A 57671-nucleotide genomic window follows, 5' to 3' on the forward strand; every position below is an offset into this window, starting at 1 on the left:
TCTAATTACCTTAGATGCCATAAAAATATTCAGTCCGCACACTCATGAATAAACATTAAGACCTGTACTGTCAACATGCCATTTATTAATGATATATTAAACTTTATTAATAACCCGTGACAGTAGTGCCCGATTAATACTTCTGCAGAAGAAATTATTTCCCTACGCGTCAGAAAAAAATAAACAAGAGAATTATCTTTGCTGAGTTAATAGCCAAATAAAATAACGATAAGCAACATGATATTGCATTAGATTGAGAAAGAACTGATGGGGATAACGTTCATACCGCCCTCACCCCGGCCCTCTCCCTGAGGGAGAGGGAGGAAAGAGGTAATGCCCTCTCCCTTAAGCAAAGTGGGGAAAGAGGTAATGCCCTCTCCCTCAAGCAAAGTGGGGAAAGTGTTTAAAACATCAGCCAACCGACCAAAGGTGCGATCAACACCATCACTACGCCAGAAAACATCATCACCAGGCTTGCTACCACGCCTTCCTGCGGACCCAATTCGTAGGAGCGAGCGGTACCTGCGCCATGTGACGCTGCACCAAAACCAGCACCCTTTGCCATTCCTTCACGAATAGCAAGGCGCAAAAACAACACGTCTCCCACAGCCATACCAAATACGCCTGTCACCACCACAAATAACGCCACCAGTTCTGGTTGCCCGCCAAGCGGTTTGGCAGCGGCTAATGCAAAAGGCGTGGTAATCGAGCGCACAGCCAGGCTGCGCTGAATTTCGTCGGAAAGGGTAAATAAGCGTGCCAGCCAGACTGAACTAGTGACAGCCACCACCGTTGCGGTGATAACGCCGGCTGTGAGTGACATCCAGTGGCGTTTAATCACCCTGAGATTGTCATAAACCGGCACCGCAAAAGCGATGGTCGCCGGGCCAAGTAGCCACAATAGCCAGTGCGCTTCACCCATGTAATTTTGATAGGAGATGTGGCCAAAAATGAGCATCGCCACCAGCAGTAATGGCGTTAATACCAGCGGCATTAATGGCAACTTTCGGAAACGGCGATAGAGTTTTTTATTCGCAAAATAGAGCCCGAGCGTGATAACCAGACACAGCATGCTTAGCTGGAAATTATTCACCGCGTGCCTGCCTGCGGGCTTCTCGCGCCAGTTCAAAACGATAGACTTTATCCACCACCAGCGCAGTAGTACCGAGTACCAGCGTGGTGCTGATAGCAATCACCAGGAAAATGCGCCAGCCGTCGACCATTAGTAGTTCGGCGTAATTCACCACCGCGACCACGGCGGGGACGAAGAACAACAACATTTCAGCCAGCAACCAGCGAGAACCTGCCCGTACCCATTTCAGGGGCACCACGCGAAAAACGATTAACGCCAGCAGTAACAGCATTCCTACCAGGTTCGCAGGCAGCGGCAAATGCCACCATTCCACCAACTGTTGGGCAAAAATAAACAATCCCGCGTATAGCGCCACTTGTACTGGCACCTGAATACGGCGAAAAAAAACTGGCGTAAATTCACGTAACGCCACGGCCATGAGAGCCACACTCCAAAAAAAGATCAGGTGGCGATTATAGTTAGCCAACTTCATTGAAAGAAATGAATTAAAATCATCAGAGGTATAGTCAACGGGAATAGTTATGGACATCAGGACACTGCGTTATTTTGTTGAGGTGGTTCGCCAGCAAAGTTTTACCCGCGCTGCCCAGAAGATGTTCGTCACTCAGCCGACCATCAGTAAAATGCTGCGCAATCTCGAAGATGAACTGGGCTGCACGCTGCTGATTCGCGATGGCCGCAAGCTGTTACTCACCGACACCGGTGAGGTAGTTTATCAGCACGGTTTGGCAATTTTGGCGGAGTTTCGCCAGTTGGAAGCCGAACTTGGTGATATTAATCATCTCAATAAAGGTGTACTGCGCCTTGGTATTCCCCCGATGGTCGGCATGTTGATGGCAGGGCCAATTAGCCTGTACCGCCAGCGTTACCCTGGCGTCGAGCTGAAGATTTCCGAATTCGGGGGTTTGACGGTGCAACAGGCGGTGCTTAATGGCGAGCTGGATTTAGCCATGACCGCGTTACCCGTTGATGACGAACATACCTTTTCCACGCTGCCGTTGATCCAGAATCCGCTGTGCGTTCTGGTGCCACGATCTGGCCCGTGGACGACGCGCACCAGCATCGACCCTATTGAACTTGCCGCGCATCCGCTGCTTATCTACAACGAAGATTTCGCCCTGAGCCGCCAGCTCATTCAGCTGTTTCAGGAGCATGGATTTACGCCGCGTATCGCGGTGCGTAGCGGGCAATGGGATTTCCTTGCCGCGATGGTACAAGCGGGTGTTGGAATTGCGATTTTGCCAGAAACGATTTGCCAGAAGCTGGATAAAAACACCTTGATGTGGCTGCCGTTAAACAGCGATTTGACGTGGCAACTGGCGATGATTTGGCGTGAAGGGGTTTATATTTCGCAAAGTGCGCAGGCGTGGATTGCGTGTTGTAAGGAGTTTTGGCCGGTTTAGAACAGAGTAAATAGCATCAATTATTTACGGATATAAAATCCAATGTGGATTATATGTCCGTAGTTATATTGTTACAAGAAAGCTCTGATATAGAGATTTTATTGATCCACCTTAAGAAATCGATATTTCAATTACGTAACATCGGCCAAAACACTGAATGACTACAATTCATCGTATAAAAGGAATTAACATGAGAAGTGCTTCCATACAACTGATCTCCCGGACTGGTGGAAAGTATAACCACTATAGTCAAAATGATTATATCGTGAAAAATAAATGGGGACATGCGGACCCCTCTAAAAGACAGGGAGCATGGATTGGCAATAATCATGACAGTAAAGGCTACGTGACTGAATATGGTGTAGAAGGCGGAGTTTGTCTGGGACTGGCGGGAACATACCTGATGGCGGGTAAAAACTGGGAGACATTCAAGCCGTATATCGCAGCCGAAAGGGGGAAAGGCTTAGTCCGTGGCATCGTGAATTACCAGGAGCAATTAAGCAAAATTGGCAACATGGCGGCGATGAAAACGGTACTTCATACTATTCTCAAGAATAATAATGTGAATTTTATTAATGAGAATAGAGTCTCCCCAACAAATACTGCTGAAGAAATCAGCACTGGAATATTAAATAATATAGAGCAAGGGTTTGGTTATCATTTGTCTATTAAAAGAGCCGGGGGTGGACACTCATTAGCAATACGCCAGGAACAGGGCAAAATAAAATTGTTTGACCCTAATTATGGAGAAGTAACTTACCCTTATGAACAAGGGCGTTGTGAGGGAATGGCTACATTTCTGACGCATCTCTTTTCTCAATATTATAATAAGTACTTTCTTATCTCGATTGAGCGCTATGCCTTAAATTAACGCTCTTCATCCTCTCCCCCTGCTGAGGGAGAGGAACCGGGAAGATTATTGCTGCTCGACCAATAGCGCTTCGAGCAAATCGAGATCGTGCAGCAGCTTCATTAAAGTGTCGTTGCTGATTTTCTGCGTCGCGCGTAAATGATAAAGCTCGGCGCGTTCGGAACGTAACGCGGCCAGACGGAAGCGGCGCTCAAGGTTCTCTTCAAGCTCGCTACTTTCCATATCATTTCGCCCATCAGCACGGCGGCGCAAGTTCCCTATCACGCGTGAGCTCACCTCTTTGAGCAGCTGATCGTCAATGTTCTCGTTGACGTCAGATTGCAGGCGTTCTTCCATTTTCTCAATGGCGGTGATCGCCACTTCAGCCGTGGCGGCACGGGCAATACGCTCTTCCTGGCGCGCCATCGATTTGTCAGGGACTTCGACATTGCGCAGCAGAATCGGCAGCATGATCACCCCGACTAACAGCGAGAATAAAATCACCCCAGCCGACAAGAAAATAAGCTCATAACGTGCCGGGAATGGCGTGCCATTACCGAGTAACAGCGGGATGGAAAGCACACCAGCAAGCGTAATTGCCCCGCGTACACCGGCGAACGAAGCAATACACAGCTCGCGCGTGGAAAAGGAACCGAACTCCAGCGGGCGTTTTTTCATAAAGCGCAAGCTGAGGCGTTTCATGGTCCACAGCCACAAGAAACGTAAGCCGATGAGGGCAAAATAGATAAGCCCGATGTCAACAAATAGCATCCACAATTCGACGTTCGGATCGGCGTTTGCGGCAGCAATCGACGTTTTCATGATGTCTGGTAATTGCAGGCCCAGCAGCAAGAACACCATGCCGTTGAACACAAACTCGAGCATCGCCCAGACGCTATTGGCACGCAGGCGCATCGCCAGTGGAGCACTGCGCAACACACCAGAACGGGTGATCGTCATACCGGCGGCCACGGCGGCCAGGATGCCGGAAACGCCAATGTGTTCAGCAATCAGGTAAGAAGCAAACGGCAGCAGTAACAGCAGCAGGATTTGCGTGGCGGGTTCGTCACCGCTCCAGCGGCTCATCAGGCGCAGTGATTTTCCGTACAGCCAACTGACGGCAATCCCCGCCAGCAGGCCGCCAATCGCCACTTTGAAGAACTCGAAGGTCGCTCCGCCGACGCTAAAGACCATCGACCCAACCGCCACCGCGACGGCCATTTTTAACGATACCAGGCCGGATGCGTCGTTCATCAGCGCTTCGCCCTGCAATATCCCCATAATTTTCTTAGGAATGCGCCCTTCTCCAACGATACCGGAAAGCGCCACGGCATCGGTCGGTGAAAGCACCGCCGCCAGAGCAAATGCCGGAAGTAGCGGAATGCCTGGCACCAGGTAGTAAATCAGGAAGCCAATGCCGACCACAGTGACCAGCACCAGAACCAGCGCCAGGCCAATGATTTCCCTCCCGTGACGAAGAAATTCGTTGGTCGGTGTTTTCCAGCCATCGGCAAACAGCAATGGCGGAATAAACAGCACCAGAAAGAGTTCCGGATTGAAATCAACATGCAAACCGAAGTGAGGCCAGGCAAGCACGGCACCTATCGCAATTTGCATTAACGGAAGCGGGATCTGGAACGGCAGCATACGTGTAGCCACACCAGAGAGCGAAACCACAAGGGTCATGATGAGAATAGTAAAGAAGATTTCCATGCTTTCCTTAGTCGCAGTGTTTTGTGAAACCCTTTTTGCAGGATGTTGTTATACCCAATAGTAAAACAACTTTTTACACAGGAAGGAAACAGGAAAAGATTTGATTGGTTTTGAAAGGAGTATTCAGAGTTTTTGCTCTAAATAATTCGAGTTGCAGGTAGGCGGCAAGAGAGCGAATCCCCAGGAGCTTACTAAAGTAAGTGACTGGGGTTCGCGAGTGCAGCCAACAACCCTGCAGCTTGAAGTATGACGAGTAAAATTAAATTGCCCAACCGCCTGCATAGAATGCGACTAAGGCGATTGCAATAGCCACGGTACCGATGTTCAGCTTGCGCCATTCACCAGAAACAACGCGGCCAATGACCAGCGATGCAAAGCCAATCATGATGCCGGTAACGATGTTACAGGTCAGCACGATGAATACCGCAGTGATCAGGCCAGCCATGGCATCAACGAAATCAGCGAAGTCGATTTTTGCCACGTTGCTCAGCATCAGCAGACCCACATACATCAGCGCCGGAGCGGTGGCGTAAGCAGGAACCAGATAAGAGAGCGGAGAAAGGAACAGAATCAGCAGGAACAGCACGCCGACGGTGATGGCTGTCAGACCGGTTTTACCGCCCGCCGCAGTACCTGCCGCAGACTCGATGTAAACGGCCGCTGGCGCTGCACCCACCAGGCCTGAGAACACGGAGCTCAGGGAGTCGGTAGTCAGTGCTTTACCGCCATCAATGATTTGACCGTCTTTATCCAGCAGATTTGCCTGGCCCGCGACAGCACGGATGGTGCCGGTTGCATCGAATACCGCCGTCATCACCAACGCCAGAACGCTCGGTAACACCACTGGATTCAGCGCGCCCATAATATCCAGGCTACCAATCAGTGAATTGCCCGCTTCATCTTTCAGCGATGGCATCGCGAAGATGCCAGAGAAATGCACGGTTGGATCGAAAATCAGGCCAAAAATAGAAATACCGATGATGGTCAGCAGAATGCCGCCAGGGACTTTCAGCTTTTCCAGACCGATGATGACCGCCAGGCCAATCAAAGACATGATGACCGGGAAGCTGGCGAAATGGCCCAGTGCAACGGGCAAGCCATCCAGCGGGTTTTTGATAACCAGGCCGACTCCGTTTGCTGCAATCAGCAGCAGGAACAAGCCGATACCAATACCCGTGCCATGCGCAACACCCATCGGTAAGTTACGCAAAATCCAGCTACGAATGCCGGTTGCAGAGATGATGGTGAACAGCACACCCATCAGGAAAACGGCACCCAGAGCAACAGGCACACTGATGTGTTGACCTAATACCAGGCTAAATGCGGTAAAGGCAGTCAGTGAAATAGCGCAACCAATGGCCAGCGGCAGGTTTGCCCACAGGCCCATCACCAAAGAGCCAACACCGGCGACCAGGCAAGTTGCCACAAAGACCGCCGCAGGAGGGAAACCTGCTTTACCGAGCATGCCCGGCACGACGATCACGGAGTACACCATCGCGAGGAAAGTGGTTAAACCCGCCACCACTTCCTGACGAACGGTACTGCCACGTGCAGATATTTTGAACCAGGCATCGAGACCGCCGGTTGCACGCGGAGAATGATTAGACATAGTGAAAAATCCCCTGAGATTTTTATGATTACGTTGGTATGCGTGGTTGGCAGACCGCTGCCAATTAAACGTTCAAATTCTTAAAGAATACGAATTGATCCCTGTGCTGCGTTTGCGACAAAAAAGGGGCGTCACAAAAAAAGCAAACGTTTAACTCCGCGCATACAAACTGAGCGTCAAAATTAAGGCAAACGATTATCCGGCCTTCTTACATGGATTTTCAACCGAACTTTGCCGCTTTTTGCGGAAAAAAGCGTTAGCAGGCGAAATTATCGCCACCTCATGCGCAAACGTTATCGTCAATGCGCAATTTAGCAACAATGATGCAAGATACTGGTTATATATTTTCCTGACTCATAGGATTTTTCGATAGAAGGAATTAAGGGATGTCGAACGGCCCACCTTGCTGAATTGCTCTCTGCCAGGCAGGGCGCATTTGCACTTTACTGTGCCAATTCTGGAGATTGGGTAAATCGTTGATGCCGCCGCGAGAGAGCAGCGCGATAACCGGGAAACTCATCTGTATATCTGCCGCACTAAACGCCTGGCCTGCAAACCACGGATTTTTTTGTAGCGAATCTTCGAGATAACGCGCATGGGTCATAATCTGTTTATTCAGATAGGCCTTTTGCACACCTTGCCCCAGTAGATTACCAACCGGACGCAGTAACCACGGAACAGGCTCTTTTCCCAGGCTACCGAAAACCAGTTTCATCATTAGCAATGGCATTAACGATCCTTCGGCGTAATGCAGCCAAAAGCGATAACGCAGTTTTTCCTGGCTGGAAATCGGTTTGAAGCGGCTTTCTAAATCGTAGGTTTCTTGCAGATATTCAATGATTGCCCCTGACTCGGCGAGAATATTGCCGTTATCTTCCACCACTGGCGACTTCCCTAACGGGTGCACAGATTTTAATGACTCAGGTGCCAGCATGGTCGGTTCGCGCTGATAGCGAACAATCTGGTACGGCACTTGCAGTTCTTCAAGCATCCATAAAATACGCTGCGAGCGGGAGTTATTGAGGTGATGGACGATAAGCATGAGTCAACCTTCTGTTTAACAAGATGAGTTAACTATAGGTAAATGAGCAAAAAGTGAAGTATTAGAACTGTACAAAAAAGATGCAAATCACCTTGAAACCTGGCCGAAGGGATCTACAATTAAGTTGTCAGCGCAATCCGGAACCTCCTGAGAATGTGTGATTGAGGGACGCTGATGTCGGGGGAAACCCTCCTTGCGAAAAGCGGGATAGATCGAAAGACAAAGACCGGGAACAAACTAAAGCGCCGAAGTTGGGCGCTTTAGTTTTGCCTGCCATTCCATCGCTTCACGCCAGTGTTAATCCTCAAGAAGACGCGCGCCCGTCCCCTGCTCACCGAGTTTATCGCCAGGATTGCGCAATGGACAATCGGCACCCGATAAACAGCCGCAACCGATGCAGCCATCCAGTTCATCCCGCAATGCGGTTAATGTATGAATGCGCCGCTCCAGCTCTTCACGCCATTGTGACGACATCTTTTTCCAGTCGTTTTTATTAATTTTATGCCCATCAGGCAGCACACCAAATTCTTCACCAATCGTCGCCAGTGGAATACCAATGCGCTGGGCAATCTTAATAATCGCCACGTTTCGCAGCACATCACGCGTGTAGCGCCGTTGGTTGCCGCTATTTCGTACGCTTTTGATTAATCCTTTGCTCTCATAGAAGTGCAACGCAGACACGGCGACGCCGCTACGCTTCGCCACTTCGCCCGGACTCAGTAATGATTTAAAGCGCGGTGATTTCTTTTCCATTTTGCTCTTTACCTCAAGTTAACTTGAGGAATTATACTCGCTGCCAACAAATCCGGCTATGGGGATGGTTTATGGCACACCAGGATATTATTCAAACATTGACTGAATGGATTGACGATCACATTGATCAGCCGCTGAGCATTGACGCTGTGGCAAAAAAATCTGGTTATTCAAAATGGTATCTACAAAGGATGTTCCGTACCGTGAAACGCCAGACGTTGGGTGAATACATTCGTCAGCGCCGACTACTGATGGCGGCGAAAGAGTTACGCAACACTCAGCGCCCGATTTTCGATATCGCGATGGATTACGGTTACGTGTCTCAGCAGACTTTTTCACGCGTTTTCCGCCGTGAGTTTGACCGCACACCAACCGACTATCGCCATCACGCCTGACGCTGTCCGCTAAATATTTGTACCTGAGTTCATCGAAAAAACGGAACAGAAAATGTGCTGCTCAAGTGGCTATTAAAAGAACGATTGTGATATAGTTCACAAATCCTGTGAAACAGGAATTCTCTTACATTTTCGTTCCGAGGCACAGATTCATGGCGGCAATCACAACCAGCGTTTTGCTAATGCGCTGGCCTTTAGTCAGTGCGGTTTTGATGTTTTTAGCCAGCACGTTGAATATTCAATTTCGCAAATCTGATTACGCGTTTTTAGCCGCGATCAGCAGTGGCCTGGGCATCGCGGCTTCATTGTGGTTTGCGACCGGTTTATTGGGCCTGACATTGGCCGACTTCCCGGTTATCTGGGAATCGTTTAAAGACATTATGATTGAGATCTCAAGCCACACCCCACCTGAATGGCCGATGGTGATGACCTGATCAAATTGAGGGGGCAAAGCCCCCTCTAGTTCATATTGACCACTGCAATCAAACTGTTTTACTGCTTCGACAACCCATCAAACCAGCTTTTCCATTCCGGCACCGCTGTCGCAAACGTACCACGATGATCGGTTTCCCCAGTGGAAATGGCCTTCACCATCGAGTCACCCTTCTGCACTGCATAAGTCATTGCCATACGCGCATCGTCTACCGGAACGGCTTCATCCGCGTCGCCATAATAATTGCGCACCGCAGAACGGTAATCCCATTTGTAGGCTTCGGTCTGACTGAGCAATTTCCCGAAAGCTGACGCTTTTAAAGCCTGAGGATCGTACATTTCAGGGCGAAGCAGGATATGCAGATCCGTCGGGATCGCACCGGTGTACGGCGTGCGGTCGTAAGCTGCTTTTGACATCGTATAGTACTTATCGGCAATCACGGATCGCGCTAAGTCAGGCGAATCGTAATAGTTTTCGAAGGAGAAGGCGGCAAGGATGAAAATGCTATTCAGCCAGACCGCAGGATGCGCTTGCGGTGTGTAGAGCGCACCACTCACCAGCGCATATAAATCCAGCGGCGCGCTAGCTGTCGCAGTGGCATCGACCTTCACACCCATAACATCAAGTTTTTGCAGCAATGACATCGAAACAAAGCCGCCTTGCGACCAGCCTGCAAGAAAGAGTTTATTGGTCGAAATATTCTTCTGCTTCAGTACGTTCCGGCTGGCCATTAGCATGTCATAAGTCGCCTGCTGATGGCTGGCTTTCACCATGTACCCTTCAGGCTCTGTCGACGTGCCAAGCCCAAAGTAATCCGCACCAATCAACACATAACCCTGGCCTGCGAACTGAGCAATCATTAGCTGAGTTTCCGGGGATTGGTCAGGGAATGATGGCACTTGTTGACGCCCGTAGACCGTGCCGTGCTGGTAGGAAACCATCGGTAATGTATGTGTTGTTGCCGCGTTATCCGGTATCGCCAGCAAACCTGATGCTACGGTTGGTTTATTTCCCATGTTGGGAATCACTGAAGCGTAAGTGACTCGGTACAGATTGACGGCATTGCGTGCCGGTGTGTAGATGGTATGAACACCGAACTGCTGAGGCGTATCGGTTTTCAGGATACGATTCAAACGATCGACATCCCAGCGTTCCAGAAATTCGATTTTTGTTTGTACCGCTGGCGGTGAAGTCTGAGCAGTGGTTTTTGATGGAGTTTCACTTCCACCACACGCGGTCAGTAATAGCGTAACAATACTGGCGAACAGCCAGGAAACAACAACTGGCATGCGGACGGGTCGAGACATAACGGATTATTTCCCTGTTTAAATTAAGCGGCCCGCGTGAATAGTTGTCATCACGGGAGGGTTTACCGAATTATTGATTTGGTTTGCTGCCCAGGCTTTTGGGTATTCGTACAGGCGAAAATCGGTGCGCAGATTTTACTCTTTTTGCCGCTTCGTCTGAGTGACGGGAATCCAGGTATTAGGATTTATCTGACATCATTAGAAATGTATTAATGGGTTTTTGAAGTTATTAAATCTAATAACTGTTGATAACGTATTCATCTATAAATAAAAAAACCCCGAAAAGATCGGGGTTTGATAACAGGTTTCTTAACGATGATTTCTAAAATTAATTTTAGAAAGGAATGTCGTCGTCGAAGTCCATTGGTGGTTCATTGTTAGATGGTGCTGGTGCGCTCTGCTGCGGACGAGATTGCGCGCCGCCGCTGAACTGGTTGCCACCCTGCTGCGGTTGCTGAGGCTGACCCCAACCACCTTGCTGCTGACCTGGGTTACCGCCACCTGCTGGAGCACCGCCTGCTGCACGGCCACCCAGCATTTGCATGGTGCCGCCAACGTTAACCACGATTTCGGTGGTGTATTTTTCAACGCCTGCCTGGTCAGTCCATTTACGCGTCTGCAATGCACCTTCGATATAAACCTGGGAGCCTTTACGCAGGTATTCACCCGCGACTTCTGCCAGTTTGCCAAACAGCACTACGCGGTGCCATTCAGTCTTTTCTTTGGTTTCGCCGGTTTGCTTATCGCGCCAGGACTCTGACGTGGCCAGAGTAATGTTGGCAACTGCGCCACCATTTGGCATGTAGCGTACTTCCGGGTCTTGACCCAGATTCCCGACGAGAATCACCTTGTTTACGCCTCTGCTGGCCATGGTCGTGTCTCCTGAAACGTTTAATAAGTAGTGTAAACCCTCGATTCTACCACGCCACCCCTAATCTTTATAGCTGCGGGATGCATTCCAGAATGTCTTCGGGGTATACATTGTTGCATTAAAACACTGGATATTCATTCAGGTTTTATTGTGTCATAATTAGCCGTTTGTGATCGTCGGCGGCCTCCAGTGCGGCCTGGCAAAAAGCGTTTAAACCGGGAAAGGTGAATGGATAAGATCGAAGTTCGGGGCGCCCGCACCCACAATCTCAAAAATATTAACCTCGTTATTCCACGCGACAAGCTGATTGTTGTGACTGGGCTTTCGGGTTCTGGCAAATCCTCACTGGCTTTCGACACCTTATACGCCGAGGGGCAGCGTCGTTACGTTGAGTCCCTTTCCGCCTATGCGCGTCAGTTCCTGTCATTGATGGAAAAGCCGGATGTCGACCACATTGAAGGTTTGTCGCCGGCGATTTCTATCGAGCAGAAATCCACTTCGCACAACCCGCGTTCAACCGTCGGCACCATCACTGAAATTCATGACTACTTGCGCCTGTTGTATGCGCGTGTCGGTGAACCGCGTTGCCCGGACCACAATGTCACGCTGGCAGCACAAACGGTCAGCCAGATGGTCGATAACGTTTTAGCGCAGCCGGAAGGTAAGCGCCTGATGTTGCTTGCGCCGATTATTAAAGACAGAAAAGGCGAGCACACCAAGACGCTGGAAAACCTGGCAAGCCAGGGTTATATCCGCGCGAGGATCGACGGCGAAGTGTGTGATCTCTCCGATCCGCCAAAGCTGGAATTACAGAAAAAACATACCATTGAAGTGGTGGTTGACCGTTTCAAGGTGCGTGAGGATTTAGCACAGCGCCTGGCTGAGTCGTTTGAGACTGCGCTGGATTTGTCCGGTGGGTCTGCGGTTGTCGCCGATATGGACGATGAAAAAGCAGAAGAGTTGCTGTTCTCTGCCAACTTTGCCTGCCCGATTTGCGGCTACAGCATGCGCGAGCTGGAACCGCGTCTGTTCTCGTTCAACAATCCGGCCGGTGCCTGCCCAACCTGTGACGGGCTTGGCGTACAGCAATATTTCGACCCGGAACGCGTGGTGCAAAACGGTGAGCTTTCGCTGGCTGGCGGTGCAATTCGCGGCTGGGATCGCCGTAACTTCTATTACTTCACCATGATGCGTTCACTGGCAGAGCATTATAAGTTTGATGTCGAAACGCCATGGAACGAACTGAGTGCCAGTGTGCAAAACGTGGTGCTGAATGGTTCGGGTAAAGAAAGCATTGAATTCAAATATATAAACGACCGTGGTGATACCTCGGTGCGCCGCCATCCGTTTGAAGGCGTTCTGCATAATATGGAACGTCGCTATAAAGAAACCGAATCTTCCGCGGTGCGTGAAGAACTGGCGAAATTTATCAGCAACCGTTCATGCGCAAGCTGTGAAGGTACGCGTCTGCGCCGTGAAGCACGCCATGTGTTTGTTGAAAACACGCCGCTGCCAACTATCTCTGATATGAGCATTGGTCATGCGATGGAGTTCTTCCACAACATGAAGCTCAGTGGGCAACGTGCGCAAATCGCTGAAAAAATCTTGAAAGAGATTGGCGATCGCCTGAAATTCCTGGTGAATGTCGGCCTGAATTATCTGTCACTTTCCCGTTCCGCAGAGACACTTTCGGGCGGTGAAGCGCAGCGTATTCGTCTGGCAAGCCAGATTGGCGCGGGTCTTGTGGGCGTGATGTACGTGCTCGATGAGCCGTCAATCGGCCTGCATCAGCGCGATAACGAACGTTTACTGGAAACGCTGATTCACCTGCGCGATCTCGGTAATACCGTGATTGTCGTCGAGCACGACGAAGATGCGATTCGTGCCGCAGACCATATTATCGATATCGGCCCGGGTGCGGGTGTTCACGGCGGCCATGTCGTTGCCGAAGGCACCATGCAGGATATTATCGATGCGCCGGAATCTCTGACCGGGCAGTTCCTCAGCGGTAAGCGTGAAATTGCGCTGCCGAAACACCGCGTTCCCGCTGACCCAGAGAAGGTGTTGAAGCTGGTTGGTGCGAAGGGCAACAACCTGAAAGATGTGACGTTGACGCTGCCCGTCGGCTTGTTTACCTGCGTGACCGGGGTTTCTGGTTCCGGTAAATCGACGCTGATTAACGATACGCTTTTCCCGATTGCTCAAACCCAATTGAACGGTGCAACGCTTGCAGAACCTGCGCCGTACCGCGAAGTTCATGGTCTGGAGCATTTCGACAAAGTTATTGATATCGACCAAAGCCCGATTGGCCGTACACCACGTTCAAACCCGGCGACTTATACTGGCGTGTTTACACCAGTGCGCGAGCTGTTTGCGGGCGTGCCGGAATCCCGTGCGCGAGGTTATACGCCAGGGCGTTTTAGCTTTAACGTGCGTGGCGGGCGCTGCGAAGCGTGCCAGGGCGATGGCGTGATCAAAGTCGAGATGCACTTCTTGCCGGATATTTACGTGCCATGCGACCAGTGCAAAGGGAAGCGCTATAACCGCGAAACGCTGGAAGTTAAGTACAAAGGTAAAAGCATCCACGAAGTGCTGGATATGACCATTGAAGATGCTCGTGAATTCTTTGATGCCGTACCGGCGCTGGCGCGTAAGCTGCAAACGCTCATCGACGTAGGCTTGTCTTACATTCGGCTTGGGCAGTCAGCAACGACGTTGTCAGGCGGTGAAGCACAGCGTGTGAAACTGGCGCGTGAGCTTTCTAAGCGTGGCACTGGCCAGACGTTGTATATCCTTGATGAGCCAACCACTGGCCTGCATTTTGCCGATATCCAGCAGTTGTTGGAAGTTCTGCATCAGTTGCGCGATCAGGGCAACACCATTGTGGTTATCGAACATAACCTGGACGTGATTAAAACGGCAGACTGGATTGTCGACCTTGGCCCAGAAGGCGGTAGCGGCGGCGGAGAGATTCTGGTTTCCGGTACGCCAGAAACCGTCGCGGAATGCGAAGCTTCACATACCGCTCGTTTCCTCAAACCTTTGCTGAAGTAGTCAGTCAGAGAGCTGCTGCCTGGTTTCCTGTGGCAGCAGCGATAATGCCTGCTGGTAAGAGGCATCCACCAGATAATAAATTTGCGAGTCGGGCAGCGACCCATCCAGATATAACGTGCTCCAGTGTGCTTTGTTCAAATGCGCACTGGGGAACACGTCTTTGTGGCTCTCACGCAGTAAATCAGTCAGCCCCGGACTGGCTTTTAACGAAACAGCCGGGCGTGCTTCGATGTCATGCACCATGGCATACATCACATCCGCTACTTTGATTTGTGTGGCCTTCCAGTCGCTATGAACAGTTTGTTCCGCTCCGGGTTTGTTCATGCAGTACTGCAATAGCTCCGAATTGGTCATTTTTTTCCCCTTTTACCTGCTCCAGTGGATTCAATGTCGCGCCCAGTTTATGAAACTGGCACCTCTAAGTGTGCGAGCAACTCACCAAAAGGTAAAACCCGACAGGGGATTTTTGATGAAAAAAACGGCGACTTGCTTGCGCGCATCGCCGTCTAATATCAGTCAATATGATCAATATTCAGAGTTAACAATCACTTCCTCGCCAAAAGCCCCGGCTTTTGGCAGCGGTTGGTAGCTGGAATTCGAAGCGCGTAATAAACGGATGCCACGGGCACCTACATCTTGAGCGGCGGTAATATCACCGTCAGAATCGCCGTAGAACACTTTGATTTTCTTATCTTTCAGCCATTGGGTTTTGGTATTTTGTCCAGGTTGGTCACCGGCAAAAATAACTGGGTTTACATTGGCTTCCGGGATTAAGAAGTCTTTTTGCAGTGTCTGAGTTACGGTTTCGGTTTTAGTTTGGCTGCGGCCAGTCACAAAATAGATGCTGTCACCTCGTTTGAGGTGCATGGCGATAAGACTTTTCGCGACTTCTTTCGGCATGCTGAAGTCATCCCAGCCGTTGTTCATTTTTTCCCAGAAAGATGGGTTTTTCAGGTAATCCTGTTTGCCCGGTGAGAATTCTTTTTGCCCACGGTAAAAGCCTGGGCTTGAGAACAGCACCGTGTCGTCAATATCGAAACCCACCGCCATCGGCGCACGCCCCATCAGGCTATTTTCAATTTGAGCGACAGAAACCCAGTGAATGGGGACTTGCTGTGCTAACTGCGCAACGGTGACGCCAGGATTCAGAGGAGCGGGTGCAGATTCCTTAGCAACGGCAGACTGGTTCAATCCTAATAACAAACACGCGGCACTTAATGCCAGGGTAATTTTACGCATCGTTTTCCCTTTATTTTCATCAGTTTTTATCGTTAGAAAGTGGAACAACTGGTCAAAAACCTACCCGACCATACTCGCGAGAGGCTGATAGTAAAAGGAATTTATCAGGATTTGTCATAGAAAAAGGTGATGATCACAGAATTGAATTTGTGAAGAATCACCCTCATCCCAGCCTTCGCCCTCAGGGCGAAGGAGTAAACCAGAATTAATGTGAGTAAGTACTCACATTACAGCAGCAAACGCCTGCGCCACGCGCTGTACGTTATTGCTGTTTAGCCCCGCGACACACATGCGTCCGCTGGCAATCAGATAGACACCAAACTCATCACGCAGACGATCGACTTGCTCCGCACTCAGGCCGGTATAACTGAACATCCCACGTTGTTGCAGCAGGTAGTCGAAGTTACGTTCCGGCATTTCAGCCCGCAGTACTGAAACCAGTGCCTGGCGCATATCGAGAATACGGCGACGCATCGTTTCGACTTCTGCCAGCCAGTTGGTTTTCAGCTGTTCGTCGTTCAGAACCGCAGCGATAACCTGCGCACCGAAGTTTGGCGGGCTGGAATAGTTACGGCGCACGGTAGCTTTTAGTTGGCCCAATACACGGCCTGCTGTTTCGGCATCGTCACAGACGACCGATAACCCGCCCACGCGTTCGCCATACATTGAGAAAATCTTGGAAAATGAGTTGCTGATTAAAGCTGGCAGGCCAGCGCTGGCAACTGCGCGAATCGCGTATGCATCCTCTTCCATACCCGCGCCAAAACCCTGATAGGCAATGTCGAGGAACGGAATTAAGTTACGCGCTTTGAGGATTTCAACCACCGCATCCCACTGCGCATCCGTCAGGTCAGAACCTGTCGGGTTATGGCAGCACGGATGGAGCAACACGATACTTTGCGCAGGCAGCGTGTTCAGGGTTTCCAGCAACGCTTCGAAGCGCACACCATTGGTTTCGCTATCAAACCACGGGTAGGTATTCACCTTAAAACCCGCACCACCAAAGATTGCGATGTGGTTTTCCCAGGTCGGATCGCTGACCCATACCTGTGAATCCGGAAAATAGGTTTTCAGGAAGTCCGCACCCACTTTTAACGCACCAGAACCGCCAACGGTTTGAATGGTCGCGATACGTTCTTCAAGCAGCGCAGGATGGTTTGCGCCAAACAGCAGCGGTGCAATCGCGCTGCGATAGCTGCTCAGGCCTTCCATCGGCAGGTAAAGCGATGCGTCATGTGGTTGAGAATTCAGGCGTTTTTCAGCTTCTTCAACAGCCTGCAACTGCGGGATGACCCCATCTTCGTTGTAATAGAGGCCAATGCTGAGGTTTACCTTGTCACTACGCGAGTCAACTTTGAAACGTTCCATTAAGGAAAGGATTGGGTCGCCAGCATAGGCGTCAACTTTTTGAAACACGGTGAGGTTCTCCTGGTTTACAGTGTTGCGGACAACCACTGTAAACCGGAAGCTGGGGAAAGATCGAGAGGTTTATCGCGGGAATTTGTAGGGTGGATAAGCGTTAGCGTCATCCACCAGATTGCGTCGGATGACGCTAACGCTTATCCGACCTACAAAAGTAAAAATAAAGGGGGAATTAATCCAGGTATTCCATCGCAACCCTTGAAGTCAGGCGCGTGATAAGTTCGTAAGCACTCACTTTTGTGATTTCAGCGATGCGCTCAACCGGCAAATTGTCACCCCACATCACCACGCTATCGCCCACTTTGTCTTCTGATTGTGGGCCGAGGTCGACACAAATCATGTCCATGGCGACACGCCCGACAATCGGCACTTCCCGGCCATTCACCAGCACAGGTGTACCAGATGGTGCCGCGCGCGGGTAACCGTCGCCATAACCCATCGCCACCACACCCAGACGTGTATCGCGCTCAGCAATCCAGGTGCCGCCGTAACCCACTGCTTCACCGGCTTTATGTTGACGCACGGCAATCAGGCTGGAAGTCAGTGACATCACCGGCTGGAAGCCAAAATCGACGCCCCACGGTTTTTGCTCAAGAGGTGAAACACCATAAAGAATGATACCTGGGCGAACCCAATCCATATGCGAGTCCGGCCACAGCAAAATGCCACCAGACGCGCTAATAGAACGCTGTCCTGGTTTGCCTGCGGTAAACGAATTGAAGATATCAAGCTGGCGCGGTGTGGCGTCGGATTCCGGTTCATCAGCGCGGGCAAAATGGCTGACGATATTCACCGGCTGGCTGACGTTTTTACAACGTGAAAGACGCTGATAAAACGCTTCGGCTTCTTCAGGCAAGATGCCCAAACGGTGCATGCCGGTGTCCAGCTTCATCCACACGGTAATCGGCTGGCTTAACTCGGCCTGCTCCAGCGCTTCAAGCTGCTCGATACAGTGAACGGCAGTCTGGAAATTCTGCTCAGCAATGGTCGGCAGATCGCTTGCATTAAAGAAGCCTTCGAGCAGCAGAATGGGCTGAGTGATTCCTCCTGCGCGTAAGCGAACACCTTCTTCAAGGCGGGCGACACCAAAGGCGTCGGCATCAGCCAGGGTTTGGGCAGTCTCCAGCAGACCATGCCCGTATGCGTTTGCTTTCACCACCGCCACCATACGGCTGGCAGGAGCCAGTTCGCGCAGGCGTTGCAGGTTGTGTCGCAGAGCGCGGCGGTTAATTTTTACGGTTGCCGCTTGCATGTTCGTTCCTTGCTAAAATTTAATATTTGATTACGCAAATCCTCAAAATCATTCGCGTCACAACAAGGCGGCAAGAGAACTCGTCCCGACGAGCTTACGCAAGTAAGTGATTCGGGCGAGTGAGCGCAGCCAACGCAGTTGTGGCACGAAGGATGACGAGGATTTAGTCTTCGTCGTATTGCGGGCCAGCGTAGTTATCAAAGCGTGAGAACTGCCCGTTGAACGTCAGGCGCACGGTGCCGATTGGGCCGTTACGCTGTTTACCGAGGATGATTTGCGCGATGCCTTTCTCGTCACTGTTATCGTTATAAACTTCGTCCCGGTAGATGAACATGATTAAGTCGGCATCCTGCTCGATGGAGCCGGATTCACGTAAGTCGGAGTTGACCGGGCGTTTATCGGCACGTTGTTCCAGGGAGCGGTTAAGCTGCGAGAGCGCGACGACCGGCACCTGTAGCTCTTTTGCCAGCGCCTTTAGCGAGCGCGAAATCTCAGCGATTTCCAGAGTACGGTTGTCGGAAAGCGACGGCACGCGCATCAATTGCAGGTAGTCGATCATGATCAGGCTCAGGCCGCCATGTTCGCGGTAGATACGGCGCGCACGTGATCGCACTTCCGTTGGCGTCAGGCCTGATGAGTCATCAATGTACATATTGCGTTTTTCAAGCAAGATGCCCATGGTGCTCGAAATACGCGCCCAGTCTTCATCATCCAACTGGCCGGTACGGATTTTGGTTTGGTCGACGCGTGACAGCGACGCCAGCATACGCATCATGATCTGCTCGCCTGGCATCTCGAGGCTGAAAATCAGCACCGGTTTTTCCTGCAACATCGCGGCGTTTTCACACAGGTTCATCGCAAACGTGGTTTTACCCATCGATGGACGCGCGGCCACGATAATGAGGTCGGAACGCTGTAGACCGGCCGTTTTTTTGTTCAGATCATGGTAGCCCGTATCCACGCCCGTCACACCATCGTGTGGGGTCTGGAAGAGCGTTTCGATACGCGAAACGGTCGCTTCGAGGATTTGGTCGATGCTTTTTGGGCCTTCGTCTTTATTCGCGCGGCTCTCAGCAATCTGGAACACGCGTGACTCGGCCAGATCGAGTAAATCTTCGCTGGTACGCCCTTGCGGGTCATAACCGGCATCGGCGATTTCATTCGCCACGGCAATCATTTCACGAACAACGGCGCGTTCACGCACGATGTCGGCATAAGCACTGATGTTCGCAGCACTTGGCGTATTTTTAGATAATTCGGCCAGATAGGCGAAACCACCAACGCTTTCGAGGTTGCCCTGTAATTCCAGAGACTCAGAAAGCGTGATCAGGTCGATGGGCTTGCTCATTTCGAGCAAACGCTGCATTTCGGTGAAGATCATGCGGTGTGGACGGCTGAAAAAATCGTTAGCCACGACGCGCTCGGAAACGTTATCCCAGCGTTCGTTGTCCAGCATTAAACCGCCCAACACCGATTGCTCCGCTTCCAGAGAATGTGGCGGCATTTTCAGCCCTTCCATCTGACGATCGCGGGGTTCTTTCGGTTTGTTGAAGGGTTTATTTCCTGCCATAGTGAGGGAGTTACCAAAATCAGATAAGAGGAACGAGAGTTTACTCTATCTCCCTCCGAGGAAACAGAAGGAGTTCTCATGGCAACGCGCATTGAATTTAGTCAACATGGCGGCCCTGAAGTCTTAAAAGTTGTTGAATTCACCCCAAACGCCCCAGCAGAAAATGAAGTACAAGTTGAGAACAAAGCGATTGGTATCAACTACATTGATACCTATATTCGCAGTGGTTTATACCCGCCACCGATGCTGCCAAGTGGCCTCGGTACTGAAGCTGCAGGTGTCGTCAGTAAAGTTGGCAGTGCGGTCACGCATCTTAAAGTCGGTGATCGAGTTGTCTATGCGCAATCCGGGCTTGGTGCCTACAGCAGCGTGCATAACGTGCCAGCGGATAAAGCCGCAAAACTGCCCGATGCCATCTCTTTCGAACAAGCCGCCGCGTCATTCCTCAAAGGGCTAACTGTCTATTATCTGTTGCGTAAAACCTACGATATTAAAGCCAACGAAGTTTTCCTGTTCCATGCCGCCGCCGGTGGTGTGGGTCTTATCGCCTGCCAATGGGCCAAAGCGCTGGGTGCCAAACTGATTGGTACGGTGGGTTCGGCGCAAAAAGCAGAAAGCGCCAAAAACGCCGGTGCCTGGCAAACCATTAACTATCGCGAAGAGAATCTTGTCGAACGCGTAAAAGAGATGACAGGCGGCAAGAAAGTCGCAGTTGTTTATGATTCGGTGGGGAAAGATACCTGGGAGGCATCGCTGGATTGCTTACAGCGCCAGGGATTGATGGTGAGTTTTGGTAATTCATCTGGCCCGGTTACCGGGGTGAATCTGGGGATTCTTAACCAGAAAGGCTCGCTGTATGTTACTCGCCCGTCACTGAATGGTTACGTGACCACGCGTGAAGAGCTGGAAGAAGCTTGCAATGAGCTGTTCTCATTGATTGCCAGCGGCGTGATAAAAGTCGATGTGGCTGAAAACCAGAAATTCGCCTTAAGCGATGCCGCTTTGGCACATAAAACGCTGGAGAGCCGTAGCACGCAAGGTTCTAGTCTGCTGATTCCATAAAAGAATTTGGGCCTCCCGAGGGAAGCCCATTCTTTTTTTGTTCGCACGGTATGTAGGGTACAGCGCGATGAATTCGTTTTTCGTGACCCAGTAATATTGTCAGATTTGGTAAATAATTGATACGCCACAGCCTGCAAACTTAGCCAGAAAGATGCGAGGTTGTGATCAACTCCGCAATACCTGAGCAACTAGCCAGGTTATTACCGACAAAAGTTAGCGCTTGTCCGCAACCAATGACAACGCATGTTCCACGACATCAATCCCGGCACCGGCTTTGTGGGCGTTTTCACTCAGATAACGACGCCACTGGCGTGCACCCGGAATCCCCTGGAATAAGCCCAGCATGTGGCGGGTGACATGGCCAAGATAAGTGCCGTTTGCCAGTTCACGCTCTATGTACGGATACATGGCACGAACCGCAGCAACGGTGTCGACTTCCGGCGCATCAATACCAAAAATTTCACGGTCAACCGCGGTCAGCAGGCCTGGGTTCTGATAGGCTTCGCGCCCGACCATGACGCCATCCATATGTTCCAGATGGGCTTTTGCCTCTTCCAGCGTTTTGATACCGCCGTTGATGGCCATCGTCAGGTGTGGGAAATCACGCTTGAGTTGATACACGCGCGGGTAATCCAGCGGCGGAATTTCACGGTTTTCTTTCGGGCTTAGACCCGAAAGCCACGCTTTACGGGCATGGATAATGAACTTCTCACATTCGCCCTTCCCGGCAACTGTACCGATGAAATCACACAGGAATTCGTAGCTGTCCTGGTCATCAATGCCAATACGCGTTTTGACGGTGACGGGAATAGAAACCACGTCGCGCATCGCTTTGATGCAATCGGCAACCCGCTGGGCATCAGCCATCAGACACGCGCCAAACATACCATTTTGTACACGGTCAGATGGGCAACCTACGTTGAGGTTAATTTCGTCGTAGCCACGTTCTTCAGCCAGTTTCGCGCATTGCGCTAAAGCCGCCGGATCGCTACCCCCCAACTGCAACGCGATAGGATGCTCGTCTTCGCTGTACGCCAGATAGTCCCCTTTGCCATGAATGATCGCACCGGTGGTCACCATTTCGGTGTACAGCAGTGTCTGGCTTGAAAGCTGACGCAAAAAATAGCGGCAGTGGCGGTCAGTCCAGTCAAGCATCGGCGCAATAGAGAAACGATGTGGCTGGAAGAGGGTCTGGTTTGTTTGTGAGGACATAGGCACTGGGCGTTTACGGGCTACGGTTAAAAAAGGGTCGCCACTATAGCATAAAGCAGCGCCGGGACACTCGCTCGTCCCGACGGCTATTTTCATCAGAAGGTCATGCTAAGCTGTGCCCCTGCCCCCCAGGTTTCGTCTTCGCCGTACAGCCCCATTAAATCGATGTGAACGCGATTAAATGGCGCAAAGCCAACCCCACCGGTAAAGACGTTGCTATCGTTTGATTTGACGTCAGCCCGGTAACCGGCGCGCACCGCAAGCCACGGCAGCGGCGTAACTTCAGCGCCCACGCCAACGTACTGTGAATCGTCTTCGCTTTTGAAACCTTTTGTTTCGGTGAGATCGCCGTCGGCGCTAAGGGTGATGAAATCGTTATGCCAGGCTAAGCCCGCCGTCACTAACGGGCGAATCTGATAAGTGTCTTTATAGTTGACGGTTTCGCCCGTCCTGCCATTAGTGATCAAGATATCTTTGGTATCAATGTCATGTGAAATCAGGTTCTGGCCGCTCAGACCGACAGTCCAGTTTTCGCCAAAATCAGCTGCCACACCCGCATCAACGTTAAAGCCAGTGTCGTCGTTACGATAGCGGCTATTTTTCCAGTCGCTGCTGTCGTAGGAATAGATTGATGTGGTGTAGTTGTACAGCCAGGTTTTTTGCAGTTTCGGCGTGATGCCAACAGAGACAGGCACGCCGTTTAGATCAAACTGTTTCGCCAGCGCCACACCATAGTCGGAGACAATTGCGCCGCGCCCAGATGCAGTGGAGTTGAGATTGCTGGTGATAACATCAGAGCCATTAACGGCAGCATCTAGTGCGACTCCCCCGGCAACAACCCTGGAATTCGCGATGCTGTGCAGATAATCAATATCTTGTTGATCAATAGAGGAACTCACATGTGCTCGCGCATAGGCTTTTGCGACAAATGCCATCGACAGCACATCATTTGGAATACTGACTGCGATACTCGCCCCGGCTTTCGCGTTTGCTGTTTTACCTCGCAGATCTTCCAGTTCGCCAGCCAAACTCCCCGCAGCGCCCTGAAGCTGACCAAGTGAACCATTTGGGTTTAAAAGGATATCCTGCAGGGTAAGATCGTCGATAACGTTCTGGTATTGATCGACCGTATCGCTAATGCCATCAATCTGATCCTGCAGGTTATCTTTATCTGTCATTTGCCCGCTCACGGAGGGCAAAATAACTGTCACTGAGTCGTCCTGTTTTGCCTTTGCCAGCAGCGCAGGGTTTGTTAGCACTCCACTTCCATAACTCGCTGAAGCAACGCCCGTCCCCCCCATTGCATCACTACGAGCTTCTGACCAGGTACCTGCCGCACTGGCTTGATTTGCCACAAATAAAGAGGCGGCGCTGAACGCCACCAGAGTTTTAATTTTTTTCATTCACCGCTCGCCCGTCTGTTAATCAGATTTCATAACTTGCCCCTGCCAGTTATGACTGAACAGAGGCGGACTATTGCTGTGAATAAAAAGCTAAAAAGGGGGATGTTTATCCCATCGAAATCCCGTTTCTCTCCATCAGGATTATGAGTTCAAAAATTCCCTGTAAACATATTTATAGTTTACCGTTCGGTTTTCGTGAAGGATGGCCGTCATGTGGGCCAAAAAACTGCGGCGGGTGGTCAATCCAGCGATCCTGGCGTTGTGCGGCATAGCTCGCGTTTAGCGGGTAATAAATTCGGTTTTCGGCTTTGTTGGCCTCACCCACAATTAGCAACCGGACTTCATGCTCGGTGTTGTTGATGAAGGTATGGCAGACGCCCGTCCCAGCTGGGAAACCAACACTATCACCCGGTTCAAGTGAGTAAAGGTGGCCGTTAATCCACACCTGTGGATGCCCTTCCAGAACATAAGCAAACTCTTCCTCGCTACTTTCCGCATGCGGATAGGACGTCCGGCGACCAGGGAGCAGGCGCTCGTGGTGAATCCCCAGGCGTGTTAGCCCAAGTTTGCGAGCCAATGGCGCGCCAATGGAAAACAATTCAGTACTGTCTGGATAAGTTGAGTCATCTTCACCTTCCAGTTCTTTCCAGTGACGAATGCAATCAGGTTTATTCATAGCAAACTCCGGGATAGTCATCTCAAAAGGCTGTGGCCAGCATGGCGCACCACTCGGCGTTTATTGCGCGTTGTGATAGAGTGTAGGGCTAATCTACAGGGGAATGCTGATGGACATCACGACTTCACAAAACGTGTTAGCGCAGGCTGAAAAACTATGCGAACAGCGTAATGTGCGCCTGACACCACAACGCCTGGAAGTGTTGCGTTTATTGACGCAGCAAGCGGGTGCAATCAGCGCTTATGATTTGCTGGATTTACTTCGCGCCAGTGAACCGCAAGCTAAACCCCCGACGGTGTATCGTGCGCTCGATTTTCTTCTCGAACAAGGCTTTGTCCATCGCGTCGAGTCAACCAACAGCTATGTTTTGTGCCATCTGATTGATCAGCCGACTCACTCATCAGCGATGTTGATTTGCGACAGGTGTGGCGCGGTGAAGGAGCATAGCGCGGAAGGTGTGGAAGATATTATGAATCAACTGGCTGCCCAGTCAGGATTTGCTCTACACCACAATGTCATTGAGGCGCATGGTTTATGCAGCGCGTGTGCGGAAGTTGAAGCCTGTAGCCACCCGGAAGAATGCGGGCATGACCACACCATTCAGAGTAAGAAGAAGTCACGCTAGCCTGAACCCGAAATAATTCGAGTTGCATTGAAGCGGTAAGTGAATGCAGCCAAAAGATGTAGCTTGAAGTATGGAGGGGATCGGTACATCCATGTACCAGGGCAGGTTAGCCTATGAGAGTTAACACATCTGAGGGATGAGATTACCAGCGGTAATCGTTACGTTTTTCCCAATCAACGACTTCGTTCTCTGCCTGATCTTTCGCATATCCATAGCGTTCCTGAATTTTACCGACAAGCTGATCGCGTTTCCCTTCGATGACGGTCATGTCATCGTCTGTCAGTTTGCCCCATTTCTCTTTTACTGTGCCTTTGAACTGTTTCCAGTTACCGCCGATTTCGTCTTTATTCATAATAATATCCTCATCGTTCGGTTAAGAACTGCTAATAGTTAACAACGCCCAGGTGCTGCCGTTTGGCTGACACTCACTATCTGCTGGACGTGGAAATAATTGTAGTCAAGGATATGGCTGTGAGGGGAAAACTAAGAACATTGAACCACAGAAGTAACAGAAATGATGCTGACTTGCCCCAAAATCAGGTGGCAAATCAGCATACTGGAGTGCGATTAAAAACGCGTCAGAAGTTGTAACTAACTATGGGTTGTAACTAACTATGAGCTGTAACTAACCAGGAGTTCCAGCCGGGAACCAGCTGTTATCCCGCCAATGGCGACGCCAAATCCATCCCAAAGACAGTCCGCGCAAAGCCAGGAACACAGCCACGGATAACCACAGACCATGATTTCCCAGATAAGGCACGGTGAGCAACGTCAGCCCAAATCCCAATGCCGCAACCGCCATGCTGTTGCGCATTTCCGTACCTCGCGTTGCGCCAATAAACATGCCGTCCAGCAAATAACACCAGACACCAACAACGGGCAAAACAATCTGCCAGTGCAAGTAGCGGTCTGCCTGTAGCTGCAATTCCGGGATAGAGGTAAGAAGCGAAACAATGTGCTCACCAAACAGCGCATACACAGTGGCAAACATAAGAGCGACTAAGCCCGCCTGGCGACATGCAGCGCCCCATACTTCGAGCAATTGACCACGGTTTTTAGCGCCAAACGCCTGCCCGGAATGGGCTTCAACGGCATAGGCGAACCCATCGAGCGCATAGGCGGTGAAGGTTAATAGCGTCATCAACACGGCGTTAACCGCGACGATTTCGCTACCTAACCGCGCGCCAAAGATAGTGACTGAGGCGAAACAGACCTGTAGCAACAGCGAGCGCAGCATGATGTCGCGATTGAGTGCCAGCAGACGCCGCACATTCCCGCGCCAGGACTCTTTGAGCATCTCAAAGCTGATTCCGCGCAAACCCATAACCTTTTTCACCATCAGCAAACCAATGATAAACGTCGCATATTCTGCGGTGACGGTGGCGAGTGCCGCGCCCTGAACATCCATGTGTAGCCCCATGACCAGCCACACATCCAGCACGATATTCAGTACGTTTCCGACAACCAGCAAGATAACTGGCGCACGCGCATACTGAACGCCTAACAACCAGCCCAACAAGACCAGGTTGGCAAGCGAGGCTGGCGCACTAAGCCAACGTATTTCAAGGAATCGCCGGGCCTGCAACAAAACATCTTCATTGCCGCCGACGATATGCAAGGCCAGGGATATCAGCGGTTCACGCAGTAAGACGATCGCCACCCCTGCTCCTAACGCCAATAGCAAGGGCTGAACCAGTGCACGCGCTAAAGCAGAGGGATTATTGGCACCAAATGCCTGGGCAGTTAAACCGGTGGTGCTCATGCGCAAAAACAGCAACAGCATAAATAAGAAGCTGGTTGCCGTCGCACCAATAGCGACACCGCCAAGATAAACAGGGCTATCCAAATGACCAATTACCGCGGTATCAACAAGGCCCAGTAAAGGCACGGTGATGTTGGAAAAAATCATGGGTAAGGCGAGGCGCCAGAGAGCTCTGTCAGCCGTCGAGAAAAATCGCATGGCCAATCCAGGAAGAGATAAGAGAATTAAGACGATGATGCGCATTAAAGCGCATCATCTGGAGAAGTTTACAGCCAGTCGCCGTTGCGAATTACCCCAACCGCCAACCCTTCAATAGAGAAGTTATGTTCGCGCAGGTCAACCACAATAGGTTCAAATTCGCTATTTTCAGGCAGAAGATGAACGGTATTACCCTGCTGCTTTAAGCGCTTAACAGTCACTTCGTCGTCAATACGCGCCACCACAACCTGGCCGTTACGCACATCCTGAGTTTTATGAACTGCAAGCAGGTCGCCGTCCATAATACCGATGTCTTTCATAGACATCCCGCTAACGCGCAACAGGAAATCGGCATTTGGTTTAAACAGTGATGGGTCAACCTGGTAATGGCCTTCGATGTGCTGTTGTGCAAGGAGTGGTTCCCCCGCAGCAACACGCCCAACCAGCGGAATACCGGTAACTTCTTCCACCAGCAAGCGGATACCGCGCGACGCACCAGAGATAATCTCAATGACGCCTTTACGGGCAAGTGCTTTCAGGTGCTCTTCAGCGGCGTTCGGAGAACGGAACCCCAGACGTTGAGCAATCTCGGCACGAGTCGGTGGCATGCCGGTCTGGCTGATATGATCCCGAATAAGATCAAACACCTCTTGCTGCCTGGTAGTTAACGCTTTCATTCCGCCCCCTGGGTGTTTATACAGTTATGCTGTGAGTATATACAGTCAAAGGCGATTTTGGAACCACAAATTGAGCAAAAAACCAGGGACTTAACTATTCTGGAAAGATCATCGCAAATGCGGCCAAAGCAGTGTGACCCAGGTAATAACTGCGAGGATAATGGCGATTAATACGGCAGCAGACCCCATGTCCTTGGCCCGTCCTGAAAGCTCGTGGTAATCGGTACCAACACGGTCAACAAGCGCCTCGATAGCGCTATTGAGAATTTCGACAATCATGACCAGCACAACAGAACCAATCAGTAAAATACGGGTGATAGGGTCAACATCTAACCAGCAGGCGATGGCGATGGCGATGAGCGCGCTAACCCCTTCCTGGCGGAAAGCCGCTTCGTTAATCCAGGCTGCTTTGAGCCCTTTCCATGAGTAGCCTGCGGCTTTGATGATACGGGTAAGTCCAGTGGTACTGCTCGCCATTTTGGGAAACCTTTTCAAATTATTTGGGTCAATGCTTATCTATATTGCAACGCCACAGAAATCTGAGCCAGATTCTGATATTCTTGCGGCGAATTTGCATCATTAACCTGAGGCTTTACATCGTTTATGTCAGGCTGGCCAAGAATCTACTACAAATTACTTAATTTACCATTAGGCGTTCTGGTAAAGAGCAAGTCCATTCCGGCAGATCCACAAGCCGAACTGGGCTTAGATCCCACACGCCCGATTATGTATGTCCTGCCGTATAACTCCAAGGCGGACTTATTAACGCTGCGCGCACAATGTCTCGCGCATAACTTGCCCGACCCTCTCGAGCCGTTAGAAATCGACGGTGCGGTATTGCCGCGCTATGTCTTTATCCATGGCGGCCCGCGTGTTTTCACTTATTACACGCCAAAAGAAGAGTCGATCAAACTGTTCCACGATTACCTCGACTTACACCGCAGCAATCCAAATCTGGATGTGCAGATGGTGCCAGTATCGGTGATGTTTGGCCGCTCCCCTGGGCGCGAAAAAGGCGAAGTGAATCCGCCATTAAAGATGCTGAACGGCGTCCAGAAATTTTTCGCTGTTTCCTGGCTTGGGCGCGACAGCTTTGTGCGTTTCTCCGCTCCGGTTTCGCTGCGCCAGATGGCAACCGACCACGGTACAGACAAAAAAATCGCCCAAAAACTGGCTCGCGTAGCGCGTATGCACTTTGCTCGCCAGCGTTTAGCGACTGTCGGCCCGCGTCTGCCGGTACGCCAGGATCTGTTCAATAAGCTACTGGCCTCAAAAGCTATTGCTCGTGCAGTAGAAGATGAAGCGCGCAGCAAGAAAATCTCCCATGAAAAAGCCCAGCAGAATGCTGTTGCTTTGATGGAAGAGATTGCCGCTAACTTCTCGTATGAAGCCGTGCGTTTGACTGACCGCGTGTTAGGTCTGACGTGGAACCGTTTGTACCAGGGCATCAACGTTCATAACGCTGAACGCGTGCGCCAACTGGCTCATGACGGCCACGAGATTGTCTATGTGCCCTGCCATCGCAGCCACATGGACTACATGCTGTTGTCCTACGTGCTTTATCACCAGGGGCTGGTTCCTCCGCACATCGCAGCGGGTATCAACCTGAATTTCTGGCCAGCCGGCCCGATTTTCCGCCGCCTCGGTGCGTTCTTTATCCGCCGTACCTTTAAAGGCAGCAAACTCTACTCCACCGTGTTCCGTGAATATCTGGGCGAGCTGTTTAGCCGTGGCTATTCCGTTGAATACTTTGTGGAAGGTGGCCGTTCCCGTACCGGGCGTTTGCTCGACCCGAAAACCGGCACGCTGTCGATGACCATCCAGGCCATGCTGCGCGGCGGTACTCGCCCTATTACCCTGGTGCCAATTTACATTGGCTACGAGCATGTAATGGAAGTGGGGACTTACGCGAAAGAGCTGCGTGGCGCGACCAAAGAGAAAGAGAGTTTCATGCAGATGGTGCGCGGGCTGAGTAAGCTGCGTAACCTCGGCCAGGGCTATGTTAACTTTGGCGAACCGATGCCGCTGATGACGTTCCTGAACCAGCGTGTTCCAGAGTGGCGCGATTCAATCGACCCGATTGAGGCCATCCGCCCGGCATGGTTGACGCCAACGGTCAATGAAATTGCCGCTGAACTGATGGTGCGTATTAACAATGCCGGTGCGGCAAATGCCATGAACCTGTGCTGTACCGCGCTGTTGGCCTCGCGTCAGCGTTCACTTACCCGTGAGCAACTGACCGAGCAGCTCAACTGCTACCTGAGCCTGTTGCGTAATGTGCCGTATTCACCGGACGCGACCGCACCAGACCAGCCAGCAGAAGCGCTGATTGAACACGCATTGCAGATGAACAAGTTTGAAGTTGAGAAAGACACCATCGGTGACATCATCATTCTACCGCGCGAGCAGGCGGTTCTGATGACATATTACCGTAACAACATCCTGCATATGCTGGTGTTGCCTTCTCTGCTGGCAGCAATTATTACTCAACATCGCCGTATTGACCGTAACGAACTGCTGCGTCAGGTCGAGCTACTTTACCCGATGCTGAAGGCTGAACTGTTCTTGCGCTGGAGCACGACCGAACTTGCTGGTGAAATTGACATCATGCTCAATGAACTGGTTCGTCAGGAACTGGTGACACTGGCAGGCGATGAAGTGCAGATTAATCCTGCTCGTTCACGCACCATGCAGCTGCTGGCAGCAGGTGTTCGCGAAACGCTACAGCGTTATGCGATTACCTTCTGGCTGCTGAGCGCAAATCCGTCGATTAACCGTGGGACACTGGAGCGCGAAAGCCGCACCGTTGCCCAGCGTTTGTCTGTTTTGCATGGCATTAATGCACCGGAGTTCTTTGATAAAGCCGTCTTCACCTCGCTGGTTTTAACCTTACGTGATGAAGGCTATATCAGCGATACCGGGGATGCAGAGCCTACTGAAACCATGAAGGTCTACCAGATGCTGGCAGAACTGATCATGCCGGATGTGCGTTTGACGATTGAAAGTGCGACGTCGCAGGCTGCGACTGAGTAAAAAATCTGGCGGATGACGCGATTGCTTATCCGCCCTACGGTTCGACTTGTAGGGCGGATAAACGAAGTGTCATCCGCCATTTAATTTCTGATATTAGAAGTGCACGTAACTCAACACCAGGCCAATAAACAACACCAGGCCAACGTAGTTATTATTCAGGAATGCGCGGAAACAAGCATCGCGATCGCGATTCGCCGTCAAACGCTGCTGATGTATAAACAGTGCCCCCGCCAGCGCAATAGACCAGTAGAATGCCCCGCCTAATCCGTTTAACCAGCCAATCACCGCCAGCAAAACCATCACCGCAATCTGCAAAATCCCGATAATCACATTGTCATAGCGCCCGAACAGTATCGCCGTGGATTTGATGCCAATTTTCAGGTCATCATCGCGATCAACCATCGCATATTGCGTGTCGTAAGCGACCGCCCAGCAAATATTGGTCAAAAACATCAGCCAACAACTTAGCGGTACAGATTCGCTAACCGCAGCAAATGCCATCGGGATGGACCAACCGAACGCCGCACCCAACACCACTTGTGGCAAATGGGTGTAACGTTTCATAAAGGGATAAACCCAGGCTAATGCTAACCCCGCCACCGACAATAAAATTGTCATCGTGTTAAGCGTCAGCACCAGTAAAAACGACAGCAACACCAGTACCACAAACAGGATACGCGCTTCTTTTTCGCTGACTGCTCCGCTCGGTAGCGGACGGTGGGCGGTGCGTTTTACGTGACCATCAAACTTGCGATCGGCGTAGTCGTTTACCACACAACCCGCGGCGCGCATCATCCAGACTCCGGCGATAAACACACATAAAATGGTCAGTGGTGGGACACCCGGTGTCGCGAGCCATAACGCCCATAAAGTGGGCCATAACAGTAAAAGCGAGCCAATCGGCTTATCCAGCCTCATCAGGCGTTGCCAGGCCTGCCATTTGCCCTGTTTAAGACTCCACTCCATTATTTTTCCTCTGCATACAACGGCGAAGCGGGAAGGAATAGTTCGGTCAGCACCAATGGCTTTCCGGCTAATCTCAGACGGGAACGACGCCCCCACAGCTCCGCACTACGACCAATCTCAATAAAATCCCGTGTCAGGGATGATGCACTAAATAGATAACGCCCGAGTGGCGTGGTGCCGAGCTGTTGCAAAGCCAGCTCCGGCCCTTCAAGAGTGGATTCTGGTACAACGGTGCGCCCCAGCAACCAGGGTTCATCGTCACCGCAGAGCACAACTTCACGCAGCCAGTAGCGTTTGGCTTCAGGCATCATATCAGCTTCTGGAAAATCGACAGGTGAATCGAAAAAACCTTCACGCACAATACGAACAGTGACTCGCGAACAATACTGTTCAAAGCGTTTAGTCATTGAGTCTTCAAGCAACAACCAGTCAAGAAGCGATGCGCTCAGCTCCTCTGGAATCGTAGCCTCAAAACGTAAGGCGCGCAGTGGCGAAAGCGCGTCAGACATGTGAATTTCTCCGAAACAAAACCGGCAGTCATTGTAACGCAGAATGGGTATAGCGGGGGATTCAAAACACCTTCTAAATCATTCGAGTTGAATCAAGGCGGCAATTGGGAGTCAGCTTGAAGCGGGAGCAAAGTTGCCCTAAATAGTTCGAGTGGCATCAAGGCGGCAAACGAACGAATCCCTATGAGCTTACTAGAGTAAGTGATTAGGGTGAGTGAGAGCAGCCAACGCCGAGGCAGCTCGAAATATGACGGGCAAAAAAAGGTGCGCTCAGTGAGCGCACCAAACCTCAAACATCAGCACTGCGGGGAAACGCTTACCCCTTGCCTTTTACACTGCTGATAAAAGTTTTACGGGCAGTAGTCGAGCCCAGGCGTTCAGCTTCATCCAGTAGTTTCAGGGCTTTATCAACATCACCTGCGGCTACTGCTTGTTTGATTGCCTGGTTGAAATAGGTTTCCGTATCACTCAGCACGGGCTCTTTTTTCGCAGCTGGAGCCACTACTGGCGCAGGTGCCGGAGCTGGAGCCACTACGGCGGTTGTTGCCACTGCCGCAGGTGCAGTGTAAGTGGTGGCTGGTGCGGCGGTATTACCGACCGTTACCGGGCCTGGGCCTGATGAACCAAACAGCGGCCCAACTAAAATACTGGAACTTGAAGAAGTTTTGACCTTAAGTGAAATTTCACCTTCAGTACCATGGCGTGCAATCGGATCAGGAATATCTGGTACCGCATTACCGTTGCCCCTGGCATAGGCTTTTGCAGGGTCAACCATCGTGGTGGTTTGTTGCAGGTCTTTATTGGTGGTGAACACCAACAAATAAAGTTTTTGTTGCCCCAATGCTGGGGTTAATTTCATGACGCCTTCCAGGCGATTTAAAGACAACACTCCCGGTTCCTGATAGGCAAAGAAAGCCGATGGGAAATAAGCAGCAGGCGTCATGTTTTGGTCAAATACCAACACGTTTGGTGCAAATACCGTATCTTTATTCACGATACTTGAGAGCGTAATCGTCAGCTCCCCGATACTTGCCGGTACGCTGTAGGCCGCAACTGGCCCGGTGATATCACCGGCATTCAAGCTCTGGCCGGTGGTTGCGAGATTAGTCTTTTGGGTTTGGGTTTGATCAACCGGGATCCATTGCAGCTGTTGCAATGCGGAAGACGGGATAGCAGGTGCAGCAGAAAGATCCTGCGGCACGATATTAACATTGGCCAGGCTTAAGCCAGGCATGCTTGCAAACAACCCTGCGGATAAGCAGAGTGCCAGGAGACTTTTTTTCATTTTCATTGTTATCAACCTCAATGGGAAATCGGTGGAAAGTTAGCCAGGCAATAGCGCTTTCCATCGAAACAGGCATTGGCATACAAGGGTAATAACGAGGGGCTCAGTGGCGAACCCCTCATCGTTTCATAACATTAGGTTAAAGCCGTATTACCACCAGATTTCCATCTGGGCACCGAAGGAGAACTCGTCGTTATCGCCGCGGCTGGTAGAGAAGTTACCGTTACCAGTGTTGTCTGCGATGGCAAAGCGAGTGGCGTCGCCGTTAGCGTCTTTCGCGTAACCCCACTGCTCATCCCAACGGGCATAAGTTGCAAACAGACGCAGTGCTGGACGTGACCAGATGCTGTCACCTGCTTGCCATTGTTGTGCCAGAGTAATTTTGTACTGACCGTTGCGATCGCCAGTTTCCTGGGATTTCACGTTGTCGTAGCCAAGTTCCAGCAAGGTACTCATGATTGGCGTCCATTTGTACATTGGACGAATACCGATGGTGTACCATTCAGTCCCCTGGTTATCATCCATATCCAGGTTCTGGTACATACCGACATACATCAGGTCCCATTTGTCTGCCAGCGTGATTGCGCCGTGGTCGAGGACACGGATCATGCTGCCGTCGTTGTTAACGCTACCGCCCTGCGCCTGGCCTTTGCCCTGCGAAGTCATAGAGTCAGTTGCATACTGCACAACGAATTTGTTAAAGCCTTTCAACATACTTTGCGTATGTTCTGCAGTCAGCATCCAACCATCTTTCGACGCACCTGGTTCCAGGTAGTAATCGTCAGGAATGTTGGTGTGACCGTAATCAACGCCCAGCTCCAGTGTGCCGCCGTCGTTAATTTCTAAACCAGCCCAACGCACGTCAAACACGTCGTTTGGTACTTTATTGTTATATGTACGCTCGCCAGTAGCCGGGTCGAATTCCGCATTCGCAGAAGAACCGCCAGACTCTGTAGAACGAGTGGCCGCGAAGGAAAGTTTGCCTGCGCCGACATCAATGTTTTCCAGACCCGCACCAGGACCAGAAATATCCCAGTAGTAGAAGTCAATCATGTGAACGTCATGACGTTGGTAGAAACGCTTACCTGCCCACATGTTTGCGCCTGGCAGAGAATCGATAAGGTTTTTACCCTGCACGTTGAATTCACGGATGGCTGGAGTGTTATCGTTTTCCCAGTCGTTCAACTGTGATGAGTTGTAGGCAATGTTGGAGTCGAAGTAGAAGCTCTTATCGCCTTCTTTCCACACTTCCTGGCCTAATTTAATTTCTGCGTAAGTATCACATTCGTTACCCAGACGATATTTAGATTGAGCACCAGTTGCCTGGAAGCATTCTTGTGGTCCGCCGCTACCGGTCCAGCCGATACCAGAACGGGCGTAACCGTGGAAGTCCACAGCCAGAGCCTGAACAGACATAACGCCTGCTGCTACGGCAACTGCCAGTGGGAGTTTGCGCAGAGTAATCATCGTTCTATCTCCTGAATCATTGCTTTTCTTTTTTATGGGAATGCTTAAACACCTGGCTCTTGATGCAGCCGACGACATGCAGTGCCATCCTCACGGAACAGATGGCAACGCTCTGGCGGCAAGCCAATAGCGAATGTGGCACCCTCTTTTACCAACACCACGTCATTCTGGCGGTACACCAGGTTCTGACGGATGGCGGGGATTTGGATGTGAATCTGAGTTTCATGACCGAGTTGCTCAACCACCTGAACTTCGCCTTCAAGCGTGACGTCAGCGATATCGCTTGGCAGCAGATGTTCCGGGCGAATGCCCAGAGACATATTGGCGCCGACCTGGACTTCTTTGCTCTCTACCGGCAGCCAAACTTGCTGACGGTTTGGTAATTCAACCTGTACCTGATCAATCGCAGTGGCGGTCACTTTCACTGGCAGGAAGTTCATTTTTGGCGAGCCAATAAAGCCCGCAACAAAACGATCCGCCGGGTAGTGATACAGCTCGAGCGGTTTACCAACTTGCGCCACGCGGCCTGCGTCCAGTACCACAATTTTGTCGGCCAGCGTCATCGCTTCGACCTGATCGTGGGTGACATAAACCATGGTGCGTCCAAGACGCTTGTGCAGTCGGGAGATCTCAATACGCATCTGCACACGCAGTGCCGCATCAAGGTTAGAAAGTGGTTCATCGAGCAGGAAGACACGCGGTTCTGCCACCAGCGTACGGCCAATGGCAACACGCTGACGTTGTCCGCCAGACAGTGCTTTTGGGCGGCGATCTAATAAATGGGCCAGCTGCAACGTTTCTGAAACTTGTGTGACTCGCTGATTAATTTCGCTTTTCTTGGCACCGGCCAACTTCAGCCCAAAGGACATGTTTTCTGCAACAGAAAGATGGGGATACAGGGCATAAGACTGGAACACCATGCCAACACCGCGCTCTGCGGGAGGAATGTCGTTCATGCGAGTTTCACCAATGAACAAATCACCACTGGTGATGGTTTCCAACCCAGCGATCATGCGCAACAGTGTGGATTTACCGCAGCCTGACGGACCAACAAAAACTACAAACTCACCTTCCTGGATGTCCAGATTGATATCTTTCGATACCACCACATCCCCCCAGGCTTTTGTTACGTTCCGTAGCTGTACGCTTGCCATGTACTTCTCCCTTCATTCATTCCGTCACGATGCTAATGGGCAGGTGATTCAAGATGTGTCGGACTATGACGGATCTATACATTTGGTAACTCCTCCACCCTGATGTTTTTTATGGGGGAGGAGGCGGGAGGATGAGAAGTGAGTTTCTGCAACCGGTTACAGTCGGCACAAGAGATTTTCGTGATCGTGGTTTCAAAAAACCGGGTGGTTTTGTGTGCTCCAGGACACATAACTGCCAGTTATGTAATGGGGATCACAGATAATCGGGGTGGGGCGTAGGGCTAAGGAGGATGAGAAGCACTTGCCATCTGCGCAAACTGGCAACCGTAACGCCACTAGCTTGACCTGATGTATCCACGCGCAAACCACCATTCAAAGGATGGGAACATATGAAAATTAAAACTGGCGCCCGCATCCTCGCTCTGTCTGCCCTGACAACGATGATGTTTTCCGCCTCTGCACTGGCAAAAATAGAAGAAGGCAAACTGGTCATCTGGATTAACGGTGACAAAGGTTATAACGGCCTGGCCGAAGTGGGTAAAAAGTTTGAGAAAGACACGGGCATTAAAGTGACCATCGAGCACCCGGACAAACTGGAAGAGAAATTCCCACAAGTCGCGGCGACCGGCGATGGCCCTGACATTATCTTCTGGGCGCACGACCGTTTCGGTGGTTACGCACAATCTGGCCTGCTGGCCGAAATCACTCCAGACAAAGCTTTCCAGGACAAACTGTATCCGTTTACCTGGGACGCAGTTCGTTACAACGGCAAAATCATTGCTTACCCAGTCGCGGTTGAAGCACTCTCTCTGATTTATAACAAAGACTTAGTCCCTAACCCGCCAAAAACCTGGGAAGAAATCCCGGCGCTGGATAAGCAGTTGAAAGCCAAAGGTAAGAGCGCGTTGATGTTCAACCTGCAAGAACCGTACTTCACCTGGCCGCTGATTGCTGCTGACGGTGGTTACGCGTTCAAACTCGAAAACGGCAAATATGACGTGAAAGATGTCGGCGTGGACAGCCCAGGCGCGAAAGCGGGCCTGACCTTCCTGGTCGACATGATTAAAAACAAACAAATGAATGCGGATACCGATTACTCCATCGCAGAAGCGGCCTTTAACAAAGGCGAAACCGCGATGACGATTAACGGCCCGTGGGCATGGTCCAACATCGATAAGAGCAAAATCAATTACGGCGTAGCGCTGCTGCCAACCTTCAAAGGCAAAGCATCTAAACCGTTCGTTGGTGTGCTGAGTGCCGGTATCAATGCGGCTAGCCCGAACAAAGAACTGGCGAAAGAGTTCCTGGAAAACTACCTGATGACCGACCAGGGCCTGGCTGAAGTCAACAAAGACAAGCCATTGGGCGCAGTTGCTCTGAAATCTTACCAGGATCAACTGGCGAAAGATCCACGTATCGCCGCCACCATGGATAACGCCCAAAAAGGCGAAATCATGCCTAACATCCCGCAAATGGCCGCCTTCTGGTATGCCACACGCACCGCCGTCATCAACGCAGTTAGCGGTCGTCAGACTGTTGATGAAGCGCTGAAAGATGCTCAGGGACGTATTACTAAGTAAGTCATTCCCCCTCACCCCGGCCCTCTCCCCGTTGGGGCGAGGGCGAAAACCGAGCAATCCCCTCCAGCTCAGGGGACGGTGAGAACCGCGCAATCCCCTCTCCCTCAGGGAGAGGGTTAGGGTGAGGGTGGTTTCAGATGATAAGTTGTAGAGGTAGAGGAAGACCCCATGGATGTTGTTAAAAAGAGCCACTGGTGGCAAAGCGATGTACTGAAGTGGTCAGTCATCGGCCTGATGGGACTGCTGGTTGGTTATCTTATTGTCATAATGTACGCCCAGGGGGAGTACCTGTTTGCCATCATGACGCTGATTTTAAGCTCAGCTGGCCTCTATATTTTTGCCAACCGTAAGGCTTATGCCTGGCGTTATGTTTACCCTGGAATGGCTGGTATGGGGCTGTTTGTCCTGTTCCCATTGGTTTGTACCATCGCCATCGCCTTCACCAACTACAGCAGCACCAACCAGTTGACCCAGGAACGGGCACAGGAAGTGCTGATGGACCGCCAATATCAGGCGGGCAAAACCTTTAACTTCGGCCTTTATCCGGCGGGCGATGAGTGGCAACTGGCCCTCACCGACGGAGAAACTGGCAAAAATTACCTCTCCGACGCCTTTAAATTTGGCGGCGAGCAGCACCTGAAATTGAAAGAAGCGGATGCGCTGCCAACGGGCGAAAAAGCCAATCTGCGCGTGATTACGCAAAACCGCGCGGCATTGACGCAAATCACCGCGCAAATGCCAGATGAAAGCACGCTGACCATGAGTTCCCTGCGCCAGTTTTCCGGCACCCGTCCACTGTATACGGCGGCGGATAACGGTGAGCTGACCAACAACCAAAGCGGCGTTAAATACCGCCCGAATAACGATATTGGTTTCTATCAGTCTGTTAACGCCGAAGGCAACTGGGGCAACGAGCAATTAAGCCCGGGCTACACCGTCACCATCGGCTGGAAAAACTTCTTACGTGTGTTCCACGATGAAGGCATCCAAAAACCATTTATGGCGATTTTCGTCTGGACGGTGATCTTCTCAATCCTGACGGTGATTCTCACCGTGGCTGTCGGCATGATTCTGGCGTGTGTTGTGCAGTGGGAATCCCTGAAAGGCAAAGCGATTTATCGCGTGATGTTGATCCTGCCATACGCGGTACCGTCGTTTATTTCTATTTTGATTTTCAAAGGGTTGTTCAACCAAAGTTTCGGTGAAATCAACATGATGTTGAGCTCACTGTTTGGTATCAAACCCGCCTGGTTTAGCGACCCAACCACCGCACGTTCCATGATAATTATCGTCAATACCTGGCTCGGTTATCCATACATGATGATTTTGTGCATGGGCTTGTTGAAAGCGATTCCGGACGACTTATACGAAGCTTCGGCAATGGATGGTGCAGGCCCATTCCAGAATTTCTTTAAAATCACGCTGCCGCTGCTGATTAAGCCGCTGACACCGCTGATGATTGCCAGCTTTGCCTTTAACTTTAACAACTTCGTGCTGATTCAGCTGTTAACCAATGGCGGGCCAGACAGGCTCGGTACCACAACGCCTGCGGGCTACACGGACTTGCTGGTGAGCTACACCTACCGCATTGCCTTTGAAGGCGGTGGCGGCCAGGACTTTGGTTTAGCGGCGGCTATCGCAACGCTTATCTTCCTGCTGGTTGGGGCATTAGCGATTGTTAACCTGAAAGCCACCCGCATGAAGTTTGATTAAGGAGCGATTCACATGGCAATGGTTCAACCCAAATCTCAAAAGCTGCGTCTGTTTACCACGCATCTGCTACTACTGATATTTATCGCGGCAATTATGTTCCCACTGCTGATGGTGATTGCGATTTCACTGCGCCCGGGTAACTTCGCCACTGGCAGCCTGATCCCGGATCAAATCTCCTGGGAGCACTGGAAATTAGCACTGGGCTTTAGCGTGCAACATGCCGATGGCAGCGTCACGCCACCGCCGTTCCCGGTGCTGTTGTGGCTGTGGAACTCCATCAAGATTGCGGCGATTACCGCGCTGGGGATTGTCACGCTTTCAACCACTTGTGCTTATGCGTTTGCCCGTATGCGTTTCCCTGGCAAAGCCACGTTGCTCAAAGGGATGCTGATTTTCCAGATGTTCCCGGCGGTATTGTCACTGGTGGCGTTGTATGCCTTGTTTGACCGCCTCGGCCAGTACATTCCGTTTATTGGTTTGAATACGCACGGTGGGGTGATCTTCGCCTATCTTGGCGGTATTGCGCTGCATGTGTGGACGATTAAGGGCTACTTCGAAACTATCGATAACTCGCTGGAAGAAGCGGCAGCGCTGGATGGTGCAACTCCATGGCAAGCCTTCCGCCTGGTGTTGCTGCCGCTGTCTGTGCCAATTCTGGCAGTGGTATTTATTCTGTCGTTTATCGCCGCGATTACCGAAGTGCCAGTCGCGTCATTGTTACTGCGTGACGTCAACAGCTACACCCTGGCGGTAGGTATGCAGCAATATCTCAACCCACAAAACTATTTGTGGGGCGACTTTGCTGCTGCCGCTGTGCTCTCTGCCATCCCGATTACCGTCGTGTTCTTACTGGCGCAACGCTGGCTAGTGAGCGGCCTGACGGCGGGAGGGGTGAAAGGATAAGATTTCCTGTCAGTTATTGCTTCATCTTATGTCATGCCACTGCAAACCCTCAATTTGACTTAGTCTCATTTCCGGCGGCCTTCGGGCCGCCTTTTTTTATTCTCGTTTTAAGCGACTGCTATTACACAACCACAGCGTGATCACCAGTAACAAAATCGCCCCCGAGTAGATCAATACATCGCGCGGATCTTTATGGTCGATGATGATAAGCCGCACAATGGCGGTGATGCCGATATAGATAAAGTAACGCAGTGGGAAGTGATAACCGGATTGAAAGTACTTCACGATCAACGCGATAAATTCGAAGTAAAGAAAGTAAACCACCAGCCCTTCAATCAGCTGATACTTGCTGGCTTGATCGCTGGGCGCAAACAGCGAGGTGGCTAAGTGCAGCGTTTCTTTACCCAGGAAGATGATGAGGATTACGCCGAGCGCAAGCAACGCCAGATTGAGGACCGTTTGCATAACTTTAGCGATGAGTTCAACGCGGGGGGTGGTTGTCATAAGAACGCCTCATGTTTGGGTATCGAGGTGTTGTTATACGTTAAAACTGTGATCTGAATCTAATTTTTCTGCTTATGTTGCCCCCTCACCCCGGCCCCTCTCCCTGGGGGAGAGGGTTAGGGTGAGGGCATGATCACCTGAAATTAATATCCCGATCGCTCGTCATCCCATACAACTCAAACTTACGACCCAGCATCTGCCCACCGTCACGCGTCAGCGGTGTCCAGCTCACTTGCGCGCGGCTGCGGGTTGGTGATGATGAGAAAAGATCCAACGGCACATTGACGTAGAAACCTTTGGTGAAATCCCCTTCCCCGTACTCTTCTTTCGACACATTAGTAATGGTCGCGTACGTCCCCACCACCACGCCGCTGTCGAAGCGTTTCGAGATCTCCAGCGTGCCGCCTTTATCTTTTGCCAGATATTGGCCAATGCTGAGTTTAACCAGCACATCTTCGGCAAACGGTGGTGTCCAGTAACCGGTGATATGGCCAGTTGGCGCGCTGTAGTCGGTGAACTTCATCATGTCCAGCGAGCTGGTCCAGTCACGCTGTTTGACGTAGTTGGCATTGGCACCAATTGCCCAGTTACTGTCGACCGGACGATACAACACTTCCGCCCCAACCCCGCCATACATGGTTTCGAGATAACCGCCGTACACCTGTCCATACCAGCTGTTGCCCAAATACTGGAAGTAGTTAGCTTGCAGGTTGTTGACGTAAATATCGTTCTCGACGTAATCACGGACGTGAGTACGTACACGCGGCAACGTCGAATCATTCGGAGGATTGGTGTAGTTAAATTTGTCGTAGTTATTGGCGATGTTGGCAAACAGACTGCCGGTGGTCAGCAAGTGATCCGTCACCCACCAGTCGGCAGTGCCCATCACGCCAACCTGATACATATAGAAGCTTTCTGGCCCGCCGACAGACTGGTTGAGCACCGGGTTAATCGCGAAATTCAGCTTCGATTTATCGATGAAATAACCCTGCTCGGTTTTCTCAGGAATGATCGGCTCAACGCGCTTTTGTACCAGTTGCGTTTCATGCCCCAGCGGCTCACCTTCAAGATGATCGCGCAGACTCGCAACGTCTGTTTCTGTCGTTACCTGCGGCAGATTCAGACGCGTTTCGGTAATGCGAACCGTGCGGATATTCTCCGGCAGGTCGTTCATGATGATACGGTTGGCACGCTCAATCCCTTCGTGGGAGTCGCGGTATTTCACCTGCTCGCCAGTCACATACAAGGTATCGCCTTTTACCTGAATATTCGGGTTCGCCAGACCGGCGTTGTATTTGAGCTGCGTGAGCTGATTCGCCACCACCGTCGGTTGCAAAATTTCATCTTGTGGTTGCGGCTGATATTGCGGGCGGCGATTATCGTTATAACCTGGGCGCAAATCGTTGAAGTTAGTGCGTAACGTGACGCCAAACATCAGGGTATTGCCACGCTCATAGCTGACGTTAACGTCGGCCCAATCGGCGACGCGGTAGATAGCACCGACGTTAAAGTTGCTACGCTGTTCGAGTTTCCCGGCAAAATCTTGCGTGTAATTATTACCTTCGTATTCCAGTTTCAGGCGCAGCGGTTGCCACGGAGTCTGGTATTCGATGCCGCCAAACAATGATGCAGGGCCATGGAACATGCCGCTAAAGTTGAACGAACCGGCCTGGTTGTAGCTGTTATCGCGATAGCAAAAACCATTGCTCACTTCGCAGAATGGATTTTTCACGTTACCGCTGGTGCCCATGTAACCCCAGCCCATTCCGAGGGTAAAATCGAACGGCCCCCAGGCTTTGCTCGCCACGATATATTCGCTGTCAAACAGCCCGGTACCGCCTAAGTCACGGAACCCTACCGCCACTTGCGGCAAGTAATACCCTTCCTCCCAAAGACGGACTTTCATGTCGAAGGCTTTATCTTTGTAGGTCTGGTCGCCCGAGAAAGCGTCGACACTACTGTACTGTTTGGTGCGCACATCGGTGTAGCGCAGCGTCGTTTCCAGCCATGGGAACAATTGCACTGAAGCCGAGTAAAAGCGGTACTGATCGTTATCGCGATAGTTGAGGCTAAATTCCCCTTCGCGCGCCATGCGGGCCGTGGGAGTTTGCAGCAAACCGACGCCGCCGAAATCCGATTGCGATGGGCCAACAGGAGCCGGGAAAGTTTCAGCCTGGCAAGCCGATGAAACTGCCAGCGCCAGCAAACTGTAGAGCGTTTTCTTCTTCATCAATCCGGTCTCCGATGCGTCAGAGAGTGAAGGATTTGCTGATTCATTTGTTCAAAATCAGAATTAAGCAGGCGCTCTTTAAAGCCGACAAACAGGATGCTTCCCGGCGTGAGTTCGACGTGGCGGTTATTCCAGTAGGCGACTGGCGCTTTTTGCGTTTTGCCATCTGGATAGATAACCCATGCAAAACTGCGATCGGCACCACTGAGTTTGTCGATGCCATCGAGATATTCATCCGCGCTGCGCCCTGCCACAAAAGGCTTCGCCCCTGGTGAACTCACCAACCCCACCAGCGTGATGGTGGCCGGCTGCACTCCTGCCCACAGGCTGTAATCACCTTGCAGCGGGACATTGGCCCGCGGATGCACGCGTACCCAGTCGGGGTCGAGATCAACAAACTGGCGTCCGGTAACGTGAACGGCCTGCATTTGCTGGCGCACACCGTTAATTGCCGCCGCATCATCACCGTCTTCCCCGGCGGCTAATGCGCTCAACGAAGCCAGTAATTTCTGGTGTTGTTGTTCAGCCACCGCCGTTGCCTGCTTTTCGCTTATCACCGCACCCGGCCACCAGGCGTTCGCCAATGAAGGTTGAGTCACTAAGTCGGCCAGCCGTTCTACGTTTTTAATGGTTTGATTTTGTGGATAAATCGTCACATTTCCAGCGGCGTAAGCGCTAAATTGAAGGGTGGATAAGCAAAATGCCGCTAAAACCCGTCGGATGACGCTGCGCTTATCCGACCTACAAAACCGTAGGGTGGATAAACGTAGTGTCATCCACCATGTGGTTGAAGAACGCGTCATAGCTTTTATTTTCATTCTTTCGCCGCCTTCAACAGAATCGTGGTGACAGGCCAATAATCAGGGCCAAGATATTGTTTTGACTGGCGTACCTGGCCTGCGCTGTCTATCCAGAAGCGGTTATGCCAGGTTTTATCAAGCGCGGTGATTTCTTCATCAAGAATGCGCACCGGCGTGGTGCTTTCAGCCACGTTCAGCGTGTCGGTGCCGTCCCAGGTAAACGTTGAACGCGCCGAAGCCATGCGTACTTGCTGGTGTTCGGTCCAGGCCATTTGCCGCGTCCAGCTTATGCCATCGACAATTTGATTCGCTTTTGCCAGCGGGTCGCTCGCCATATTGGTCACTTGCTGGAGGTTGTCACCAAGACCGGTGGTTTTTACGATGCGGCCATTTTCAGTGACGACCATCGCCCGGTCTTGCGTGACCCACTTTTGCTGGCCATTTTCGTCATACGCCAGCACGACGAATATTTGCGGGCCGTTATTGAGGCGCATGTACTGGCTGGCGTAGCGCATATTCTGGATTTCGTCATGGGTTAGCTGCACGCCGTCCTCACCCACAATGCTGTGCCAAAGCGAGGTACCAAGACCTTGAGTGGTGTCGGAGCAGGCCTGAAGTAACAGGCAGACAAGAAAAGTTGCGAGTCGCTGCACGAGGTTTTCCCGGATTCGAAATAACCACACCGAAGTGTGGTTAGGGTTAAATCACCCGTGAAATTAACGGGTGCTGGTCGTGGTGGTAGTGGTGGTTCCGGTATTGGAGCCATCGCCGCCACCGGTTGCCGCAAGTGCTACACCCACTGCCGACCCGACAGTGCTGGCGCTGGTCGCAGTAGAACTACCTGCGGACACAGAAGTTGCTTGTGCGCCGGCTGCTTCACCCACCGCTACCGGGTCAGCACTCGCCGCGCCAGCAGTTGCCAGCGTGAATATGGCTAAAGCGCCATAAAGAACTTTCTTCATAACTATTTCCCTTCATTGAATGAATGGAGATTTGCCCAAAAGGAATTTCAGGCGGTTTCGAGTATACACAACTAGTAATAGTGTTAGGCCGCAGAGGGGAATATCAGCAGTGCTTTAAGATAAATGGAAATATAACAACAACCAGATATTAATTTTTATTCATATGCATATAAAACAACAGGTTAAAATATTTATAAAAAGCATATCAATCTAATTAATCCGAAAGTAAACCTCCTGAATTATCAGGATATAGTGAATTTTAGGATTAACCTCAGCGGAGAAATAAACAGATATTATGCGGCAAGGGGAATTATCTTATATTCCCCTTTAAATAAATAAGCCGGCATAACGCCGGCTTATATTTGAAGTATGACGGGTATTAGCGCCAGGACTTGTAACGGTTAATCAGGCCATTCGTTGAAGAGTCGTGGCTGCTGATTTCTGCATTATCACCCAGCTCCGGCAAAATGCGGTTAGCCAGTTGTTTCCCTAATTCCACGCCCCACTGATCAAACGTGAAGATGTTCAGAATGACACCCTGAGTGAAGATCTTGTGCTCATACAGCGCAATCAGTGCACCGAGGCTGAACGGTGTGATTTCACGTAGCAGGATGGAGTTAGTTGGGCGGTTACCTTCGAAGACTTTGAACGGTACAACGTGTTCCAGTGTTTTCGGGTCTTTACCCTGGTCGGCATATTCTTGCTCAACCACATCGCGAGCTTTGCCAAACGCCAGCGCTTCTGTCTGCGCGAAGAAGTTAGACAGCAGTTTTGGATGGTGGTCGGAAAGCGGGTTATGGCTGGTTGCTGGTGCGATGAAATCACAAGGAACCATTTTGGTGCCCTGGTGAATCAGCTGGTAGAACGCGTGCTGGCCGTTAGTGCCCGGCTCGCCCCAGATGATTGGGCCAGTCTGGTAATCAACAGCGTTGCCGTTACGGTCAACGTATTTACCGTTGGATTCCATGTTGCCTTGCTGGAAGTAAGCCGCAAAACGGTGCATGTACTGGTCGTATGGCAGAATCGCTTCGGTTTCAGCACCAAAGAAGTTGTTGTACCAGATGCCGATCAGCGCTAACAGCACTGGCAGGTTTTGTTCTGCTGGCGTATTGGCGAAGTGTTTATCCATGGCATGCGCGCCGGACAACAGTTCAACAAAGTTTTCATAGCCGACAGACAGAATGATCGACAGACCGATCGCCGACCACAGGGAGTAACGGCCACCGACCCAGTCCCAGAACTCAAACATATTGGCAGTATCAATACCAAACTCACCGACAGCTTTCGCGTTGGTCGACAACGCAGCAAAGTGTTTCGCAACGTGTTTGTTATCGCCAGCAGTTGCCAGGAACCAGTCGCGCGCGCTGTGGGCGTTGGTCATGGTTTCTTGAGTGGTGAAGGTTTTAGAGGCAACCAGGAACAGCGTGGTTTCCGGGTCAACGTTCTTCAGCACTTCAGCGATATGCGTGCCATCAACGTTAGACACAAAGTGCATGTTGAGGTGGTTTTTGTACGGACGCAGCGCTTCGGTCACCATGAATGGGCCAAGATCAGAACCGCCGATACCGATGTTAACCACATCAGTAATCGCTTTACCGGTGTAGCCTTTCCAGTTGCCGCTAATAATGCTTTCGGAGAAGGTTTTCATCTTCTCAAGCACTGCGTTCACTTCTGGCATCACATCTTTGCCATCAACGACGATTGGCGTGTTGCTACGGTTACGCAGCGCTACGTGCAGCACAGCACGGTCTTCAGTACGGTTAATCTTCTCACCAGAGAACATGGACTTAATTGCGCCCTGCAAATCAGTCTCTTTCGCCAAAGCCTGCAGCTTCGACAGGGTTTCTTCGGTGATGCGGTTTTTGGAGTAATCCACCAGCATTGAATCGTCGAAAGTAGCGGAGAACTTAGCAAAACGGTCGGCATCCTGCGCGAAAAGCTCAGCGATGGTGACGTCTTTCATTTCGTCAAAATGCGCCTGCAAAGCCTGCCATGCAGCGGTCTGCGTTGGGTTGATATTTTTCATAGCGATACCCTTTTGATTTGAGAACTGTGACTGCGGTCAATTGTATATCCACAAAACGGGATTTGTGATGATTTTTCTACCCTTGTATCGGGAATACCGTTTCAGATTATGTGCCAGCTAAAAAGTCGTCGCGCCTGGTTCCGCCCACGCAGAGCGCGTCTACACTGAGAAAAACAGTATGGCTTCGTAATCCAGGTAAGGTAAAAAATTTACGGAACTGTCCGTACCTCTTCTATTGGTGATTATCACCATCAGCTCACTGGCGGCGCAGACTGTGGTGGTCGGTTTAGCCTGCGGCGGGCTGTTTGGATGGTTGCTCGGGAACGCGTGGTCTGAACATGCGGAAAACTACTTCGATTTAAGCAATATTGCGCAAGTGCTGGCACTTTCGCCCAATCGGCATCAAAACGCACTGGCGGTTTATCATTTCAGCCATATTTTCGGCAGTGAAAATGTTTTTTCCATCCGCTCCGGTTCCGCATTAAAAGGTCGAACCAGCAACGAAAGTGCTCGTTTTCGTCGTCACGAGAAATTTTTTCCTGAAGATGTCACCTGGAGCAGTTTAAGCAGTCAGTTGGCCAAAGGTGCAACCATCAAAGCGACGCGACTAAATGAAAATTTTGGCTGGCTGGATTATTTGGAGAAAAATCGCGGTGTAGTGCCATTATTTTCCCGTCTGGAAGAAGGAAAAACTACTGCTATAAATGACCCCACTGCTCCGACCTTACCCTGCACCCTGATTGCACTGGTGCAGAATGAAAACTCCTCAACTTCCAGGCGTTGACTTCTGTCGCGTTCCATTTTATTTGTATACGGCTACTTGCTCACTTGTGAGTAAGCCAGAAGAGGTGCGTCGCCCAGGTATCGTGTTTGAGGAGCCAATCCGAAGACGACACAGGAGGGGGAGCGACGCCGAGGTAATGTGCGTATGGCAGCGGATATTATCGACTACAAGGGCTGAATCCCTTGGGTTGTCACCTGAAGCATTCGGCAGTTGGATGCTTATACCCGGAATATTGCGCTGTGATGTACAGACTCTGGGTAGACAAGGTGGGGCGCTTCTGGGTGTATCCGTAGTTCAGTCTTCTTTTCTACGTCTGCCCCTTTCCCGCTCCCCCCTTGTGCCAAGGCTGAAAATTTAATGCCATTACCCCGTAATGATTCGAGTGTATCCAACAAAGATGCAGGTTGAAGAATGACGGATTGGTCCCTGACACGAGGTTGTAATGTCTTACCCACAAACCGTTATTGCCAAATTTGGCGGCACAAGCGTAGCCGATTACGACGCAATGAACCGCAGCGCCGATGTTGTGCTTGCTGATGAAAACGTTCGCGTAGTGGTGCTTTCCGCTTCTGCGGGTATCACCAATTTACTGGTTGCCCTGGCGCAAGGCCTGGAAGCGACCGAGCGTTTCGTTAAGCTCGATGCTATTCGCAAAATTCAATATGACATCGTCGAGCGTTTGGCTAATCCGCAGATTATCCGCGAAGAGATTGAACGCCTGCTGGAAAACATCACCACGCTTGCTGAAGCCGCATCACTGGCGACATCCACCGCGTTAACTGACGAACTGGTCAGCCACGGTGAATTAATGTCTACGCTGCTGTTTGTCGAAATCCTGCGTGAACGCAAAGTGGATGCGCAATGGTTTGATATTCGTAAAATCATGCGTACCAACGACCGTTTTGGCCGTGCTGAACCGGATGTGGCAACCTTAGCAGAACTGGCGACCCAGCAACTTCAACCGCGTCTGGTACAATCTCTGGTGATTACTCAAGGCTTTATCGGTAGCGAAGCCAAAGGCCGCACCACTACGCTTGGCCGTGGCGGCAGCGACTATACTGCGGCACTGTTGGGTGAAGCGTTGAAAGCAACCCGTGTAGATATCTGGACTGACGTTCCGGGCATTTACACCACCGATCCACGCATGGTGCCAGCGGCAAAACGCATCGATAAAATCGCCTTCGAAGAAGCCGCTGAAATGGCGACATTCGGTGCAAAAGTCCTGCATCCTGCAACATTACTGCCTGCTGTGCGTTGCGATATTCCGGTGTTTGTTGGCTCCAGCAAAGATCCCAAAGCGGGTGGCACTCTGGTGTGCAACCAAACCGATAATCCGCCGTTGTTCCGTGCGCTGGCGGTCCGTCGCAAGCAAACCCTGGTGACACTAAACAGCCTGAGTATGCTGCATGCTCACGGCTTCCTCGCAGAAGTGTTCAATATTCTGGCACACCACAATATTTCCGTAGATTTGATTACCACTTCCGAAGTGAGCATCGCACTGACGCTGGATACCACCGGCTCAACGTCTACCGATGAAAGCCTGCTGACCACTGCATTGCTGACCGAACTTTCTTCGTTATGCCGTGTGGAAGTGGAAGAAAACCTCGCGTTGGTCGCTATCATCGGTAACAACCTGTCCAAAGCTTGTGGCGTGGGTAAAGAGGTCTTCGGCGTACTCGAGCCGTTCAATATCCGCATGATTTGCTACGGCGCATCCAGCTATAACCTGTGCTTCCTGGTGCCGGGAGACGATGTTGAACAAGTGGTGCAAAAACTTCATCACAATCTGTTTGAATAAATTTTAATCTCATGCCATGAATACCAAGTGCCGGGCTCGATCCCGGCATTTTTATAACCATAAAACAACACAACACTTGCAAGGATCTCAATATGCTCGCTGTATTCACCCGGCTGTTTCCGCTCTGGGCGGTTCTGCTGTCTGTACTCGCCTATTACACTCCCGCAACGTTCACTCCCATCGGCCCGTGGGTCAGCACGCTGTTGATGCTGATTATGTTTGGTATGGGTGTGCATCTGCGCATAGATGATTTTAAACGGGTGCTATCACGCCCAGCTCCTGTTGCGGCAGGGACTTTTCTGCACTATTTGATCATGCCGCTGGCAGCATGGGTTCTGGCAAAGCTGTTCCATATGCCACCTGACCTTTCCGCAGGCATGGTTCTGGTAGGAAGTGTGGCAAGTGGCACAGCCTCAAACGTGATGATTTATCTGGCAAAAGGCGATGTGGCGCTCTCAGTAACCATTTCCTCGGTTTCCACACTGGTCGGGGTTTTTGCGACACCTTTGCTGACGCGTTTGTATGTCGATGCGGATATCAAAGTGGATATAGTGGGTATGTTGCTTAGCATCCTGCAAATCGTGGTCATTCCGATTGGCCTTGGATTGATTGTGCATCATCTTTTCCCGCGCCTTGTAAAGCGTGTAGAGCCCTATTTACCGGCGTTTTCGATGCTCTGTATTCTGGCGATTATCAGTGCCGTAGTGGCGGGTTCGGCTTCGCATATCGCGTCTGTTGGCCTGATGGTTATCATCGCTGTGATTTTGCATAACGGTATTGGGTTACTGAGCGGATATTGGGGCGGGAAGCTGTTTGGATTTGATGAATCCACGTGCCGCACACTGGCAATTGAAGTGGGTATGCAGAACTCAGGCCTTGCGGCGACTCTCGGTAAGATCTACTTCTCGCCATTAGCTGCACTACCTGGCGCACTGTTCTCGGTGTGGCACAATCTGTCCGGCTCGATTCTGGCGGGTTACTGGTCTGGCAAACCGATTGATGAAAACAACGGTAAGCATTTGAAAAAACGCCGCGCCTGATTCAACTCTGATTGAGCAAACTGCCCGGGAATCCGGGCTTTTTGCTTTTAACTCAGCGAAACGATGACAATCTTGCCATTGCAACTGAGCATATTTACCAACATTTTAGGGTAACTTTGCGACCAGACGCTGATTTTTACTGAGCTAGCGGGCACTTTGCTTTACACTGGAGGCCACTTCTTAAGAGGCCGCAACAATGTCCACATCAAGACTGACACAACAAGATATGACCGAAGCCGAGCAGCGCGAATTGAAAACGCGGCTAGACCGCGCACGCATCGCCCATGGTCGTCCCCTGACAAACTCAGAAATCAACCACGTTAAAAAAACTTATATCGACCAACTAATGGAAGCGCGTGAACAAGCAGCTAAAAAAGTTCGCCAAATCAAAAAGCAAAAAGCAGCAAAACCAGATACTTCTGCAACCTATTCCTGGTCTGCCAACAGCCATTCACGCGGAAAGCGCTAACTAGCGCCCTTTCTTTTTGCGCCCTGGCTGGGCAAAGCGTTTGCGCGAAGCAAGCTCTGCCGGGGTTTTCGCGCTGCTCTTTGGCCCTGCACTTACCGGTTTTTTGGCAACGGTAGGTTTGGATTTTGGCTTTTTCGCAGGCTTCGCCTCGGAAGAAGAGTTCTCAATCAATTTAAACAGCTCAACCAATTCATCATCGGTTAAATCACGCCATTCACCCAGCGGCACCCCTTTCATGCTGACGTTCATAATGCGAGTCCGCTCAAGCTTCGTCACTTCATAACCAAAATGTTCGCACATACGGCGAATCTGACGGTTAAGCCCTTGTACCAAAGTGATGCGAAACACAAACGGCGCTTCTTTCTTCACTTTGCATTTCTTGGTGACCGTTCCCAGCATAGGCACACCTGCGCCCATGCCACGAATGAACTCGTCGGTGACTGGTTTATTGACCGTGACGACGTACTCTTTTTCATGGTCATTCCCGGCACGCAGGATTTTATTCACCAAATCGCCGTGATTGGTGAGGAAAATCAACCCCTGGGAGTCTTTATCTAAACGGCCAATCGGGAACACGCGTTTACTGTGGTTAACAAAATCGACAATGTTGTCTTTTTCGCCATCTTCGGTGGTACTCACGATACCCACAGGCTTGTTCAGCGCGATAAGCACCAGGTCGTCTTCATCACGGGGTTCAATTAACTGACCGTTGACCTTCACCACATCTCCGGCAAATACCTGGTCGCCAATCGCGGCGCGTTTGCCGTTGATGAAAACATTTCCCTGTTCGATGTAACGATCGGCATCACGACGGGAGCAGATACCGCTCTCGCTAATGTATTTGTTCAGACGTATAGATGAGTTGGTCAGCATGGTTCCTCCGTAAAACCTGGAATATACCTTACCTGAGGGGCGATGCGAACAGACTCGGGCAACAAACGCGAAGTTCATTGCCCGTAGAGGGGTGTTTATTTTGCAGGTGTCGCCGCAACAATGGCTAACCGTTTCTGAATATCTTTATCGAGGTTATTGACCCAATGATTATACGAGCGGTGAATTTCGCCACCAGAGGCCAGTAAATTCACGCTGTTTACATAGTTAATTGAGTAATCTTTCTCGCTGTAGTTAATACGCACAGTGACGCTGTGCTTGCGAATGTTTTGTGTCGCATTAATGACGCCAGGCCCCGCTACCGACATAATCCAGTCGCGCCCTTGCCCGGCATTGATAATCGCCTCCTTAACCTGCTCAGTCGTGACATGAGAGGTGATTATCGTCCGTGGCGTGCGAACCGGTTCAGTCCTGTCTAACGCCGAACATCCTGCCAATGCTGCAATACACACTACGCCTGCCAACATCTGTTTTAGTTTTAGCTTCATCATTAAATTCCATTTTTAATCCATCAACAGAACGGATTATAAGCTGATGATTCATGCAGGAAAATTAGTATTCATCACGATCATCATCGTCGGGTTGTTCCAGAACGCTGTAGGCCACGGCGCAGAATAACGAGTTCAGGCGCTTCATATCGCCGAGCAAGCCCAGATGAAGTGAGCTGGTTTCGATACTCTGCACGTTTTGCTGATGCAGACGATCAACGTGGGCATGCGAGAAGCGGCGGTTCAGAATGCGGAAGCGATGTTTATTACGGCGCAAACGGCGCGCGCTGTTCACATCCGCGGAGAAGAATACCGACAGACTGAGTTTCAGGTTGCTGGTGAGTTGCTGAAGCAGAATATCCAGTTCTTTCAGGCCATCCGGGGAAAACGCCCGGCGCGCAGCTAACGATTTATCGGCGACTTCACTACCCATACGTTCGAGAATATCCGCCGCCTGTTCGAGGTTTAGCGACATCTCGATAATTTCCGCCCAGCGTCGCGATTCGACTTCCGCCAGCTCTTCTTTCTGCATCTGCGCCATATACAGTTTAATCGCGGTATACAGCACATCGACGTCGTCAGCGAGTTTGCGCAGCTCTTTTTCCTGGCGCGGTTCGCCGTGCATCACCTTGCTCCAGGTATCCAGCATTTGCTCAAGCACATCCCCCATGCGTAAGGTTTCACGCGCAGCGTTCGATAGCCCAAGCGCCGGAGTATCCAGCGCGGTGACATCCAGATGTTTCGGCTTCATACGCGCATCGACTTCAGGGACTTCGCTAATCACCCTACGGCAAAAACGCGCCATCGCCCCGGCAAACGGCACCATCGCCAGGCAGCGAATCAGGTTGTAGAAGACGTGGAAATAGATAACCAGTTCAGATTCCGGCTGCGACAGTTTCTGCATCGCATCCGCCAGAATATGCACGAATGGCAGCACGATGATACCGCCCACCAGCTTGAACAGCAGGCTCCCTAACGCGACTCGGCGCGCCGCTGCATTCGCGGTGCTGTTGTTGATCATCGCCAACAGGCCAGAACCGAGGTTAGCACCAATCACCAGACACAGCGCGACATCAAACGAGATGATACCGGCAGAGGTCAGCGTGGCGGTCAGCAACACGGCAGCGAGGCTGGAATAACTGATAATCGCAAACATCGCGCCAATCAGTGCATCGAGCATGATGTCGCCTGTTAGCGAGGCGAAAATCACCTGTACACCGGAAGCCTGGGTTATCGGCGTGACGGCGGCAACAATCAATTCCAGCGCCAATAAAATCAACCCAAGGCCGATACCGACGCGCCCGAGTTGGCCCGCCCGCGTCTGTTTACGGCTGAGGAAGAAAATCACGCCAAGGAAGATGAGTAGCGGCGACAGCCAGGAAAGATCGAAAGTCAGGATTCGCGCCATCAGCGCCGTCCCTACATCCGCGCCCAGCACGATGACCAGCGCCGGTGTGAGAGCCACCAAATCCTGGGCAACAAACGAGGTCACCAACATGGTGGTCGCGTTGCTGCTTTGCACCAGCGCGGTGACACCAATACCCGCGCAGAAGGCGAAAGGTTTTTTTTCAACACTGCGGCTAAGCACGCTACGGAGATTGGCCCCATACACTCGCATGATGCCGGTACGCACAATGTGTGTGCCCCAGACCAGTAGCGCCACCGCAGAAAGCAGATGCAGTAAAGTAAGCACGCGTTCTCCTGGAGGTTTTTACTTAATAAATTCCAGTATATAACGCCTGGCGACAATTAAACGATTCGAGATGTAAACCACCCTCACCCTGACCCTCTCCCTGAGGGAGAGGGAATAAGGCGGGAAGCGCCTCTCCACGAGGGAGAGGGAATAAGGTGGTAAGCTCCTCTCCACGAGGGAGAGGGCATAAACGGTGTGCTCCTTCTCCTGGGAGAGAAGGTTGGGATGAAGGCGTGCGAATGTTAGTCCGCGTCGTAGCCCAGGTTCGGAGCTAACCAGCGTTCAACATCGGTCACCGACATCCCTTTGCGACGCGCGTAATCTTCCACCTGGTCACGTTGAATCTGCGCTACAGCGTAGTATTTGCTGTCAGGATGGCTGAAGTACCAACCAGAAACGGAAGCACCAGGCCACATGGCGTAGGACTCGGTAAGTTTCATGCCGATCACGTTTTCTACATCCAGCAATTCCCAGATAGTCGCTTTTTCAGTGTGTTCCGGGCAGGCCGGATAGCCCGGTGCCGGGCGAATCCCCTGGTAGTTTTCGCGGATAAGCTCTTCGTTGCTGAGGTTTTCTGTTGGTGCATAGCCCCAGTAAACTTTACGCACCCGCTCATGCAGATATTCAGCAAACGCTTCAGCCAGACGGTCAGACAACGCTTTCACCATGATTTTGTTGTAATCATCATGCTGCGCTTCATAACCTTCTGCCAGTGCGTCTTCTTCCATACCGCCAGTGACCGCAAACGCGCCGATGTAATCTTCTTTGCCACTATGTTTTGGCGCGACAAAATCAGCCAGACAGTAGTTGGCAAAACCGACTTTCTCGGTCTGCTGACGCAGATGGTGCGCCACAGTTTGTACCTGGGTACGAGATTCATCGCGGTAGATTTCAATGTCATCATCCACGCGGTTTGCCGGGAAAATCCCCACCACGCCACGCGGCGTCAGGAGTTTTTCGGTATGCAGTTTGTCCAGCATATCGTTAGCATCTTTAAACAGGCGCTGTGCCTCTTCACCCACCACTTCATCTTCAAGGATGCGCGGATATTTCCCGGCCAGCGACCAGGTCATAAAGAATGGCGTCCAGTCGATGTAATTGCGCAGCGTTTCGATGCTGGCGGTCACTTCCTGCACACCCGGGCGGTGTGGTACCGGAGGCGTGTAGCTTGACCAATCAAATGCCAGATCGTTTTCACGTGCGGCAGCAAGCGACACCGGTGGAGTGCGCGGTTTTTTACGGCCATGTTGGGTACGCACGGTGACATATTCTTTGCGTGTACGTTCTACGAAATCGTCATGCTGTGTTGGCGAGAGTAGCGCTGAAACCACGCCAACGGTGCGCGAGGCGTTTTGCACGTAAACCGTTGGGCCACTGTAGTTTTGCTCGATTTTTACCGCCGTATGCGCTTTAGAAGTGGTCGCCCCGCCAATCAGCAGCGGCAACGTAAAGCCCTGGCGCTCCATCTCTTTGGCGACGTTGACCATTTCGTCCAACGACGGTGTAATCAACCCAGAGAGGCCGATAATGTCTGCGCCGACTTCGCGGGCGGTTTTCAAAATCTTCTCGGTTGGCACCATTACGCCAAGGTCGATGATTTCGTAGTTGTTACATTGCAACACCACCCCGACGATATTTTTGCCGATGTCGTGGACATCGCCTTTCACCGTGGCGAGCACGATTTTGCCGTTGGTTGAGCCTTTTTCTTTGCTGGCTTCAATGTACGGTTCGAGATACGCCACCGCCTGTTTCATCACGCGGGCAGATTTCACCACCTGCGGCAGGAACATTTTCCCTTCGCCAAACAGGTCGCCAACCACGTTCATGCCATCCATCAGCGGGCCCTCAATAACCTGAATCGGGCGTTCAGCCTGCTGACGAGCTTCTTCGGTGTCGAGTTCAATAAACTCAGTGATACCTTTCACGAGTGAGTATTCAAGGCGCTTTTTCACGTCCCAGCTACGCCATTCGGCTTGTTGCGCGGCCGCGCCGTCATCACTTTTGCTACCGCGATATTTCTCGGCCAGATCCAGCAAACGTTCGGTACTGTCATCACGACGGTTGAGGATCACGTCTTCGACGGCATCACGCAACTCCGCAGACAAATCATCGTAAATCGCCAGTTGCCCGGCGTTAACGATGCCCATGTCCATGCCGTTACGGATGGCGTAATAGAGGAATACGGCGTGAATGGCTTCGCGCACCGGGTCGTTGCCACGGAAGGAGAACGACACGTTCGACACGCCGCCGGAAATCATCGCATGCGGCAGTTCGCGTTTAATGTCAGCACACGCGCCGATAAAATCCTGGGCGTAGTTGTTGTGCTCTTCGATTCCGGTCGCGACAGCAAAGATATTCGGGTCGAAAATAATGTCTTCTGGCGGGAAGCCGACTTCTTCAGTCAGAATTTTATAGGCGCGGCGGCAAATTTCGATTTTGCGCTCGCGAGTATCAGCCTGGCCGACTTCGTCAAACGCCATCACCACCATCGCGGCACCGTAGCGGCGCACCAGTTTGGCGTGATGGATAAATGCCTCAACACCTTCTTTCATTGAGATGGAGTTAACGATGCCTTTGCCCTGAATGCACTTCAGGCCTTTTTCGATGACGTCCCATTTCGAGGAGTCAATCATGATTGGCACGCGGGCGATATCTGGTTCACCGGCAATCAGGTTGAGGAAACGCACCATCGCCGCTTCGGCATCGAGCATCCCTTCATCCATGTTGATGTCGATGATTTGCGCGCCACTTTCGACCTGTTGCAATGCCACTTCTAGCGCTTCGTTATATTTTTCTTCTTTGATCAGGCGCTTAAATTTGGCGGAGCCGGTGACGTTGGTACGTTCACCGACGTTGACGAACAGGCTGTCAGCGCCGATGTTTAGCGGCTCAAGCCCTGCCAGACGGCATGCCACTGGCAGGTCTGGTAGTTTACGCGGAGCAACGCCTTCAACGGCTTTGCTCATCGCCGCGATGTGCGCAGGCGTGGTACCGCAGCAGCCGCCGATGATGTTCAGGAAACCTGCCTGCGCCCATTCGCCAATCTGGCGCGCCATTTCATCGGCATCGAGATCGTATTCACCAAAAGCATTTGGCAGGCCGGCGTTCGGGTGTGCGGTGACATAGCAGTCAGCAATGCGTGAAAGCTCAGCCACGTACTGACGCAGTTCATCTGGCCCCAACGCACAGTTCAGGCCGAAGGTCAGCGCATCGGCATGGCGTAATGAGTTATAGAAAGCTTCGGTGGTTTGCCCGGAAAGGGTGCGGCCTGAGGCGTCGGTAATGGTGCCGGAGATCATGATTGGCAGGTCGACACCCAGCGCTTCAAATTCGGTTTTCACCGCAAAAATAGCGGCTTTGGCGTTCAGGGTATCGAACACCGTTTCAATCATGATGAGATCTGCACCGCCTTCCACCAGCGCACGCGTGGATTCGCGATAAGCCTCCACCAGCTGATCAAAAGTGACGTTACGGAATGCCGGGTCGTTCACGTCAGGTGAAATAGACGCAGTACGGTTGGTTGGGCCTAATACCCCAGCCACGTAGCGCGGTTTTTCCGGTGTGCGGGCGGTCCATTCATCGGCACAAGCGCGGGCAAGTTTTGCCGCCTCGTAGTTAATTTCCGCCGACAGGGATTCCATTTGGTAATCCGCCATCGCGATGGTTGTTGAGTTGAAGGTGTTGGTTTCGACGATGTCGGCACCGGCTTCAAAGTAGGCGTAGTGAATGGCGGCAATAATTTCCGGTTTGCTCAG

General features: G+C 51.4%; 49 protein-coding genes, 1 pseudogene and 1 riboswitch (1 of these 51 running past the window's edge). Of the genes and pseudogenes, 15 read left to right on the top strand and 35 right to left on the bottom strand.

Going from position 1 to position 57671, the window contains the following annotated elements; genetic code table 11:
• Positions 1-403 precede the first annotated feature (403 nt).
• Together MES37_RS05385 and MES37_RS05390 are read right to left on the bottom strand one after the other, a co-directional pair.
• Positions 404-1093, bottom strand: coding sequence for an LrgB family protein (locus tag MES37_RS05385; RefSeq protein ID WP_064541172.1), 690 nt, complete (start codon positions 1091-1093; stop codon positions 404-406).
• The gene (locus tag MES37_RS05390; protein ID WP_064541309.1) at positions 1086-1511 is read right to left on the bottom strand and encodes a CidA/LrgA family protein; all 426 of its coding nucleotides are present in this window, start codon (positions 1509-1511) and stop codon (positions 1086-1088) included. The genes MES37_RS05385 and MES37_RS05390 overlap by 8 nt, the downstream gene beginning before the upstream one ends.
• Before the next feature lie 103 nt (positions 1512-1614).
• Here MES37_RS05390 and MES37_RS05395 point away from each other — a divergent pair, with 103 nt between their 5' ends.
• Complete coding sequence (locus MES37_RS05395) at positions 1615-2496, top strand: LysR family transcriptional regulator (protein WP_064541175.1); 882 nt, start codon at positions 1615-1617, stop codon at positions 2494-2496.
• 190 nt (positions 2497-2686) lie between these two features.
• Positions 2687-3367, top strand: coding sequence for a YopT-type cysteine protease domain-containing protein (locus tag MES37_RS05400; protein ID WP_232887088.1), 681 nt, complete (start codon positions 2687-2689; stop codon positions 3365-3367).
• Between the two features lie 45 nt (positions 3368-3412).
• On the opposite strand, the gene MES37_RS05405 is transcribed toward MES37_RS05400, so the two are convergent.
• The 4 genes from MES37_RS05405 to soxR form a co-directional block, all read right to left on the bottom strand.
• Complete coding sequence (locus tag MES37_RS05405; protein ID WP_064541181.1) at positions 3413-5059, bottom strand: Na+/H+ antiporter; 1647 nt, start codon at positions 5057-5059, stop codon at positions 3413-3415.
• 259 nt (positions 5060-5318) lie between these two features.
• The gene (locus tag MES37_RS05410; protein WP_064541185.1) at positions 5319-6668 is read right to left on the bottom strand and encodes an NCS2 family permease; all 1350 of its coding nucleotides are present in this window, start codon (positions 6666-6668) and stop codon (positions 5319-5321) included.
• Positions 6669-7047: 379 nt separating this feature from the next.
• Positions 7048-7710 carry a glutathione S-transferase family protein gene (locus MES37_RS05415; protein ID WP_121814528.1) on the bottom strand — a complete coding sequence of 221 codons (663 nt, stop codon included), beginning with the start codon at positions 7708-7710 and terminating at the stop codon, positions 7048-7050.
• A gap of 297 nt (positions 7711-8007) precedes the next feature.
• A complete protein-coding gene (soxR, locus tag MES37_RS05420) occupies positions 8008-8463 on the bottom strand; it encodes a redox-sensitive transcriptional activator SoxR (protein WP_064541190.1) in 456 nt (151 codons plus the stop codon).
• 71 nt (positions 8464-8534) lie between these two features.
• On the opposite strand from soxR, the gene soxS reads away from it, so the two are divergent.
• Positions 8535-8858 (top strand): superoxide response transcriptional regulator SoxS, encoded by a 324-nt coding sequence (soxS, locus tag MES37_RS05425; RefSeq protein WP_064541192.1) that lies wholly within the window; start codon positions 8535-8537, stop codon positions 8856-8858.
• Between the two features lie 152 nt (positions 8859-9010).
• Positions 9011-9292, top strand: coding sequence for a YjcB family protein (locus MES37_RS05430; RefSeq protein WP_064541194.1), 282 nt, complete (start codon positions 9011-9013; stop codon positions 9290-9292).
• A 58-nt stretch (positions 9293-9350) separates the two neighbouring features.
• On the opposite strand, the gene MES37_RS05435 is transcribed toward MES37_RS05430, so the two are convergent.
• Together MES37_RS05435 and ssb1 are read right to left on the bottom strand one after the other, a co-directional pair.
• Complete coding sequence (locus MES37_RS05435) at positions 9351-10598, bottom strand: alpha/beta hydrolase family protein (protein WP_237930330.1); 1248 nt, start codon at positions 10596-10598, stop codon at positions 9351-9353.
• A 334-nt stretch (positions 10599-10932) separates the two neighbouring features.
• Complete coding sequence (ssb1, locus tag MES37_RS05440; protein WP_064541197.1) at positions 10933-11469, bottom strand: single-stranded DNA-binding protein SSB1; 537 nt, start codon at positions 11467-11469, stop codon at positions 10933-10935.
• Positions 11470-11697: 228 nt separating this feature from the next.
• On the opposite strand from ssb1, the gene uvrA reads away from it, so the two are divergent.
• On the top strand, positions 11698-14523 hold the full coding sequence (uvrA, locus tag MES37_RS05445) for an excinuclease ABC subunit UvrA (protein WP_121814529.1): 2826 nt from the start codon (positions 11698-11700) through the stop codon (positions 14521-14523).
• Here uvrA and MES37_RS05450 read toward each other — a convergent pair whose 3' ends face one another.
• The 5 genes from MES37_RS05450 to dnaB form a co-directional block, all read right to left on the bottom strand.
• Positions 14524-14877: an MmcQ/YjbR family DNA-binding protein gene (locus MES37_RS05450; RefSeq protein WP_064541203.1), complete on the bottom strand. Its 354-nt coding sequence runs from the start codon at positions 14875-14877 to the stop codon at positions 14524-14526.
• 171 nt (positions 14878-15048) lie between these two features.
• Complete coding sequence (gene aphA, locus MES37_RS05455) at positions 15049-15762, bottom strand: acid phosphatase AphA (protein WP_064541206.1); 714 nt, start codon at positions 15760-15762, stop codon at positions 15049-15051.
• A gap of 222 nt (positions 15763-15984) precedes the next feature.
• Positions 15985-17178 (bottom strand): aromatic amino acid transaminase, encoded by a 1194-nt coding sequence (gene tyrB, locus MES37_RS05460; protein ID WP_064541208.1) that lies wholly within the window; start codon positions 17176-17178, stop codon positions 15985-15987.
• A gap of 178 nt (positions 17179-17356) precedes the next feature.
• Positions 17357-18436: an alanine racemase gene (alr, locus tag MES37_RS05465; RefSeq protein WP_133523044.1), complete on the bottom strand. Its 1080-nt coding sequence runs from the start codon at positions 18434-18436 to the stop codon at positions 17357-17359.
• A 163-nt stretch (positions 18437-18599) separates the two neighbouring features.
• On the bottom strand, positions 18600-20006 hold the full coding sequence (gene dnaB, locus MES37_RS05470; protein WP_064541215.1) for a replicative DNA helicase: 1407 nt from the start codon (positions 20004-20006) through the stop codon (positions 18600-18602).
• A 78-nt stretch (positions 20007-20084) separates the two neighbouring features.
• On the opposite strand from dnaB, the gene MES37_RS05475 reads away from it, so the two are divergent.
• The gene (locus MES37_RS05475) at positions 20085-21068 is read left to right on the top strand and encodes a quinone oxidoreductase (RefSeq protein ID WP_064541218.1); all 984 of its coding nucleotides are present in this window, start codon (positions 20085-20087) and stop codon (positions 21066-21068) included.
• Positions 21069-21281: 213 nt separating this feature from the next.
• Here MES37_RS05475 and dusA read toward each other — a convergent pair whose 3' ends face one another.
• From dusA to MES37_RS05490, 3 genes are all read right to left on the bottom strand, one after another.
• Positions 21282-22280, bottom strand: coding sequence for a tRNA dihydrouridine(20/20a) synthase DusA (gene dusA / locus MES37_RS05480; RefSeq protein WP_237930332.1), 999 nt, complete (start codon positions 22278-22280; stop codon positions 21282-21284).
• 95 nt (positions 22281-22375) lie between these two features.
• Positions 22376-23683, bottom strand: a complete 1308-nt coding sequence (locus MES37_RS05485) for a conjugal transfer protein TraF (protein ID WP_237930334.1) — start codon at positions 23681-23683, stop codon at positions 22376-22378.
• A gap of 172 nt (positions 23684-23855) precedes the next feature.
• Positions 23856-24359 (bottom strand): cupin domain-containing protein, encoded by a 504-nt coding sequence (locus MES37_RS05490; RefSeq protein WP_064541224.1) that lies wholly within the window; start codon positions 24357-24359, stop codon positions 23856-23858.
• Between the two features lie 109 nt (positions 24360-24468).
• On the opposite strand from MES37_RS05490, the gene zur reads away from it, so the two are divergent.
• On the top strand, positions 24469-24984 hold the full coding sequence (gene zur / locus MES37_RS05495) for a zinc uptake transcriptional repressor Zur (RefSeq protein WP_064541227.1): 516 nt from the start codon (positions 24469-24471) through the stop codon (positions 24982-24984).
• A gap of 142 nt (positions 24985-25126) precedes the next feature.
• Here the strand turns inward: zur and MES37_RS05500 are convergent, their stop codons facing one another.
• The 4 genes from MES37_RS05500 to MES37_RS05515 all read right to left on the bottom strand — a co-directional run bounded on the left by MES37_RS05500 (position 25127) and on the right by MES37_RS05515 (position 28098).
• On the bottom strand, positions 25127-25336 hold the full coding sequence (locus MES37_RS05500; protein WP_064541231.1) for a CsbD family protein: 210 nt from the start codon (positions 25334-25336) through the stop codon (positions 25127-25129).
• A gap of 273 nt (positions 25337-25609) precedes the next feature.
• Positions 25610-26944 carry an MATE family efflux transporter DinF gene (gene dinF / locus MES37_RS05505; RefSeq protein WP_064541234.1) on the bottom strand — a complete coding sequence of 445 codons (1335 nt, stop codon included), beginning with the start codon at positions 26942-26944 and terminating at the stop codon, positions 25610-25612.
• A gap of 68 nt (positions 26945-27012) precedes the next feature.
• Complete coding sequence (lexA, locus tag MES37_RS05510) at positions 27013-27621, bottom strand: transcriptional repressor LexA (protein WP_064541238.1); 609 nt, start codon at positions 27619-27621, stop codon at positions 27013-27015.
• Positions 27622-27729: 108 nt separating this feature from the next.
• Positions 27730-28098: a diacylglycerol kinase gene (locus tag MES37_RS05515; RefSeq protein ID WP_133523047.1), complete on the bottom strand. Its 369-nt coding sequence runs from the start codon at positions 28096-28098 to the stop codon at positions 27730-27732.
• Positions 28099-28224: 126 nt separating this feature from the next.
• On the opposite strand from MES37_RS05515, the gene plsB reads away from it, so the two are divergent.
• A complete protein-coding gene (gene plsB, locus MES37_RS05520) occupies positions 28225-30654 on the top strand; it encodes a glycerol-3-phosphate 1-O-acyltransferase PlsB (protein WP_064541244.1) in 2430 nt (809 codons plus the stop codon).
• 93 nt (positions 30655-30747) lie between these two features.
• On the opposite strand, the gene ubiA is transcribed toward plsB, so the two are convergent.
• The 5 genes from ubiA to malK all read right to left on the bottom strand — a co-directional run bounded on the left by ubiA (position 30748) and on the right by malK (position 36035).
• Positions 30748-31620, bottom strand: a complete 873-nt coding sequence (gene ubiA / locus MES37_RS05525; protein WP_064541248.1) for a 4-hydroxybenzoate octaprenyltransferase — start codon at positions 31618-31620, stop codon at positions 30748-30750.
• Positions 31620-32129: a chorismate lyase gene (ubiC, locus tag MES37_RS05530; RefSeq protein WP_064541251.1), complete on the bottom strand. Its 510-nt coding sequence runs from the start codon at positions 32127-32129 to the stop codon at positions 31620-31622. Before ubiC ends, ubiA begins: the two co-directional genes overlap by 1 nt.
• A 316-nt stretch (positions 32130-32445) precedes the next feature.
• Positions 32446-33420: a maltose operon protein MalM gene (gene malM, locus MES37_RS05535; protein ID WP_064541254.1), complete on the bottom strand. Its 975-nt coding sequence runs from the start codon at positions 33418-33420 to the stop codon at positions 32446-32448.
• Between the two features lie 144 nt (positions 33421-33564).
• On the bottom strand, positions 33565-34881 hold the full coding sequence (locus tag MES37_RS05540; RefSeq protein WP_064541256.1) for a maltoporin: 1317 nt from the start codon (positions 34879-34881) through the stop codon (positions 33565-33567).
• Between the two features lie 44 nt (positions 34882-34925).
• On the bottom strand, positions 34926-36035 hold the full coding sequence (gene malK, locus MES37_RS05545) for a maltose/maltodextrin ABC transporter ATP-binding protein MalK (protein WP_064541259.1): 1110 nt from the start codon (positions 36033-36035) through the stop codon (positions 34926-34928).
• 389 nt (positions 36036-36424) lie between these two features.
• Between malK and malE the strand changes: the two genes are divergently transcribed.
• The 3 genes from malE to malG all read left to right on the top strand — a co-directional run bounded on the left by malE (position 36425) and on the right by malG (position 40231).
• Entirely contained in the window at positions 36425-37615 is a 1191-nt protein-coding gene (gene malE / locus MES37_RS05550; protein ID WP_064541261.1) for a maltose/maltodextrin ABC transporter substrate-binding protein MalE, read from the top strand.
• 168 nt (positions 37616-37783) lie between these two features.
• Entirely contained in the window at positions 37784-39328 is a 1545-nt protein-coding gene (gene malF, locus MES37_RS05555; protein WP_064541264.1) for a maltose ABC transporter permease MalF, read from the top strand.
• Between the two features lie 12 nt (positions 39329-39340).
• The gene (gene malG / locus MES37_RS05560) at positions 39341-40231 is read left to right on the top strand and encodes a maltose ABC transporter permease MalG (RefSeq protein WP_034492378.1); all 891 of its coding nucleotides are present in this window, start codon (positions 39341-39343) and stop codon (positions 40229-40231) included.
• A 96-nt stretch (positions 40232-40327) separates the two neighbouring features.
• Here malG and psiE read toward each other — a convergent pair whose 3' ends face one another.
• The 6 genes from psiE to pgi form a co-directional block, all read right to left on the bottom strand.
• On the bottom strand, positions 40328-40735 hold the full coding sequence (gene psiE, locus MES37_RS05565; RefSeq protein ID WP_064541267.1) for a phosphate-starvation-inducible protein PsiE: 408 nt from the start codon (positions 40733-40735) through the stop codon (positions 40328-40330).
• A gap of 133 nt (positions 40736-40868) precedes the next feature.
• Entirely contained in the window at positions 40869-42965 is a 2097-nt protein-coding gene (locus MES37_RS05570) for a YjbH domain-containing protein (RefSeq protein ID WP_064541270.1), read from the bottom strand.
• Complete coding sequence (locus MES37_RS05575; protein ID WP_074388496.1) at positions 42965-43741, bottom strand: capsule biosynthesis GfcC D2 domain-containing protein; 777 nt, start codon at positions 43739-43741, stop codon at positions 42965-42967. The genes MES37_RS05570 and MES37_RS05575 overlap by 1 nt, the downstream gene beginning before the upstream one ends.
• 38 nt (positions 43742-43779) lie before the next feature.
• On the bottom strand, positions 43780-44418 hold the full coding sequence (locus tag MES37_RS05580; RefSeq protein WP_064541274.1) for a YjbF family lipoprotein: 639 nt from the start codon (positions 44416-44418) through the stop codon (positions 43780-43782).
• A 63-nt stretch (positions 44419-44481) separates the two neighbouring features.
• Positions 44482-44727 (bottom strand): exopolysaccharide production protein YjbE, encoded by a 246-nt coding sequence (gene yjbE / locus MES37_RS05585; RefSeq protein WP_064541276.1) that lies wholly within the window; start codon positions 44725-44727, stop codon positions 44482-44484.
• Positions 44728-45106: 379 nt separating this feature from the next.
• Positions 45107-46753: a glucose-6-phosphate isomerase gene (pgi, locus tag MES37_RS05590; protein ID WP_064541280.1), complete on the bottom strand. Its 1647-nt coding sequence runs from the start codon at positions 46751-46753 to the stop codon at positions 45107-45109.
• Between the two features lie 319 nt (positions 46754-47072).
• On the opposite strand from pgi, the pseudogene MES37_RS05595 reads away from it, so the two are divergent.
• The 4 genes and pseudogenes from MES37_RS05595 to MES37_RS05610 form a co-directional block, all read left to right on the top strand.
• Positions 47073-47537, top strand: a pseudogene (locus tag MES37_RS05595) (sodium:proton antiporter); the annotation flags it as partial.
• Between the two features lie 51 nt (positions 47538-47588).
• A riboswitch (Lysine riboswitch) is annotated at positions 47589-47822 on the top strand.
• Between the two features lie 157 nt (positions 47823-47979).
• Positions 47980-49335 (top strand): lysine-sensitive aspartokinase 3, encoded by a 1356-nt coding sequence (lysC, locus tag MES37_RS05600; RefSeq protein WP_064541285.1) that lies wholly within the window; start codon positions 47980-47982, stop codon positions 49333-49335.
• Between the two features lie 92 nt (positions 49336-49427).
• A complete protein-coding gene (gene panS, locus MES37_RS05605; protein WP_064541288.1) occupies positions 49428-50375 on the top strand; it encodes a ketopantoate/pantoate/pantothenate transporter PanS in 948 nt (315 codons plus the stop codon).
• 196 nt (positions 50376-50571) lie between these two features.
• Positions 50572-50844 (top strand): DUF3811 domain-containing protein, encoded by a 273-nt coding sequence (locus tag MES37_RS05610; protein ID WP_064541291.1) that lies wholly within the window; start codon positions 50572-50574, stop codon positions 50842-50844.
• Here the strand turns inward: MES37_RS05610 and rluF are convergent, their stop codons facing one another.
• The 4 genes from rluF to metH form a co-directional block, all read right to left on the bottom strand.
• Positions 50845-51717: a 23S rRNA pseudouridine(2604) synthase RluF gene (gene rluF / locus MES37_RS05615; protein ID WP_064541294.1), complete on the bottom strand. Its 873-nt coding sequence runs from the start codon at positions 51715-51717 to the stop codon at positions 50845-50847.
• A gap of 95 nt (positions 51718-51812) precedes the next feature.
• A complete protein-coding gene (locus MES37_RS05620; protein WP_237930344.1) occupies positions 51813-52223 on the bottom strand; it encodes a hypothetical protein in 411 nt (136 codons plus the stop codon).
• 64 nt (positions 52224-52287) lie between these two features.
• The gene (locus MES37_RS05625; protein WP_064541300.1) at positions 52288-53916 is read right to left on the bottom strand and encodes a Na/Pi cotransporter family protein; all 1629 of its coding nucleotides are present in this window, start codon (positions 53914-53916) and stop codon (positions 52288-52290) included.
• A gap of 242 nt (positions 53917-54158) precedes the next feature.
• On the bottom strand, positions 54159-57671 hold the 3' portion of the coding sequence (metH, locus tag MES37_RS05630) for a methionine synthase (RefSeq protein WP_064541318.1). It continues 171 nt past the right edge of the window; 3513 of the gene's 3684 nt are visible here — the last part of the coding sequence; the start codon falls outside the window, past its right edge; its stop codon occupies positions 54159-54161.

Source organism: Buttiauxella sp. S19-1 (assembly GCF_022134725.1).
Lineage (GTDB): Bacteria > Pseudomonadota > Gammaproteobacteria > Enterobacterales > Enterobacteriaceae > Buttiauxella > Buttiauxella ferragutiae.

Bases quoted from the DNA above. Each gene is read 5' to 3' on its own strand.
- lysC (WP_064541285.1), top strand. From the start codon at position 47,980: ATGTCTTACCCACAAACCGTTATTGCCAAATTTGGCGGCACAAGCGTA.
- MES37_RS05450 (WP_064541203.1), bottom strand. From the start codon at position 14,877: ATGACCAATTCGGAGCTATTGCAGTACTGCATGAACAAACCCGGAGCG.
- pgi (WP_064541280.1), bottom strand. From the start codon at position 46,753: ATGAAAAATATCAACCCAACGCAGACCGCTGCATGGCAGGCTTTGCAG.
- MES37_RS05500 (WP_064541231.1), bottom strand. From the start codon at position 25,336: ATGAATAAAGACGAAATCGGCGGTAACTGGAAACAGTTCAAAGGCACA.
- MES37_RS05390 (WP_064541309.1), bottom strand. From the start codon at position 1,511: ATGGCCGTGGCGTTACGTGAATTTACGCCAGTTTTTTTTCGCCGTATT.
- uvrA (WP_121814529.1), top strand. From the start codon at position 11,698: ATGGATAAGATCGAAGTTCGGGGCGCCCGCACCCACAATCTCAAAAAT.
- MES37_RS05435 (WP_237930330.1), bottom strand. From the start codon at position 10,598: ATGTCTCGACCCGTCCGCATGCCAGTTGTTGTTTCCTGGCTGTTCGCC.
- dnaB (WP_064541215.1), bottom strand. From the start codon at position 20,006: ATGGCAGGAAATAAACCCTTCAACAAACCGAAAGAACCCCGCGATCGT.
- psiE (WP_064541267.1), bottom strand. From the start codon at position 40,735: ATGACAACCACCCCCCGCGTTGAACTCATCGCTAAAGTTATGCAAACG.
- MES37_RS05515 (WP_133523047.1), bottom strand. From the start codon at position 28,098: ATGGCGAGCAGTACCACTGGACTTACCCGTATCATCAAAGCCGCAGGC.
- MES37_RS05575 (WP_074388496.1), bottom strand. From the start codon at position 43,741: ATGACACTACGTTTATCCACCCTACGGTTTTGTAGGTCGGATAAGCGC.
- MES37_RS05540 (WP_064541256.1), bottom strand. From the start codon at position 34,881: ATGATTACTCTGCGCAAACTCCCACTGGCAGTTGCCGTAGCAGCAGGC.
- alr (WP_133523044.1), bottom strand. From the start codon at position 18,436: ATGCAAGCGGCAACCGTAAAAATTAACCGCCGCGCTCTGCGACACAAC.
- ubiC (WP_064541251.1), bottom strand. From the start codon at position 32,129: ATGTCTGACGCGCTTTCGCCACTGCGCGCCTTACGTTTTGAGGCTACG.
- soxS (WP_064541192.1), top strand. From the start codon at position 8,535: ATGGCACACCAGGATATTATTCAAACATTGACTGAATGGATTGACGAT.
- yjbE (WP_064541276.1), bottom strand. From the start codon at position 44,727: ATGAAGAAAGTTCTTTATGGCGCTTTAGCCATATTCACGCTGGCAACT.
- MES37_RS05405 (WP_064541181.1), bottom strand. From the start codon at position 5,059: ATGGAAATCTTCTTTACTATTCTCATCATGACCCTTGTGGTTTCGCTC.
- MES37_RS05410 (WP_064541185.1), bottom strand. From the start codon at position 6,668: ATGTCTAATCATTCTCCGCGTGCAACCGGCGGTCTCGATGCCTGGTTC.
- MES37_RS05485 (WP_237930334.1), bottom strand. From the start codon at position 23,683: ATGAAAAAAATTAAAACTCTGGTGGCGTTCAGCGCCGCCTCTTTATTT.
- MES37_RS05570 (WP_064541270.1), bottom strand. From the start codon at position 42,965: ATGAAGAAGAAAACGCTCTACAGTTTGCTGGCGCTGGCAGTTTCATCG.
- MES37_RS05400 (WP_232887088.1), top strand. From the start codon at position 2,687: ATGAGAAGTGCTTCCATACAACTGATCTCCCGGACTGGTGGAAAGTAT.
- lexA (WP_064541238.1), bottom strand. From the start codon at position 27,621: ATGAAAGCGTTAACTACCAGGCAGCAAGAGGTGTTTGATCTTATTCGG.
- ubiA (WP_064541248.1), bottom strand. From the start codon at position 31,620: ATGGAGTGGAGTCTTAAACAGGGCAAATGGCAGGCCTGGCAACGCCTG.
- malM (WP_064541254.1), bottom strand. From the start codon at position 33,420: ATGAAAATGAAAAAAAGTCTCCTGGCACTCTGCTTATCCGCAGGGTTG.
- plsB (WP_064541244.1), top strand. From the start codon at position 28,225: ATGTCAGGCTGGCCAAGAATCTACTACAAATTACTTAATTTACCATTA.
- MES37_RS05490 (WP_064541224.1), bottom strand. From the start codon at position 24,359: ATGAATAAACCTGATTGCATTCGTCACTGGAAAGAACTGGAAGGTGAA.
- aphA (WP_064541206.1), bottom strand. From the start codon at position 15,762: ATGCGTAAAATTACCCTGGCATTAAGTGCCGCGTGTTTGTTATTAGGA.
- rluF (WP_064541294.1), bottom strand. From the start codon at position 51,717: ATGCTGACCAACTCATCTATACGTCTGAACAAATACATTAGCGAGAGC.
- panS (WP_064541288.1), top strand. From the start codon at position 49,428: ATGCTCGCTGTATTCACCCGGCTGTTTCCGCTCTGGGCGGTTCTGCTG.
- MES37_RS05430 (WP_064541194.1), top strand. From the start codon at position 9,011: ATGGCGGCAATCACAACCAGCGTTTTGCTAATGCGCTGGCCTTTAGTC.
- MES37_RS05415 (WP_121814528.1), bottom strand. From the start codon at position 7,710: ATGCTTATCGTCCATCACCTCAATAACTCCCGCTCGCAGCGTATTTTA.
- malG (WP_034492378.1), top strand. From the start codon at position 39,341: ATGGCAATGGTTCAACCCAAATCTCAAAAGCTGCGTCTGTTTACCACG.
- dusA (WP_237930332.1), bottom strand. From the start codon at position 22,280: ATGTCCTCACAAACAAACCAGACCCTCTTCCAGCCACATCGTTTCTCT.
- ssb1 (WP_064541197.1), bottom strand. From the start codon at position 11,469: ATGGCCAGCAGAGGCGTAAACAAGGTGATTCTCGTCGGGAATCTGGGT.
- MES37_RS05395 (WP_064541175.1), top strand. From the start codon at position 1,615: ATGGACATCAGGACACTGCGTTATTTTGTTGAGGTGGTTCGCCAGCAA.
- MES37_RS05610 (WP_064541291.1), top strand. From the start codon at position 50,572: ATGTCCACATCAAGACTGACACAACAAGATATGACCGAAGCCGAGCAG.
- soxR (WP_064541190.1), bottom strand. From the start codon at position 8,463: ATGGAAAAGAAATCACCGCGCTTTAAATCATTACTGAGTCCGGGCGAA.
- malK (WP_064541259.1), bottom strand. From the start codon at position 36,035: ATGGCAAGCGTACAGCTACGGAACGTAACAAAAGCCTGGGGGGATGTG.
- MES37_RS05620 (WP_237930344.1), bottom strand. From the start codon at position 52,223: ATGAAGCTAAAACTAAAACAGATGTTGGCAGGCGTAGTGTGTATTGCA.
- malF (WP_064541264.1), top strand. From the start codon at position 37,784: ATGGATGTTGTTAAAAAGAGCCACTGGTGGCAAAGCGATGTACTGAAG.
- zur (WP_064541227.1), top strand. From the start codon at position 24,469: ATGGACATCACGACTTCACAAAACGTGTTAGCGCAGGCTGAAAAACTA.
- MES37_RS05475 (WP_064541218.1), top strand. From the start codon at position 20,085: ATGGCAACGCGCATTGAATTTAGTCAACATGGCGGCCCTGAAGTCTTA.
- dinF (WP_064541234.1), bottom strand. From the start codon at position 26,944: ATGCGATTTTTCTCGACGGCTGACAGAGCTCTCTGGCGCCTCGCCTTA.
- malE (WP_064541261.1), top strand. From the start codon at position 36,425: ATGAAAATTAAAACTGGCGCCCGCATCCTCGCTCTGTCTGCCCTGACA.